Origin of the sequence: Fibrobacter sp. HC4 (genome assembly GCF_023373925.1) — a bacterium.
Classification (GTDB): domain Bacteria; phylum Fibrobacterota; class Fibrobacteria; order Fibrobacterales; family Fibrobacteraceae; genus Fibrobacter.
The window spans coordinates 57,672-114,970 of record NZ_JALCZV010000012.1; the positions used below are offsets into that span (position 1 = coordinate 57,672).

Consider the following 57,299-nt stretch of genomic DNA (forward strand, 5'->3'; position numbering starts at 1 on the left):
TTCTCTGGATCGGAGCGATGTTGTAGCTGTTGGTCTGACCCTTAATGGTCGGGTCATCGGTATTAGCCAACTGGGTTCCCACCGGAGTAAACTTCGGATCGTAGTAGTACAGAGAACTGAAGGTGGAGTAGAGCGGAGAGTTAACACCGTAGCGGCTAACGTTACCGTCCTTATCGGAGTTCAGAGTACGGGTAGCGAAGAACTGCGGAGACTGAGCAAGGTTGTTGAACCAGTTGCTGTCATTCATCACGTAGTTAGCTGCCAACTGGATGTCCAGACCGACGGGGAGCTTGTAACCAGCATTGAAGGAAATATTCAATGCAGAACCGTTGTCATCTTCGGTAACTTCGTTATAGGCGACTACATTGCCGAATTCATCGAAAGCAGGCTCAAAGTGGCGCTGTTCATCGCTGGACATGGCGTATTCACCCATCACATCCAAGGTCAGGCTCTTGTTGCCGAGAATGCCAGCAATGTCGGCACCGGCGCGAGCAGAAATGATCGAGGTGTTCTGCGGATCAGTTTCATACGGGTTGATGGGCTGATACACAGTATAGCCACCATCTTCGAAAGTACTGGGGTTAAGAATCGGGCCTTCCAATTCACCAGTTTCGGTGTTGTAATAGCTCAGCTGACCATTGTAGATGACTTCCTGATACTGAGTACGGTAGGTATTGGTGAAGCTTGCGCTATCATCAAAGACCAACATACCAGTAAAGCCGAGGAAGACGTTCTTGTCTACAGGCAGGTATTCGACGTTTGCACTAAGCAACCACTTATCCATATTGGATGCCATGGAGGAACCCGGATAAATAGCACCGTCATTCAGCAAGCTGTTATAGCCGTTAGCAAGAAGGTTGCCGTTGGAACCGGAGAAGTCCAGGAGCTGGACGCGGCGAACGCGGGCAAAAATACCTTCTGCACGGATTTCACCAGCCATGCCACCGAAATCGTGGCGGAACTGGAGGTTCACACCCTGCAGGTTGCGCTGGTTCCCAACGATCATGGCTTCTTGCATAGCCATTTCACGGGCGCGAGCAAAGATCAGCGGTTCATAGAGAATGCCATCAAGACCGGTGGGGGCGAAAAGGGTCAGGGGGCTGTACTGCTGACGGAAGTCACCGACAATCCAATACAGGTCCTTACCGACATTGCCTTCCATATTCAGCCAGTTTGCAGTCAGGGACTTTGCGGAAGTAGCAAAGTAGTTCTGCATGCCTGCTTCCATACGGAGTGTTGCGTTAAAGCGGACAGCTTCGTAAGGACGGAAGTGGAAATCCAAGTCTGCAGAAACAAACTGGGATCTTTCGGTGTTGGGCATCTTGTTGAGCTTGCTGTCTTCCTGGTCAGAAGACATGTAAGCGTTATTGAGCACGCCAGTAATGCGGCCACCAACTTCAAAACCGCGCTTGGAAGAAAGGGAATCTTCCTTAGCCTGGAGCTGTCGATCCAGTTCAGCTTCGGACACTGCAGAAGCGACAGAGGCGGCAGAAGCTACAAAAAGCAGGGATACTAAAACTTTATGCATCATAGTTATACCTTAATCCCCTTAGAACCAGACCTTGGTTTCAGCCGTAATGAAGTGGCCGGTCCAGTCGTTTTCTGAAATGTAATTGTCTGTATGAGTTGCATACTTGTAACGGAGGTGGAGACCTGCGCGAGGAGAGAAGTCCCAGTCGACGCCAAGACCGATTGCAGTCTGGTAGTAGTCCACAGGAGCCTTCTTATAGGTAGCCTGGCTAGTCGGGATCAGGAGACCGTACGGGCCGCTAGCATTGGTAACCTTAGAGGAAACTGACACATCTTCTACCTGGTAGCCGTATTCAGACTTCCAGTTTTCAAAGCCGAGGTGACCAACCAAGTGGATAGTCGGAGTCAGGGCAAAGGTAGGTTCGAACAAGCCGTAGAAGCTCCACAGAAGCATGTCGCTCTGAGATTCGCTATAGGCGATAGGAGCGAAAGTCTTGGACACACCGGAAATGGAAGCGTAGCCGCTCATCATCAGGTTGCGATCGGTACCGAACCAGTGGCCAATGTCATAACCACCGTCGATGGAGAGGTAGGAAGACCACTTGATATGAGACGGAACTTCTTCCTTCTTCATCTGGTCAGCATTTTCGTAAGCTACGAAAGATTCCCACAGTTCCCAGGTACCACCATAGAGACCGCCACGCTGGCGTTCCATCTTACGCTGGTTGGTGAGAACACCTGCACGGTTGTAGTAACCATTCTTTGCAATTGCGTTACCGGAGTCAGCCCAGAACAAGGCGTTAAACTTGGTCCAGGAGTTGGTGCTTTCCCACATGTTACGGCCATTCAGGCGGTAGTTGAAGAGGATGACGTCATCACCGGCTTCAATCTGGCGATGCTGGGCGTACTGAACACCGAGACGGCCACGGTTGAATTCCGGTTCGAACTTGAAGTTAAGACCAGCCATGTTGGGGCCATAACGCATAGCACCACCATTCAGGTAGAATTCGTCCTTGCGCCAGCTGCGGAGACGAGACGGATCGGTAATGCCGTAGGGAGAGAAGAAATCCTTTCCGAAGTAGACGGCTTCAACAGTAGTGGGCAGCCAATCAAGATGCTTGTCCTGAATCTTGACATAAACACCCAGAGACGGAGCGGAAACACTGGAAGTCGTTGCATCGCGAGTGTAAGCTCTCTTGCTAGTGGTGTCCACATCCTGGAAGGTAGTGGAATCATCCCAGCTAATGGCCACATCAGCCATCAAGTAGAACTTGGGAACGATGTTACCCTTGATGTCCAAGGAAACGATCTGATTGTTTTCAAAGTGCGGGTCACCTTCAAAGGCGTTCTTTGTCCAGGGGCCGGCAAATTCATCTTCGTCAATAAGACCTTCATCGTAGAAGACACCCAGGTAGTTGGCACCGAGAGTCATACCGTCGAAGAGCTTGTTCTTTGCCAGACGGCCGTGAATCACGTCGCCACGGAAGTCGTAGTTACCGGACATTTCCAGTTCGCTGGGCTGACCACCGTAGAGGCGGAGACCGTCACGAGTACCGGCGTCCATATCCTTGGGCTGAGAAATCATGGCCTGTGCGGTCATGCCAAAGGGCATGTTGTACACGTTCATGAACACGCCACCGAAAGAACGGTTGGTCCAGAATGCACGACCACCTTCCTTGACGGGCTTAAAGGACTTTTCCTTATAGTAGGTGCTGACAGTCTTTTCTTCTTCGAAGGTTTCGTACTGCCATGCAAAGCGGGGCATGGTTTCGCGTTCCCACATGGTAAGGGGAGATGCGCAAGCCCAGATAACACCACCTGCGGTCACGTAGGCGCCAAACACAGAAGAACGAATATCGATACCGAAGTTCATTTCTTCTTCAACGCCAGCTGCAGCGTAGTCGGTGTTGTGGTCAAACATCACACGAGTCCAGTTGTAGCTGGGATTGTTGTTGGGTTTTTCGGCCATATAGTTTGTATACAAACCGGTCAGGTCGAAGGGGAAAGTCATATTGGTCCACAAGGTCATATAGGAGTTGGGCATCAACACCATATTCATCTTGAGGGTAGCGTCAACAGCGGTACGAGCCTTGTCGTCGCCGTACACCGGAGCGATTTCGGTGTAGTCGAAATTCTTGACGCGGAAGGCCATGTAACCGGAGACAGCCAGCGGAACATCGTCCTTACCCATGAGGGTAGATTCCATGTCGTTGGCCAGGGTATCCAGGTTTTCCTGGATGGCGGCAACGCGCTGTTCGGCGGTCAGGTCCTTAGGAATATAGACCTTGGCTTCGGGAGCAACCTTTGCGGGAGCCTTTTCAACATTGGCACCGCCGAGAGGCTGAACTTCTTCGGCAGCGGCCACTTCTTCGGCAGGTTCCTCTGCAACAGCAGGTTCAACCTCAGTAGCCGGTTCGGCTTCGGAAGCATAAGAATCGGAGCCATAGGTATCAGAAGAGTATGCATCGTAGGAAGATTCGTTGGAAGAGCTTTCTTCAGAAACGCTTTCTTCTGCGGGAGCTTCTACAGCGGAAGCTTCGGAACCGTAATCGGAATAATCATCCTCTTGAGCAAGAGCAAGAGAGGAGCAAAGCAGGGTTGTTGCTAATAGAGATAATTTGCGCATATAATCCTAGTCCTCTTAGATCTCATTGCGGAACGGATAGTAGGCAGGACCCTCGTAAGCCTTGCCATGCTTCTTAATAACAATATCGTCCATCCAGACCTTGAAGGATTCGTTTTCGTCCTTACGAACTTCGAGGCGGAAGCCCTTGAAATTAGACCAGTTGAAGGGGAGCATCACTTCGCGAGTATTCTTGGCATCCCAGTACACACCAGTGGTACCGAAAAGCTTCAGAGGAATGCTAAAGCGGGTCCATTCGGTGGTAATTTCACCGAGACCCTTGGAACGGAGCTTGACCTGCAGGGATTCACCGTTACTCTTAACGCCATCATCCACAAGCACGAACAGAGCGTTTTCACCACCCTGGGCACCCTTGATCCAGAACTCCAGGACGCCGTCTTCCAGGTACGGAGCCAGGTCTACGGAACCGGCAATACAGATTGCGATACCGGAGTAGTCGCTAGCGATCAATTCCATTTCCATGGAAAGAGCGCCTTCCATGGCGTACTTATCCGTGAGGACCGGTTCGGGGTTTTCACGGGGATACTGGTAGGTATATCCACCACCACGGGGAATTGCTTCACGCATGATGACGGTTACAACATCCTTATCCGGGCGGAAGGACTTGCCTTCTTTAAGGACAAAACGACCAGCATCGCGATCGCGATAGCTGCTAAAGGAAGCCGCATCAGCTAGGGAAACGGCAAGAAGCATGCCCAAGGCACACTTCAGTAACGACGAGATTCTCATATATTTCATATCCTAAGGAGTCTCCAAAAACGGACGGTGCTCAAATATAATCAAATTTGAATACAAGCCCAAAAATAACATTTTTATATGCACTACGAATACCAGTTTCTCAAAAAAACATGTTTTCCGATGTAAACAAAAAAAACATTTTATCAATATGACCCTCAACGAATTAAATTTATGTTTACAATACCGACTTTTACACTACGGGAAAGGTTTTATGAAACGAATTCTGTCCACTCTCGCCATTGTATCTTCTGCCCTAATTTGGCAGGCTTGTTCCGACGATCCGGCCAGTTCCAGCGAGGAACCGGGCTCCTCCGCGTCTGCACTTCCCACCAGTAGCGCAGGCATCGATGAGGACGAACCCACAGGTCAGTCCTCGCTTCCGGATTACAGCCGCGCCATCGCCGTCAACAAGATGCTGGGACACGGCATCAACTTCGGTAACTCCTGGGATTCCGGCATCGATCCCCAGAAAAAGTGCGAAGAAGGCAAGGAAAACGACTGGTGCTACACAGAAGGCAAGGTCTACGACTACCTGGACGAAAAGTGGAACAACCCCATTGATGACGAATGGTTCAAGATTGCCAAGGACGCAGGTTTCCAGTCTATCCGTCTGCCGGTTCGTTGGAACCAGACCGCCCTGCAGGAACCTCCCTACACTATCCAGGCGGAACGCGTAGCCGGTGTGAAGCACCATATTGACGTGGCCAACAGCCTCGGCATGCCCGTGGTCATCAACCAGCACCACTTTAACGAACTTTATGAAAACCCCGACAAGTACTTGCCGCAGTTCTACGCCATCTGGGAACAGATTGCCGAAGAATTCAAGGATTACAGCAACGACTCCCTGGTTTTCGAAGTCCTGAACGAATCTCGCGGAAAGTCGGATAAAATCCTGGCCCAGATGACTGACAGCGCCATCAAGATCATCCGCAAGACCAATCCGGGCAGAACCATCATGATTGACCCGGGTAACTACGGTAAGTTCGATCTGATGGGCGATTTCGCCGATATCAAGGACAGCAACATCATTATCGACGGTCACTACTATGAACCTTATAGCTACAGCCACCAGGGACACAACGGCGCATGCGGCTCCCTCTGGAAGCCCATCGACCAGACCGCAGCTCTCTCCATCGTCGCCGACTTGAAGAATTACGTCCAGCTGGCAAAGAAAACCTTCCCCGGCAAGAACGGAACCTACGCCCCCCTGTACATCGGTGAATTTGGCGCCTCTTCCGCCTGCGAAGCCGAAGGCGTAGACGACGAAAACAGATCCTATTATATCAAGGCTATCGTGGAAGTCGCCAACCAGCTGGGCTATACCTGGGCCATCTGGGGCTTTACCGGAGTTCAGTTCGACATCTACGACAAGGGTGCCGGCGAATGGTACCCCAAGATTCTGGAAGTTCTTCAGAAGAATATGTAATAATCTACGGTCGAACGATAGAACCGGCCCAATGATCGTCAAAGAAGGCTTGGAACAGATGTTCCGGGCCTTTTTTCAATTCCTCGATGACTTCGGAGGCGGGGCGGCCGCTACGGTACAGCATACGGTAGGCCTGTTCCAGGTTGCGGATACGTTCTTCGGGGAATTCTTCGGGATGGAGGCGGAGAGCATGGAGATTAAGACCACAATAACGGATAGGGGTTCCCGATGCCTTGGTACACGGAGGGACGTCGCGGTCCACCTTATAGGTTCCGCCCACGAAAGCGTATGCACCCACCTGGTTGCGCTGCTGGATGGCAGTAACGCCACCGATGGTAGCGAACTCACCGATGCGAACATGACCGCCAAACTGGCAACCATTGGCGATAACGGCACCGCGGCCAATCTGGCAGTCGTGACCGATGTGGGAATAGGCCATGATCAGAACCTGGTCGCCGACGCGGGTGCAACCTCCCCCCTGGACGGTTCCGCGGTTTAACGTACAGTATTCGCGGATGGTGCAGTGGGCGCCGATTTCTAGGCGGGTTTCTTCCCCGGCGTACTTCAGGTCTTGTGGGGGCGCCCCCAGAACGGCACCATCATACACATGGGTTTCAGGTTTGATGTTCACTCCGCCATACACATGTACCCTGGATTCCAGGACCACGCCTTCTCCGATTTCAGCCCCTTCATCTACCAGGCACCAGGGCCCGACAACAGCAGAATCGGGGATTTTTACAGAAGGATGGACAAATGCGGAAACGTGAATCATGGCAAAAAAGTAGAAATTTCCTAAATTTGCGAACACCATGGGTAGTGTAATTATCGGCAGCCTCACTGCACTCTATGTGCTCCTGTTCCTATTCTTTGTAATAGGGCTGTTGAAGACGCACCGTTACAAGGGTGTGAAGGCCACTCCCACCGTTTCTGTGGTGGTCCCCATGCGTAATGAAGAGGAATTTGCCCTGCGCACCCTGGAGGCCCTGGCGGTCCAGGATTATGTGGGGGAATGGGAAGTAATCTGCGTAGACGACCGTTCTACGGATTCTACCAGGGAGATTCTCGAGAAGTTTGCCGCAGACCATCCGCGATTCCGTGTGCTTTCGCTGGACCCGAACCTGCCCCAAATCGCAAGCCCCAAGAAGCGAGCCCTGGAAAGCGCCTTCAAGATTGCAAAGTACGAAGTGCTCTTGACCATGGATGCCGACTGCATTCCCCGCAAGAGCTGGATTACCGCCATGGCGGGCCGCTTCGTAGACGGAATCTGCATTGTCCAAGGTCCGAAACAGAATAACGGCACCCGCACCATGCCCCACCTTTTCCAGAAACTGGAAACCCTGGGCTACACCGCCATGGAAGCCGCCGGTTTCAGCTGGGGACACCCCATCGTGGCAAGTGCTGCCTGCCTGGCCTACAAGAAGGACCTGTTCTTTGAAGTGGGCGGATTCGGCGACCTGATTAATTTGAGCAGCGGTGACGATGACATGCTCATCCACAAGATGATGAAAATTCCGGGAACCAAGGTCTGCTACAACCTGGACAGGGAAGCGGTTATCGAGACGGAACCGGTTCACACGTGGAAGCAGCTCTTTAACCAGCGCGCCCGCTGGAGCAGCAACGGCACCAGCTACGAAAGCAAGCCGTACATTTTGATGCTGACCTTGATTTACACCTATTACATCTGGATGTTTATCAGCCCCTGGTGCGTGGTGTTCTTCGATTGCCCCTGGCAGTGGTGCGTGTTCAGCATCTTGCCGAAGATTGTCATCGACTTTATCTTCCTGGGAATTGCATCCTGGAAGTTGCATAGCAAGCGCAAGATGCTTGCGTTTATCCCCACGGAACTGATCCAGATTCCTATGATCGTGTTCTGCGTGCCAGCAGGAATTACCGGACTATTCAGGTGGAAATAAATCCTTAGAGGTAAAACTGCTCGCAGTTTTACGTCAGTTGTTCACGGGACCAAATGTTTATTGCAACCGCTCGCGGGCCCAGGACTGGGCGGCATCGGCATCGGCGATTTCGCCATCCAACTGCAGTTCAAAACTTTTCTTGATCAGCTCGCCCATTTGCTTGCCGGGCTTTACACCCAGATCCATCAGCATCTTGCCAGTGAGATAGGCCGTAGGCGCCTTTTCGTAGACACCCAGTTCTTCGGCGCGGACCCTGAAGGCCTGTGCGTAGGTGTTCCGAGTTTCTTCGGCGTACAGGGTATTACTCTGCAAGAAAGCGATATACAGGCGGAGTCCGGAAAGTTCCACCGACAGACGACGGATTTCGGAATCCCGGGGAATGCTTTCGCCAGGCTCATACCTGAAGGCATTTTTTAACAGCAGGGGAACACCGCGAACCAATTTGATTTCGTTGGTAATGCGAGCCAGGAACTTAAGAACCGCTTCTTCGCAGGACTTCTCATCAGAAGCAGCGGACGCATTACCGGCAAGCAAACCGGCAAACATCAGGACCATCCGTTCTTCGTCGGAAAGATCCTGGACGGCGGAAAGATTGTTGAGGAATTCGCCAAGAGTTTCCCAGCTAGAATCATCTGCAGCGCCATTCAAGGACAGGGGACGAATTTCGGGGAAGTATTCATCCAGCTTAATGTCGAGGAAAGCGCGAAGGCCGAGAGAGGGCTTACCGGGTTTCAGCAACCACTTCTTGAATTCTTCGAAAAGACGTTCGATGGACAAGTCATCAAGCGAAAGGGTGCGGCACATTTCAACCGTTTCGGGAGCTAGCTTAAGCTTGAAGCGGCTAGCAAACTGCACTCCGCGAAGAATACGCAAGGAATCTTCGGCAAAGGCGGGCCCCACATGACGAAGAAGGCCGGCCTTAAGATCTTCCACACCATTATAAGGATCGCAAAGAGTCAGATCCGGCAGTTCCATGCCCATGGCGTTGATGGTAAAGTCGCGACGGAGGGCGGCTTCCTTGAAAGTCAGACGGGCATCGGTCTTGACCACAAAACCGCGATGTCCGTAACCCACCTTGCTTTCGGTACGGGGGAAAGAGAAATCGAGAGACTCCCCTTTCATGGCGAGATGGATGACACCAAAAGCCTTGCCAATCAAATTGCAACGACCAAACTTGGACAGAATGGCAATCAAGTCATCCTGCTCCATATCATACACTTCGATGTCGTAGTCACGGCAGTTACCGCCCAGCATGGCATCGCGGACCCAACCGCCCACCAAGTAGGCACGACCACCGGCCTCGCGAATTTCGCCCGCAATTTTCAATAAACGCTGGGGCAGGCCCGGTTCAAAAGTTTCACCCGAAAGAGTTTGCACTGTGGCCATGAATCACCCTACTGGAAGTTGGAAACATCACTTGCAGAAGTATCGGCAGGTACCTCATCCGCAGACGGAGCGGTTCCTGCACTTTCGGACGGAACAGTCTTGCTTCCGTAGCGGTCATAGATGCTCACCGTTTCCTGCCCTGACGAATCACCCAATGCATCTGAAACAGAAATTTCACGAGGGGATTCGTCAGCCGCGGCAGTTCTAGACTCAGCAGACTTTGTCGAATCCGTTGCGGCAAAGCGGTCATAAATGCTTTTACGAGATGCGGCTCCATCTGCCTTTTTCAAGGCTTCCTCTTCACGGCAGACACGAAGTTCTTCTTCTGCATAAGCTCGCTGGTCAGGAGAATAGGCCATGGTATTCAGACGATATTCCATTTCTTCGCACACGAGACCTTGACGTTCCCCTGCGCAAGCATTCAGCAGTACACTTATCACGAACAACAAAAAAATCAGACGTACCATCCAGCAAACCCTCTAATGGATAATAATGAACTTGCCCTTCTTCACCTTTGAAGAATTTTTTACAACATAATAATACACGCCAGGTGCCACCAGATTTCCGTCTAATCCGCGACCATCCCATTCAACGCTGCCCCCCAGTGTATCATCTTTTCGGAAGGAACGAATCAGGGAACCGCCACGGTTATAGATGCTAACAGATGCGCCTTCTGCAATATTCGCAATAACGAATCGGTTATGGACAGCAGGCCTGAAGGGAACGGGATAGGCATAAACGTCGGCCTTTGCCGAATCGGTCATGTTCTTCGAGGAGTACTTGAGATTCTTGTTGTAATAACGGCTGACGCCACTGGCATGAGTAAACCAGACCACCCCAAGGGTATGGTCAATGGAAAGGTCCGTTACGTCATTGGACAACATACCGCTCTTTACATTGTAGGACTTGACCGTCAGCGTGTCGGGAGACTTGTTTTTCAGGGACAGACGATAGGCGCCCTGGTCTGTCGTACCTAACCACAGGTTGCCATGAATATCCACGTCAATGGCAGAATATTCGGAAGCACGCAGACCGTTCGTCGACTTGGGCGACACAAGCGTATCCTTGTCTTTTTCATTCTTGTCCAGATAGTAGAGCGATGATTTCGTAATCACCCACAGGCGATCCCCAATAGAATCGTAAACCATATCCACGGGAGTAGATTCCAGGGGGATAGATGTTTCTATGGTAGCACCGGACAGTTCACCCCCATTGTTCTTGGGAGAAGGAATTCGAATGATGTCAAGCCCGCCATCGGCAGCGATCGCCGTGCCCTGTCTTGAACCCACATACAGAAGCCATGAACCATCTTCATCGATCGTTGCGTAGAGAGGGCCAGCCATTGAAGTTTGCCCCACCTGGCTTGCACAATAAACTTCGCCATTGGTCTTGAAATAGTTTATGCTGTACTTCTTTCCGTTGGAGGTCGTCGTCAAGAAACCGGAACTGTCCGGCGCAGGTGTCGACCCGACAGAAATAACATACTGCAAGGGATTTCCGAGGTCATCATAACGGCCTTCAAAGTAGTTATCCAGGCAGGCGCCGCTATTCAGCCCAACGGAGAACTGCTGATCCAGCCCCCAATTTATGAACATGAAGAAGCCGAAACCCCAGATGTGGAAAAAGGTATGGCCATCGGGCAGCACCGATATGGACTTGATGCGGGCATCAAATGCAGCAGATTGACTACCGATCCCAGGCAGAGGATAAGACAGGTCGCTCCACGGTGCAACACCCCCATAGCTAATCCCGCCTTCCGTAGTACCAACAACGACACCACCGGTAGGCACGGCATGAACTTCATAGGGTTCCCCCAGCGGGAAATCATTGAACAGTGACAGGTCTGTTAGGGAGTTAAGGCTAGGGTCATAAAGGAAGACAGCCTCATCGCCAACCAGGAAATACTTGTCTTGGGCCTTCTCGATCCATCGAGTCTTTCTGACGACGGTAGTATCGTAAATAATCTCCTGGTTTCCCGCAACCTCGATAGTGTCAATGGGAGTCGCACTAATTGTATAGCTGGGGTCATCAATGATATCCCCTTCGATATTTATAAGGTTGGAGTCCTTTTCGACCAATCCATTCACCAGAGACGGATCTTTAACCTTGCTCCATGACAAAGGATCAAAAAGTTTAGCATCCCCGCCCACATCATACCAGTCCATTTCGCGAACATAGGACTGTTCGCCAACATTCACGTAAAGAGAATCTCCGTGAACCACAAGTTTCTGGATATTATCTGCAGACAGATTGTATTCACCAATTCTGTCGATTGTTGCAATAGAGGTTTTCGTAATCAAGTCAAAAAAGGCCAGACGGTCTTCAAATGCAATAACAATGATGGAATCGGCAAGAGCGGCTCCATCAGGCAGCACTCTAGACTTATTGGCGACGTAAGACCTATTCAGTACTCCCCAAACATTTCTTTGGGCGTCCAATGCGGCAATCAGACCGAACTTGGAAATGGCATAAATCCGTTCTTCATAGCCGACAATGGCGTGGAATATGGCCTCTTCCAATCCGTCTTCAGAATGAAATACGCGATCACCGTCTATGGCGCGGTAACGGATACCTCCGTCAGTCGCCAAAAGAATACCCCCACCATAGGGGATGCAACTTCTAACAGGAAAGGGCTTAGAAAAAGTAAGCCAGCTCTCCGCGGCAAAAGCCTGGGCAACAGTCAGAAAGACAATCAGTAGTAAGGTATAGAACTTCACATTACAAAATTACGAAATTTCATTGTTCCTCGTAAGCAAATCCTCCAAAAGAACCATTGGAGCATCAATCTTTTCAAGGATGGCATCCCTTTGCCGCTTTTCTTTGCGCATTTTATTTACAGCCCTGCAGCGAAGCTTGCTTAGGTACCCCCTATTTCTCGTCAGAATCCGGGCCGCATCCTTCAAAAGAAAACCTCCAAGATACGTCAGTTCCGTAACGAGGGCTTCTTCTGGATTGAGCACCTGCATAAAAGTCTTGAGCAGCGCGGCAGCCTTGTTCTCGCGGGATTCATTACGAAAATGGACCGAAGACTGTTCGGGATAAACATCGTACGCCGCCTGATTTTCCCTCAGCACAGAAAAGGGCAGAACCATTTTCTCCCGACGGTAAAGATCGAAGTGGGTACACAACGTTACCCTATAAAACCAGGGCCAAAGTGCGGTATCCAAATTAAGATTTTTCGCATATTTGCAAAACTTCAGCGCAACCTCCTGAAAAAGATCGTCTGCGGCCTCTTTTGTACTACTCCGCTTGCAACATAGTTTGTAAATTTGTGGGGCATTCTTGCGCCAGATATTCTCTAGCCGAATGGATACTTCTTCTGAAAAAATTCGCGTATTTTCCATAGTCAGAACGGGAATTTTGACAGAGTGTTTTCAGTTGAAGTCAAATCTAGGAAACCCTATGCGTAAAAAACCGATTCTTGATTATTTTGTCAACAACTGTTTGCAAAATGCTTCATTTTGCATTTTGCTACTGACTTTACCCTTGACAAGCTTCGCCGAAGAATTCAACATGAACAACATGCCCCCTCCGGACATGAGCATGACCTATTCGGCAGGGGAACTGGCTGCAGGATCAAAACTTACCGTCAAAATCACCATTCCCGACAACTGGCACGTAAACGCCAACATTGCCGCCGACGAATTCCTGAAACCCTCGTCCATTGACGTCTCCGCCCAAGGAATTTTCTTTGGCGAACCCGTCTGGCCCGCCCCCATCAAGGAATACAGCGAGGCTCTGGACCTTGAAAACCTGGTATTCCGCGGCGAGTTCCAGGTCATCCTCCCCATCGACAGCGTAGAAAAGAACTTCGACAGCCTCTCCACCACCATCACCTTCCACTACCAGGCATGCGACAATTCCATCTGCCTGGCACCCGCCCAAAAGACCATATCGCTGGACGGGAATACTTTTGGAAAGGGGAACGCAGGCAACGGGGACGCTAACCTAAAAAAAAATGGTAAAGACGGGGATGAGCCGCAGCAGGTAAACGCTACGGAAGAAAAATTCGACATCATCATGGAATTCCAGCAGGAAGAAAACGCTGGAACAGACGCCAAAACCGTCGCAAGTGAAGCCACGGCAAACGAAGGCACCGCAAGCGAACCGCAGACCGCCGCAGAAGAAAGCGCCGCTGAAGTCGCCGCCGTTGGAGAAAGTGCCGCAGACTCCGCCGCAGGTTTCGCCGGCACCCTAGCCCTCCTGTTCTTCGCCTTCGTCGGTGGCATCATCCTGAATCTGATGCCCTGTGTTTTGCCGGTGCTTTCGTTGAAAATTTTCAGCCTCGTCAAGCAGGCCGGGGAATCCCGCAGCCGCCTGCTGGCATCGGGACTCAGCACCACCGCAGGCATCCTCTGCAGTTTCTGGGTGCTGGCAGCCATCATCAGCGTCATCAAGATTGGCGGCGGAAATGCCGGCTGGGGAATGCAGTTCCAGAGCGCAGGCTTTATCGCCTTCATGGTGGTGATCCTCACCGCCTTCGCCATGAGTTTCTTCGGACTGTTTGAAGTGTGGCTCCCCTGGGGTGCCACCACCAAGATGGATGCCGCCGGCAGCAAGGGCGGCCTGGCAGGCGCCTTCTTTACGGGAGCGCTGCTTGTTTTGCTCAGCACCCCCTGTTCCGCACCCTTCCTGGGAACCGCCATGGGATTCGCCTTTACCGCAAGCCTGCCGGTACTGTTCCTATTCTTTACGGCAGCAGGCATCGGACTTGCCCTCCCCTATCTCCTGGTCAGTTTCTTCCCCGCCGTTCAGAAACACTTGCCCAAGCCGGGAATCTGGATGACCTACCTGCAGAAGGTCATGGGTGTTTTACTTCTGGCCACCGTCTGCTGGCTTCTCTGGGTCGTGAACGAGCAGGCAGGTTCTGCAGGCGTAGGAATCTTCGCAGTTATCGCTGTAGTATCTGCAGTGGCCAGCGCCCTCATCGGGAAAATCGCCCCGCCGGGTGTAGCCTTCAGCCGTGAAGTGGTCGGATTCGCAGGCGCCATTGTGATTCTTGCCGGTCTCTGGTTCGGCGTTCTCGCACCCCGCTACGAAAACGTAGTCGTCGATCGTTTCAACGCCCGCATGGCAGAACAGATGACAGAAGACGGCTGGTTCCGTTACAGCCCCGCCCTCATAGAAGAATTCAAGGCCGCCGGGCGCACCGTATTCATCGACGTTTCCGCCGACTGGTGCATTACCTGCAAGGCAAACGAAGCCGCCGTCCTTAACCGCGAAGAATTTACCGACGCAATGAACAAGCTGAACGTGGCCCGCGTCAAGGCGGACTGGACCCGCGAAACTCCGGAAGTGAATGCATTGCTCCGCAGTCTTGGAAAATCTGGCGTACCCGCTTATGCAGTATACCCCAAGGGCGATGCAAGCAAGCAGATTGTCTTCCCGGAACTGCTGACCACAGGTGCCATCGTCGAAAAGATTACTGGCAAGTAAAGTCCTTTTTCCGTATAAGAAAAGCCCGCGGGATTTAAACCGCGGGCTTTTTTGCGATTTCTATAAGCAATCCCCGACATTGTCGGGGATCCCATTAAAAATTAGCGCTTGCCTTCCTTCTTATATTTCTCAATACATTCCTGGTAGAATTCATAGGTCTGCTGAGCGATGGCCTTCCAGCTGAAGACGTCGATAGCGCGCTTGCGGCTCACTTCGCCCATCTTCTTTGCCATTTCGGGGTTGGCCAGAATGGTGTTCAGCTTGTTTGCGAAATCGGTCTGGAATGCCTTGGGGTCGGCGGGTTCGAAGTTGGTCTCGGAAACAGCCTTCAGGGGAACCAGGAAGCCAGTTTCGCCATCCACGATAATTTCGGGAATGCCACCCACGGCGCTACCCACCACAGGAGTACCGCAGCTCATGGCTTCAAGGTTGATGATACCGAAAGGTTCGTAGAGGGACGGAGTTGCAAAGACAGTAGCGTGGCTATAGAGCACACGGAGTTCTTCATGAGGAACCGGTTCCTGGATCCATACAACACCTTCGCGGGTCTTCTGGACTTCTTCAATGAGAGCCTTGCATTCGTCGGCCAGTTCCTGAGTGTCGGGGGCGCCAGCGCAGAGAACCACCTGGGCGTTCTTGTCGATCTGGGGAATTGCCTGGATCAGCTGGCTGATACCCTTCTGACGGGTAATGCGGCCCACAAACAGCACGAAAGGCTTCTTCGGGTCTACACCCCACTTTTCCAGGATGCCTTCGCTGAAGGTGGGCTTGTAGAAGTCGGGATCGATACCGTTGTAAATCACCTTCACACGGTCTTCGGGAACGCCATAAAGCTTCATCACGTCGCGCTTCATGCCCTGGCTAACGGCGATGACACCGTCGGCGGCTTCGTAGGCGGTCTTTTCGATCCAGCAGCTCATGGCATAGCCACCGTCGCCCAGCTGTTCAGCCTTCCACGGGCGGTGAGGTTCCAGGGAGTGGGTGGTCAAAATCAGGGGGCACTGCAAAAGGCGGGAAGCCAGGACGCCACCGAAATGGCTGTACCAGGTATGGCAATGAATGACATCGATGTCATCCATGGTAGCTGCCCACTGCAGGTTAATATCCAGGGGCTTGAAAATCTTCTGGAAACGATCATCCTTGGGATTCAGGCCCAACTTACGGCTAAAACCGATAGCACGGATATTGTCGGCGTCATCGTTCTGCACGCCAAAGCAGCGGGCTTCCACATGGCAAAGCTTGGCCAATTCCTGGGTCAGGAACTTGACGTGGATACCGGCACCGCCATAGATTTCCGGCGGGAATTCATTAGTAAGGATAGCTGCGTTCATAAATGTCTCCAGTGGCGGAAAAATCCGCCATTCGCACTAAATATACATCTATTTCCTTAGGCCAAAAACGCTAACTAAAAAAAAGATTCCCCGACTTGCGCCGGGGAATCCTTGGAGTGTGTTATGTAGAGATACTTTTTATCAGGCTAGAAGTTCTTGCACTGACCCTTCCAGTTACCCGGGCCACCAACGATGGGGCCGTTGATGTAGGCGCCACTGGTACCGACGAAGTCAGCCTTACGGAAGTCTTCGCCACCCAGGTGCCAACGCATCCAGGCGACGGTAGCAGCCATGCCGCCCCAAGGACCAGAACCGTGGCCCCAGCCACATTCACCGTTCTGGCATTCAGGATTTGCACCGACCGCACCACCAGTCATCTTGATAAGGCAAGCGGGAGCCTTGACACCCGGATTACCGTAGTCAGCTTCTGCATTGGGGCGTTCCATACCACCTTCGCCATAAACGATGGCGAAAGTCTTGGTTGCAGGAACCTTAGTGCCATCCACATGAGCCATGTCGCCACTGTTGTTCAAGACTGCAGTAATCACGCGATCGTCATTGATAAGCATTTCTTCGGACTGGAGACCACCCATGGAGTGACCGGATGCACCCACCTTGGTCATATCCAATTTCTGGTACAGGGGGTCGCCCGGAGTATTGTTCTTCTTTTCGAGCCAGTCGAGAGCGGGCTTGCCGCGGCCAGTACCATCCGGAGATTCGCTAGTGGCGATTACAACGAAACCGTGGGAAGCAAGGCGACGGATAATGCCTTCGTATTGTGAGGGGCTAGAACCGCCACCTGGGCCCCACAGCACAACGCCATGTTTCTGGGTTTCGGAAAGTCGCTTGGGATAAGCAAGAATGGCTCCGCCGTTATCACCGGTGTTTGTGAAGTATTCCACCTCCATGTAGTTCTTGTTTTCGTCGGTATCAGTTGCAAGGAAGATTCCCTTGGGAGCTTCCTGGACCACAGCGCTAGAGCTTTCCGGAGCGGATTCGCTTGTGCTGGAAGCCGGTTCAGTTACGCCGCCCTCAGAATCGGAACTTGTCACGACATCGGAAGGATTGTTATCGGTAGGAACGTCACCTTCAGCAGGAACATCACCGCCTTCTGCGGGGGTGTCGCCACCTTCGGCGGGAGTATCACCAGTGGGGGGAACAACTTCACCTTCTCCACCAACGTCACCATTTTCTTCACCGGTAATCGGATCGTCAGTAGGATCCATAGCGGCAGAAGATTCCGGATTAGTATAGATAATTTCACCCGTAACCGGGTCAACCATGGGTTCGCCAGTTACCGGATCGATTACCGGTTCGCCAACCACAGAGCTGGAAGACAGACCACCAAGGGCGCCGTCTACAGCATCTACTACAGAATCACCACAGTTCATGAATGCCAATGCACTTGCAGTAACAAATGCCAGCTTGACCACCCTAATAAAATTCTTTTTCATTTTTAACTCCTTTTATTCCATCACCGAGAATAAAAGTACCTAGAACCAGGCAAAGAAAATAAGGTTCAAAAAGAGATTCCTTGGATAAAATGTCAACATGGACAATTTGTCAACGAGAAAAATTTTTTACATTAATTTATACATAAAAATCCACGATTGACACATATCAATCGTGGATAAAAATCAGACTTTTATTTTTTACAAATTAATTTTCGCGCCAGCGACCGCACCCTTAGCGAAGGCGGTCGTTAATAGTAGCCATAAATTCTGCGCGGGTCTTTTCGTCGGTCTTGAATCGGCCAAGAAGCTGTGTAGTCACCATGGTAGCACCGGGTTTCTTGATACCGCGCATGGTCATGCACATGTGGCTTGCTTCCAGAACAACGGCAACGCCCTTAGGCTGCAATTCCCTCTGGATCAGTTCCGCAATCTGGCGAGTCATGCGTTCCTGAATCTGGGGGAAGCGGGCATAGAATTCCACCACGCGGGGAATCTTGGAAAGCCCAACAACGCAATCACCGGGAATGTAGGCGATATGGGCCTTACCGGTAAAAGGCAAGAAGTGATGTTCACACATGCTGGCGAAGGGAATGTTGGGCACAACGATCATCTCGTCATACTTTTCGTGGAAGCGGGTCTTGAGGATATCTTCGGCCTTCAATTCTCCAGTCAGGCTGCTCATGACCTCGGCATACATCTTGGCCACGCGCTTGGGAGTTTCCAGCAAGCCTTCGCGATTAACATCTTCACCCATACCTTCAAGAATCATCTTGAAGCCATCTTCCATCATTTTTAAATTCATATCAGTTACTCTTCAATCAATTTTTTTATCCTGCACCTTCGAACCTAATTCAGCTAAGGAACTAAAGTTCCTAGTTTCGTACAGCTCGCGGGATTGGATCCTTCACTTCGTTCAGGATGACGCACCTGCGGTGCGTCACTTCTCCAGCGGGAGCATCAAGATACGAGACTTCCGCTTCTGATTGTAGTGATCGCGCTTGGTCTTGGGGAGTTCCTCCACAGTACCATCCACAAAGCCGAAATGGTAGAACCAGTCCAGAGCCTGGGTGGTCAGCAGGAACAGCTTCTTGCAACCCTTCATGCGACCCACGGAAATCAGGTGACGAACGATGGCGTCGCCGATTCCGGACTTGCGGTAGTTGGCGCCCACAGCGATACCTGCAATTTCGGCCATGCCGTCTTCGAATTCATGAAGAGCGCCGCAGCCGTGAATGCTGTTATCGATGTTGTACACCACGTAGTCCTTGAGCTTTTCGGAAATGCTTTCCTGGGTACGGGGCACAAGGAAGCCCTGGTCGATGTAGTCCTGCATAATGCGCAGGATATCGGGAATGTCTTCCATATTGGCGGGCCTGATACTGGAGTACTGGTTGGCGTACACCATGGTACCGTCACCGCGGGCGGAGAACACTTCCTGCAGCAAGCTGCCCTGGAATTCACCGCTAAGCAGATGGACACGGTTGGCGCCGGCCTTGCAGGCGTGAATGGCGTTCATCAGGTAGTCCATCTGGGCAAAATTCAACGTGTCGGAGTTCAGCTCCAGAAGTTCCTGGGCCTGGTCCACATCCATTGCAGAAATCAGACCATTGTCCGTAGGTTCCAAGTACTTGGTGTTTTTGCCCGTCACCAGGCCATCCAACTTGATACCGTCCTGGTTACCGATGAAGAACAGCTTACCCACCTTCATGTACTTGCAAAGTTCGGTGGCCAGTTCCGTGGAGCTGATGTTGTAGGCGTGACCGATCTTGTTCCAGCCAATGGGCGGAATAATAGGCACGAAATTCTCGTCCAGCAGCTGTTCCAGAATATCCTTCTGGATACGTTCGATGCGGCCAGTGCGCATGTAGTCCACACCGTTCACTACACCCATGCTGCGGGCCAAAATCCAGTTGCCCTGAATACCACGGAGGCCGCTTGCAGTCAAGTGGCTCATGATATGCTGGGCTGCACCCAGGGACGCCTGTTCCACATGGGGCAGGGCATCTTCGCAAGTGAGACGCACACCGTTATGGAACTTGGATTCCACACCCCAGGCCTTCAGCTGGGCGTCGATGGAATTGCGAGTGCCGGGCACGATAATGATCTTAATCCCGGACTTGTGCAAAAGTCCGATATCTCGCATGAGCACAGGAAACAGCGGATGGCTCATGAGATCGTCTTCGATCTTCAACACAAACAGCTGGCCCTTGAAGCGTTCCATATACCCGAACACTTCGCGAATGAAACCTGCTATTTCAAAATGCTGGGATGTAAAATCATTTGGATTCATAAACTCAATAATAAAAAAATTGGTTCAGAAACAAAATGGCATAACGAAAAGAAAACAAAAAGAAAAACCGCGGGAAGTTAACCGCGGCCTTTCTTGAGAGAGAAAGAAAACTCTTACTTGGCAGGCTTGGCTTCGGCGGCGGGGGCAGTTTCTGCAGGCTGCGCGGCGGCACCATCCGTTGCGGCGGGAACGGCTTCAGCAGCCGGTGCTGCAACGCCTTCCTCGGCAGGCGGAACTTCTGCGAAGACCTTCAGCAATTCCACTTCGAACACCAGCATGGCATTGGCAGGAATCATGGGAGGTACGCCAGCTTCACCATAAGCCAGGTCGCTAGGAATCCAGGCCTTCACCTTGGAACCCTCCTTGAGAACCTGCAGCAGGTCCTGCCAACCGGCAATGACCGCATTCACCGGGAATTCCAGCGGTTCTCCGCGCTTTACGCTATTGTCAAATTCAGTACCATCCAGCAGGGCACCCACATAATGCACCTGGACCTTGTCGCTAGCCTTGGGAGAAATGCCGGTACCTTCGGTAATCACCTTGTACTGTACACCCTTGGGAGTCAGCTTCACGGTAGGATCCTGCTTGTTCTTTTCCAGGAACTTGTTCTGTTCCTCCAGAGCCTTCTGGGCAGCGGCCTTTGCATCGGCTTCCTTGTTCTGCTGCATCAGCAGGAGCAAGTCCTGAAGGGCACTTTCTGCCGTAGAATCATCCATCAGGACCTTACGGTTGGAATCCACCACATCCTGGATGGCGCTCATCAAGAGCATCATGTTCACGGGAGCATTCACATTGGCAATAGCCTTACCCAGGTCCATACCCAGGGCATAGCTGTAACGGTCAGTCTTGTTTGCAAAACCGGCACCGGGAACAGCCACAGAAGCCTTGGCACCACTGGCTTCGGCAGAAACGGCTGCGGAATCGGCAGGGGCGGAACCAGCAGCTGGGGCAGCGGGATCCACAGCGGGTTTTTGAGAACCACCACATGCAACCATGGCTGCGCAAACGGAAATTGCAGAAAAAAGACGGACAAAACTCATGTTAATTCCTTTATAATCAGTGACTTACTGCACATCAATTTACAAAAAAGTGTGTCGGGGAACACGCCGTGAACACTTTTTAGCGGCTAAAAAATAGCGAAAAAGAATCCCCCAGGGCATCCATTTTTGGCAGAAATCGCCGTTTTTGAATAGAAAAACGCCACTTTTATCCAAAACTACATTCGGGAAACCCATTTAGAACCGCCCCAAACCGTAAACTTGCGTAAACAAAAACCCTTTGAAAGGTACAAGAAAATTACTAACTTACAACGCCAAGAAAGAGAGTGTAAGGAAATTGTATGAATTACCGCTTTGAAAATTACATTGAATCGGCTTCTGCAAGCAAGAAAAACTTCGAACGTGACCTTGAAGGTATCAAGGCCTCCCTCCAGTCGTCTATCCAGGGCAAAACCTCCACCTTTACGGTTCAGCCCGCAAAGACCGGCTGGCTCAAGGGCAGCCTTTCCTACCCCTGGGTACTGATTTGCAGTATCGCTCCGGCCCTGAAGGAAATTTTCTAATAGATATCCCTATCTTGCATTTCATTTTATGAAAAACGCCGCCTGTTTAAACAGCGGTGTTTTTTTATGCTCTTATTTTTTTATTTCCGCATATTTAAAACATCATACCTTATTTTTAAATTTGAACCATAAGAAAATTAAACCTGGAGACCAATATGGCAGCTCTCGTTTTGGACGGCAAGGCTCTTGCCAAGACCACTGAAGAAGAACTCAGCGCACGCGTCGCAAAGCTCAAGGAAAAGACCGGTAAGACCCCGATCCTCGCCACCATCCTCGTCGGCGACGATCCCGCTTCCGCAACCTATGTGAAGATGAAGGGTAATGCCTGCGCTCGCGTGGGCATGGACAGCATCAAGGTCATCATGCCCCAGGACACCACTACCGAACAGCTCCTGGCCAAGATCCAGGAACTGAACAACAATCCGGACGTCCACGGCATTTTGCTGCAGCACCCGGTTCCCCGTCAGATTGACGAACGCGCCGCATTCGAAGCAATCGACGCCCGTAAGGACGTTGACGGTGTGACCTGCCTGGGCTTCGGCCGTATGTCCATGGGCGAAAAGGCCTATGGCTGCGCCACCCCCCAGGGCATTATGCGTCTTTTGAAGGCTTACAATGTGGAACTCTCCGGCAAGCACGCTGTTGTTGTTGGCCGTTCCGCAATTCTCGGCAAGCCCATGGCCATGATGCTGTTGAACGCAAACTGCACCGTTACCATTTGCCACTCCAAGACACCCAACGTTCCGGAACTGGTGAAGCAGGCAGACATCGTCGTTGGCGCTGTAGGCAAGCCTGAATTCATCAAGAAGGAATGGATCAAGCAGGGCGCTGTTGTGGTTGACGCCGGTTACCATCCGGGTGGCGTCGGCGACTGCGAAAAGGGCATGGAAGAAGTTTCCAGCGCATACACCCCGGTTCCGGGCGGCGTTGGCCCCATGACCATCAACACCCTCATCTACCAGAGTGTTGAATCTGGCGAGAAGTACATTCTCGGTTAATTTCGGCTAATCGCAGAAGGTGCGTCGCGGCAGTTCCGCGGCAAGCAAAAAACTCGGTCGCTTTACGGCACCGAGTTTTTTTATTTCTTGAAGGTAGGAATTATTTCAAACAAAAATGCCTCTCTGCAGAATAATCTGCAAAGAGGCGGTTTTTAGGAGAATAAGAGAGAGATTTAATTACTTGCGGACGCGAATGGTCTGGGTAGCCTTACCAGCAACACCGTAGCGCATAACATAGGCGCCATTGCGCAGCGTTCCGTTAATGCCCTTCCATGCTTCCTGAGCGGAACCGGCAAAGACGTTTGCAGACTTGACCAGCTGACCGTTCATATCGAAAATCTGGCACTTGATCAATCCTGCGCCTGCATCCATCAGGATAGTGTTGGCAATCTTGACCAGTTCACCATTGCCTTCAAACTTGATCCAGTCCACATTCAAATTGTTGTCATTGATGGTCAGGCGCAGAATCTGCTTTCCGGCAGCCAGTTCCAATTCACCCGCTTCGACTTCGGTATAAGTATTCCAGTCACCCATGTTCTTGATTGCGGCATCCAGAGTGGCGGTACCCACAGAAACAGTTACAGAACCATCGGCACCATTACCAGTAGCGCCATTCACGGTCACCTTGTACTTGCCAGCAGCCTTCACATCGATGGTGTATTCGTAGTAGTCGCCAGCAGTGGTATAACCAGCGGCATAGCCTGCACCGGCCACAACGACGCCAGCATCATCTGTACGATAAGCGGTTCCATCATTTTTGGCCTGGCTGTGGGAATAGGCATTCACGTCGTAATTTTCTGCTTCCACAGTACCCGGAATTTCGATAGCGCCCTTAAAGGGATTGCCTTCGGCAGAAGCACTGGAAGAAGGTTCAGTAGAAGTGCTGGAACCCGGGTCCACCACAGCGGCGCCATCAGAAGAGAGCACAATGTCGCCACCATTGGGAACAGCATCAAAGTAGATGTAGCCATCCTTGATGGAGGCTTCGATGGCCTTGCCATCCTGGGTTGCGGAAACCTTGGTCCAGCTGCTCTTGACGCGAATGGACAAAGGATAGTTGTACTTGGAAATGTTGTCGGCGATGCTATGGGTAAGGGTATAGCTCATGCTGGTGGCGGAAGAAGACTTTTCAGTAATCTTCGCAGCCTTGCGTTCCTTGATGTACATGGCAACATGTCCCATGGGAGCAACCCAGATCTTGGAATCGTTCTGCTTTGCCCAACTGAGAGCGCCGTCGATGGCGCTAAGGTCCGTGGGAGAATAGGTAGCGTAACCATTGCTCTTGCCCTGGAAACCGTGAGTCAGGAACGAAACCCAGCCACCCTGCTGGATAGCCTTTTGCATTTGGCCAGTAAAGTCATTAGTGCTCTTGATGTCTCCCTCGGAGCCAGTCATGGTGGCGGGAACCTTGGTCCAGTCGCTGGGACCGTCCTTGCCCGAGATATCGGGCACACCCTGCCAGGAACCATTACAGATACGGCCAACAACGTAGTTCTGGCTCACAGAGGATGCACTGGGGGACTTACAGTTAGGATAAGCCAACGTGACAACGCCATAATTCTGGGAAATCTTGCCATTGATGGTATTTCTTGAGGAAGCCGATTCGTTATCAGGCATGGGGTTTCCATGATTATCGCTATGGCTTGCAATTTCGTGGCCATTATCAGCCATACCCTGGAAGCCACTCCAGTTAGGATTCCAAGTCGTCACAAGGTTAAAAGTACCCTTATAGCCGTACTTGTCAAATACCGGGGCGGCGTCAGTCACATGACTGGGAGCACCATCATCAAAAGTAAAGCTTGCCGCACCCTGACGGAAACCTGCCCAGGTTGCAATTTCCTGAGCCTGTACAGAAGCAAAAAGGCTGCCGATCACAGTTGCAGCAACAAAATATTTCCTTGATAGATTCATAACACATCTCCGCCTAAAAAGGCATAACTCTCTGAATCTATAAATACATTTTTCTAGTCCAACATGGACTATTTTTTAGGCGTTTCCGTTGTTGCTAATTACAACAACTGCTGATTCTATTTAACACAGCTTAGACAGGAAGGCCTTGGCATCTTCGCAGATCACCATCTTCTTTCCTAACAGCGACTGCAGACGTTCCAGGTCTGGATGCCCCTGCTGTTCATAAACAATCACGCGCTTGAACCGTTCGCGGTGCCGCAATAAAAATTCCAAATTGTTAATGTCGCTCTTGGGGAAACCGTAACCCACGAAGAAAATATCCTCCGCCTGCTTCAGGTAGTAATCGGCCTTGCTCCAGAGCAAGTTAAAGAGACTTCCGCGCAAGAAGCTTTCCTTGGCGTGGGCCATGGGAATATAGATGGGCGTATCTTCGCAATAGATGGGAAAACTGCGATCCCCCGGCTCCACCTGGCACACACTATTGAGATCCAGCGTGTCGGTCACCCCCTTGAGGGCATACCAGTTCAGGGAACCGTGGAGTTTGATCAAGTCGACGGTACGGCCGGTGTTGGCGCGTCGGGCAGTACGGTCAGCCGGCTCAATACGGACACCATAATCTACGGCCACCTGCCAGGACAGTTCTTCGTCGGAATAGATTGCCTTTTCAATCAGGGTATCGTAGTTGAAACTGAGAAGCAATGTATCGCGGGCACCGGCGCCAGAACAGTTGACGCAACGTCTGAGGAACGTCCGCAAGACCTTCGCCGAACTGGCATCCAGCGATTCTTCGCGACTGATAGCATTGGCAATAAAGCGAAGCAGTTCAAAACGCAGGGACGCATGATACAGGCGCTCCCGCTCCCCCGGGAAAATCTGGGCAGACAGAATGGACGTGGCCAAGGTCTCGATATCCAGATAATCCTTGCAACCATTGCACAAATCCAGAAACTTCCTGCAATAATCGCGAAAATGAGGGAATTCGTCGGGAATCCCTGCAGGAACCAGATTATTCAGGTCCCGAAGGGTCGGCATCTGGGGGCAAAAGGACTTACTGAAGCCCGACCCAAGCACGATAATTCGACGATATGCGTTTTTCGAAACACTCATGGTAGTGAATGTAATCAAAAAAGGCAGACTTTATTTGAAGAAATTTAAAAAAGTTTACAATGAAACGTCTAAAAAAGCATCCAACCCGTATCAAGGCCGGTCACGGGGACAAATCGTCTCACGGCACCAACATCCCCGGATCCCTGGTCCTTACCGATGACCACGGCCAAACCCGTCAGGAAGTTCATCCAGCGGCTGGGAGAGAATTGCAATCCGCAAAAATGATTCAGGCAGGGTACGATCCAGGCATCATGGGAACAGAAGATATTGATAGGGGCCTTCCCGTGAGAAAGCATGAACTGGACCATCTCCTGGGAGCGGGCTGCCAAGGGGAAATAAGCCGGGTCCACATAGCGGGAATCGGCGGCAGTTCCATCCAACCAACGACAAATCCCCTGGTAAAATCCAGTCACGTGAGTTTCCATGTAGGCATCGTAATTCTTCACAAAGAATTCCGCAAGGGGTTGCTGCGGCATTACATCGGGAGCATCTATCCCAAGACCAAGGCCGATATATTCGGCGGTCTGCATACAACGGCCTACGGGACTGCTAAAGAACATGCAATCGGCAGAAACTCCGCTGGTGCAGGAAGCGGCAATGGCCTTGCCTAGTTTAAGGGCTTGTTCGCGACCACGGTCCGTCAAACCGACAAAGGCGCCATGATCAGGGTCGTTAGGTTTTATATGGTCCCGCTCACCGTGACGAACCAGGAAGTACACACGTTCGTCATTTCCAACAGTCTTAAAAAAATCTGCGGCACTAACAAATTCAATCATCGATGACATTAGAAAGTCAACATGGGAAGCAAGTCAGCAAGAACCGGCGACAGGAAATACCAGATGCCGTGAGTCAGACCAAAGCAGACGACACCCAGCAAGAAGCCGCAAATGATGTCGGTAAACCAGTGAACGCCAAAGTACACTCGCAGAAGACCCCAGCTCATGGGGAACAGAAGCATCACCCAGCCATAGTAGGGCATGGCGGCAGTCATAGTCATGGCAACAGCGAAGTTGTTCATGGTATGACCGCTGGGGAAGCTGTATTCGTCCATGGGAGGCACCTGGGGCTTGATAGAATCAAGAACCACGAAGGGGCGGGGACGCTTCACCGTAAGCTTGATCAGTTCGTAGAGTCCCAGGGAAATGCCCGTAACAATGGCAGCTTCCATAGCTACAGGAATAAAGGCTCGCCAACCGATATGGATAAAAAGCACAATGGCAAAAAGAATCCAGACGTAGCCATCACCCAGGCGTACGTAAGAGCGAAGAAACCTCTTGGTCTTTTCGGAAAAATGCCTATTGTTCCAATACCAATAGAGTGATACGCCTTCGTCAAATTTTTGGATTCTCTTAAACATTGCGCCAAATTTAAAAATTTTTTCTGATTCAATTTCCTACTTTTAACATATTAACGTTGAAGCAGGACCTGCCCAACACGAGTACTTTCGGCGCAGCCGAAGCCAACCGCCTTGCCCACTTCCTACTTCGAAGAATATTTGACCAAGATAGAGGTAAAAAATGCGTGTACTCGTTCTTAATTGCGGCAGTTCTTCTGTGAAGTTCGCTGTCATCGACACCAAGACCAAAGAATCCATCGCCAGCGGCCTTGTGGAAAACATCGGCGTTAACGGCCACACCAAGGCAAAGGGCCCGGATGGCAAGATTGATTTCAACTTTGACTGCCCCACCCACGCCGAAGCTGTGGACCAGGTGAAGAAATTCCTGGACGAGCAGAAGCTCACCGACACCATCGAAGCCATCGGCCATCGCGTGGTGCACGGCGGTAAGTACATCAAGTCCGAAAAGGTGACCCAGGACGTCATCGACTACATCCGCAGCATCGTCCTGTTCGCACCGTTGCATGAACCTGCACACGCCACCGGTATGGAATGCGCCATGAAGTTCTTCCCGAACCTGAAGGACAAGCAGGTGGCCGTATTCGACACCGCCTTCCATCAGACCATGCCGAGGAAGGCTTTCCTCTACGGCATCCCCTACAAGTTCTACGAATCCGACGCTATCCGCCGTTACGGTTTCCATGGTACCAGCCACCGTTTCGTAACTGCAGAAGCTGCCGCCATTCTCGGAAAGAAGCCGGAAGAATGCTGCTTCATTACCGCACATCTCGGTAACGGTTCCAGCTGCTCCGCCATTCTCAACGGCAAGTGCGCCGACACCACCATGGGTTTCACTCCGCTGGACGGCCTCATCATGGGTACTCGTTCCGGTTCCATCGACCCGGCTATCCTCTTCTACATCAGCAAGAAGTACGGCTATGACATCGACCGTCTCGACAAGATGGTGAATAAGGAATCCGGCCTGCTTGGCCTCTCCGGTTTGAGCAACGACATGCGCACCCTGACCCAGGCTGCAAGCGAAGGTCACGTTGGCGCACAGATCGCTCTGGAAACCTTCTGCTACAAGCTGGCTCGTGAAATCGGCGGCATCGCCATGGCCCTCCCCCGCATCGACGCCCTGGTATTCACCGGCGGCATCGGCGAAAACAGCATGCTGGTCCGCAAGACCGTCATGGAAAACCTTGCCCTTCTCGGTTACCAGATCGACGAAGACCGCAACAACAAGGCTGGCAAGGAATCTGGCCACATGATCAACAAGGAAGGCACCCCCAAGGCAATGGTGGTGGCAACCAACGAAGAACTGCTCATCGCCCTCGATACCGAAGACTTGGTAAAGTAGCGAGAGTCGCAGCAAGTGTTTTACACTTGCTATGACCGAGCTTTAGCCAAGCGCACGAAGTGCGAACTGGTGAAGTAATCAGGTCGGTAGCGCTTCGCGCTCCCTTTTAGGTAGTTGGGGGCGCAAGCGCAGCTCGCTTTCTGGTAAAATAATGGTGTCTGACGACACAAAAAAAAGAGACTCCCTCACGGGAGTCTTTTTTGTATTTCGGCGAAGCCGAGTGAATTTAACCTCTAGCGACGAAGTCGCGACCTCAAGCCTCTAGCGAGGCTTGCGAGCGAACCTCACGGCGAGCGGCATCACGCCGCCTACAAGGAAAAACTACTTGATGGTCCAGGTCTGCTGATTTACCTTCAGGATCTTGCGGCCCTGAACCGTTGCTGCAGCGGCACGAACTTCAGATTCGCTTACCGGCAGACGGCGGGTCCACATGACGCGGCCCTGCATATCCATCATGGAGACGGTACCGCGATTAGCCTGAATAGCCCCCTGCCAGTTCAACTTGGCAGAAGCCACCACGGGAGTAATACCCGTAGTAGAAGAACCTTCCAGGTAGAACACAACGCCTACAGTCTTAGTAGTGTCGTTGGCATCGTAAGCGGAAAGGGATACGCGGTAAGCCACATCCTTGAACAGTTCAACTGTATCGGATGCCAAGGAAACCTTCAGGACGCCATCCACAATTTCAACATCCAGCTGCTTCGAATGGCTTCCGATGATGTAACCCAGTTCATCACCATCAACGTCAGTGAAGATGGAATCCATGGGAACTTCACCAACAAACTTCTTGCCATCAATTGTAGCTGTACCTCTCCAAATAACCACCGGAGCATCATCTACAGGAGTGATATTGACAGTGATGTTAAATTCAGTAGGAGTGCTCTTACCATCGGTAACAGTACCGACCACAATAGCTTCACCGAAGGCATTGCGAACCGGCGTAATAGTCAAAATGCCAGAAGTGTAGCTCACCAGAGTCTTGCCATCTTTGCTTTCAAAGCTGTAAGTCAAAGCTTCCTTTTCAACATCCGTTGCCCAGGAAGTCACAATAGCCTTCTTATAGACAATAGCTGCAGCATCTTCCATCACTGTGGTGTCAATGGCGTCAACAGTCATAATGGGAGACTTGTTCCTATACTTCACATCCAGCATGACAACAGCCATTTCGGACTTAAGACCTGCGGAGTTTTCAATGTGATAGGCAAAAGCATCCGGACCTTCGTAATCTTCATCGGTGGTGGTGTAGACGAAGGAGCCGTCCTCGGCAAGGACCACAGTACCTTCGGAAGGTTCAACATCCAGAACGGCAATCAAGATAGAATCACCATCGGGATCCTCATCATTGGCAAGGACACCCTTCTTGGCAGTAATTTCGTTCTTGCCCTGCAGAACTTCATAGGTATCACCCTTGGCAATGGGAGCATCGGCAACAGGATTTACCTTTACATAGAACATCACATTGGGAATAGAAATAGCAGGGTCGGTAACCACGAGGCTAACCTTGGCAACACCGTTGGCATCCTTAATCGCCGACACATCAATCAGATAATTATCGTCTGTTGCAGAGACGCTCACGGTAACGACACCACTTGCCTTTCCAGTAACAGTATAATCGTCATCGCCATCTACATCCGTAATAGAAATGTTTTCCTTGGGGAACACCAGGACAAAGTCATCGAAATCTTCATCGACTACCAGGGTATCGCCAAAGGATTTTTCATCACCATCTTCATTCAAGAAAGTCTTGGTCAGGATCTTAACCACCGGAGCATCATTCACGTTTGTTACGGTAATAGTTGCAACGCCAATTTCACTTTCCCTGTCGGTGTTATTCTTTTCGACGCACTTGTAGGTGAAGGAATCCTTACCATAGAAATTTGCTGCGGGAGTATATGTGAATATGCCAGTCAGGGCAGCAATCTTCAGTTCACCATGTTCGGGTTCACTGAGCTGCACCCATTCAACAGCATCGCCATCGGCATCGGAGCAAATCTTGGTCAGGTTGTTCACGAGGAGAGTGCTCTTGTAAGAGGAATCTTCCTTGACCTCGAATTCCATGTTCTGGGCCACCGGCAGGTTTTCCGTATCTTCGGTATTGATGGTGAAGGAGAAGGTGGCGGTCTTCTTGGTGGGATCCGTTGCGGTCAGAGTTACCTTGGCGGGACCATCGGGATTCGGGGTGGTCGTGAACTTGATGATGCTATTCTGGTCGTACTTGGTAGAATCCACCAGCTTGACAGAATTGTTTTCGCTTACGATCTTCACGGTAATGGTCAGATCGTCTCCGTCGGCATCTTCAAAAACCTCGGCCATATTCATGGTATGAACGGCGCCTTCGGCAAGGTCGATGGAACCGCCGTTATAGCCAGCAAAACCTTCGGTTACGTTAGGAGCGGCAGTGACGCATTCATCCCCCAAGGTAAAACTATGCAGGGTGACCGTGTTAGAACCACTCTTGGCAGCCTTGGCGTGGGAGTCCTTGAAGCTGAACTGAACGCCCAGCTGAGATCCGGAATTCCAGGCTACGGTCTTGGTAGACTTCCAGCTCTGGGTAAGGGCAGAGAATGCGATGTAGGACCTTTTTAAAGAACCCTTGGTGGCAGCCATTTCCATGCCGTAATAGTTGTCATCGGTAATGGTAGACTGCTTGAAATCTACACGGAAGGGAGCGTCAGCCTCATAAGCCAGGCAAACACCCTTATAAGTCGCAATTGAAGTCACCTTGGGCTTGTAGCTTGCGTCAATGACCCAGCTAAAACCGAAACCGGCACCGGACTTGCCATCGGTAGTCGTGGGTGCAGTAAAGTCCAGAACACGGGCACCATTCACATTCGTTGTGTCAATGGATGCACCGGAACCATAATCGTAGATGTAGCTCTGGGCGTAGGGCTTATCGGCAGTAACGCCATCTTCATCCGAAAAAACGACAGCAGTTGCTGCGGCGGCATAACCAGCCAAAAGACCTGCCGTCAAAATTCCAATCTTCTTGATCATAAATGACCTCTCTTTCCAAAATCCTATACGTCATATAATTATAATAAAAAGATTACAAAACTCAAAATACTTATGATAGTCAAAAGGTTAAACATTTTTCACATCTAAAAAAATGGTATCCCGTCATAAGGGTACCGCTAATTTTTAATGAAAAAAAGGGAATTTAATACCGGAACGAAAAGTTTCAGTGCAGGGATGAGGGCGGAGCCTGCGGCTCCTTTCAGGCTGATAATCGCGCAGGAGGAGCCTGGCTTTTTAATTCGTAACTAATTTTCGCGCCGGTTATAAAAGCAACGAAATTGCTCATTCATTTCTAAGCGCCTAAAAGCACCGCAGGTGCGACCCAATACCTAAAAGGCCGCAGGCCGACCTCACGGCTCATTGCTCACAACTCATTGCTCACGGCTCATTGCTCGCGGCTATTGCCTGAAACCTGCCGCCTATCCCAGCGCGTCCAGTTCCTCGTAGCGTTCGTAGGCTTTTTCCAGGGCGGATTCCCGTTCCGTGATTTCCTTCTGGAGTTCCACGATGCGGGCGGCGTTGGTACAGACCTCGGGCTTGCACAGTTCTTCCTGGCGTTCCGCGATTTCGGCTTCCAGCTTCTCGATTTTTTCGGGGAGGGCGTTGTATTCACGTTCCTCGTTATAGCTGCGCTTTTTCTTCTTGGCGGGAGCGGAGCTCACGCCTTCCCCACCGTTTGCGTTACTGGCTGCGGAGCTGCGAGAAGCTTCCTTCTCGGCGGCGACGCGGGCAGCCGCTGCGGCTTCCTTATCACGGATTTTCTTGTTAGCTTCGTAATCGCTGTAACCGCCCACGGCCTCGAAAATGTTTCCGTCTTCTTCGATGGCCAAAATGCCTGTGGCCACGGAGTCCAAAAAGGCGCGGTCATGGCTCACGGTAAGGACAGTTCCCTTGTACTCCGCCAGAAGTTCCGCCAGCAGGTCCAAGGTTTCCATATCCAGGTCGTTGGTAGGTTCGTCAAGAACCAGCACATTGCTGGGGTGGCTAAAGAGGCAGGCCAAAAGCAAGCGATTACGTTCACCACCGCTCAAGGCGCTAATGGGACCGCGGGCACGATCCGCGCTAAAGAGGAAGTCCTGCAGGTAGCTGAGCACATGGCGCTTGACGCCGTTCAAGGTAATGTAGGCCTGACCATCGCCAATGTTTTCGATAAGACTCTTGTCTTCGCGGAGGCGGGTACGCATCTGGTCGAAGTAGGCGATTTCAAGATTGCTGCCCAGGCGAACTTCGCCCTGGTCCGGCTGCAACTCGCCCAGGATCAACTTCAGGAGAGTGGTTTTGCCGCTACCGTTGGGGCCTACAATGCCGATGCGGTCACCGCGGGAAACTTCGGTAGAAAAATTCTTGATCAGCGGCTGCGGCACACCACCCGTCGTTTCGTCAGCATAGGCATAACTGATGTCGGTGAGGCGGGCCACCATACGGCCGGAACGTTCCGCTTCCGTAATCTGCATATTCACGTTACCCGTGCGCACGCGGCGTTCGGCACGTTCCTGACGCATCTTGATCAAGGCGCGGACGCGGCCCTCGTTACGGGTACGGCGGGCCTGGATGCCCTTGCGGATCCAGACTTCTTCTTCGGCCAGGCGCTTGTCAAAAAGGGCGTTGGCCTTTTCTTCTTCGGCCAGGGCCTGATCGCGGAACTGCACGAACTTGTCGTAGGGGAAATTCCAGCTGCGGACGCGACCGCGGTCCAGTTCAAAAATTCGGGTAGCCACGCGGCGGACAAAAGCTCGGTCATGGCTAACAAACATAACAGCGCAATTCAGGCGGGTCACGATTCCTTCCAGCCACTGGATGGCGGGAATGTCCAGATGATTGGTAGGTTCGTCCAGCAAAAGCAAATCCGGATCCTCGGCCACGGCGCGGGCAAAAAGCACACGTCGCTTCTGACCACCGCTCAAGCTATCGTAAGGCAGGTCCGCATCGATGCCCGTCTTTCCAAGAATCGCCTCTGCTGCAGAATCATGATGACCGTCGTCGGAACCATCCTTCACGCCCGTCCAGCCGGCGGAACTGCCTGCCGCCACCTTCCCCATCACAATGTCGCGGACGGTACCATCGATGTGGGCGGGAATTTCCTGAATCATGCGGCTGACCCGAAGGCCAGTCTTCTTCACGATATCGCCGGAGTTGTATTCCATCTCGCCAGTGAGAACCTTCAGAAGCGTAGACTTTCCTTCGCCATTGCGGCCCACCAGGCAAATGCGGTCGCCAGGTTCAACATCAAAGGAAACGTTATCCAACAGCGGAGCGGTTCCGCCAAGACGCAAAAGAATGTTCTGTGCTGATAAGATAGGCATGGGAGCAAAGATAGCTTTTTACACTGAACTGCTTCAGTGGACTTCTACCAGTTTTCCATTGCGGTACGCGCAGGAAGCCACCCGTTGCATCAGACCTCCGCTTGAAGGAGCCCACAGTATCAATCGGGAGGCAAGGCGCTGCACAAAGTCGGCACAATATTGCCTTGTACTGAACAGACTCTCATCGTTCCAAAAACAGGAAACCACCAAAAGACGGCCTTCTGCAAACGCCTGGCAACAGGTGCTACTGTAAATGGTGGGAAGTTTGCGGTCTACAATCCATACGGCGTGTCCCCCATACCTTAAAAGAATTTCCAGGATATTCCTTTCGCTTAGATTGCGGAAGGAGCCAACCACCTTGCAACCTTCCAAACCTGCATCAGCCGCCCAATGGTCACGCCGGCGAGGCATCAGAATATCGCTCCGGTCCGAAGCAAAGACGCCCACAAGTTCTTCGTCCAAAAGGGAACTGTTCCCGATCCAGGTCGTGCCAACGAGATTCAAATTCTTCATGGCCCAAATATACACTTGCCACTATACCGAAACAAGGGAGCAGCCTTTCAGCCGTTCATTATGCAACCGGCTCTTTTAAATAAAGTAATATATGTAGGTCCGCAAAATAGAATTGCTAACTATAAAAGGGAAATAAAAAATCCGCACCAGACCGTCTAAAGTCCAGTGCGGAAATTTCCAGAGTCTAGGGACGAAACCGACCCTTAGTTCTTTTTACCGTCTGCGGAACCTTCCTTCGTCACCACCTTAAAGCACTTGCTCTTATCGACACCCTTGAAGAGGATCTTGATAATTTCGTCAATGTGCTTGTGGGTAAAGATCTTCAGGCCCTTCTTTGCCGGAGCGGGAAGTTCGTCAACGTCCTTCTTGTTCTGTTCCGGGAGGCGCAAGGTCTTTACGCCAGCCTGCAGAGCGGCAAGGGCTTTTTCGTTGAGTCCGCCAATGGGGAGGCAGGCGCCAGTGAGGCTCACTTCGCCGGTAAAGGCGATGTCGGTGGGCACGGGGTGGCGGGTAAATGCAGAAAGCAGGCACAAGGTGAGTGCAATACCGGCAGAGGGGCCATCCTTGGGAACGGCACCTTCGGGCACGTGAATGTGGATGTCGGTATTCTTCACCACGTCAGGATCGATGCAGAAATTCTGCAGACGTTCGCGAACCAGGGAGAGGGCAATCTGAGCAGATTCCTTCATCACGTCGCCCAGCTTACCCGTCAGCAGCAGGCCGCCCTTGCCCTGCAGCAAGGTACATTCGATAGGCAGGATTTCGCCACCCACGCTTGTCCAGGCCAGGCCGGTAATAACGCCCGGGCGACCGGATTCGGGGAGCTGGCTATCCAGGAAGCGGGCGGCTCCCAGATATTCCTGCAAAGTCTTTTCGGAAAGTTCGGCCTTGAACTTCTTGCCCGTCACCATGTCCTTGGCACGATGGCGAACGATGCGTTCCAGCACACGTTCCAGTTCACGGACACCGGCTTCACGGGTCCAGCCGCGAATGGCGTGGCGGATCACGTCTTCGTTAAAGGCGATGTCCTTGTCCAGGGTAACGCCGGTGCGTTCGCAGATGCGGGGCACCAGGTAGTTGGCCGCAATCTTTTCCTTTTCGTGGGGGAAGTAACCCGGCAGGCGCACCACTTCCATACGGTCGCGGAGGGGTTCGGGAATTTCGCCTTCGTTATTTGCAGTCGCAATGAACAGCACGCGGGAAAGATCCAGGCCCACTTCCATGAAGTGGTCGGTAAAGTCGTGATTCTGTTCCGGATCCAGAACTTCAAGCATGGCGCTGGCGGGGTCACCGCGGAAGTCGCTGGCCATCTTGTCGATTTCGTCCAGAAGGATAATGGGGTTCATGCACTTGGCGCGCTTCAGGGCCTGAATAAAGCGGCCCGGCATGGCGCCAATGTAAGTGCGACGGTGACCGCGGATTTCAGCTTCGTCACGGACGCCACCCAAAGTGATGCGGACGAAATTGCGCTGCATGGCCTTGGCGATAGATTCCACCAAGGTGGTCTTGCCGACACCCGGAGGGCCAACAAGGCAGAGGATGGGGGCGCGGCGTTCGGTGCCGGTAAGCTTCAGGACCGCGATGTATTCCATGATACGGTCCTTCACCTTGTCCAGACCAAAATGCTTGGAATCCAGTTCGGCCTTCACCTTCTTCATGTTCAGGCTGGTTTCCGTGTACACGTTGTACGGAAGGGTCAGGAACCAGTCCAGGTAATTGCGGCTGACGGCATATTCCGGGGAAGTGGGCTGCATCAGCTTCATGCGGCCGATTTCCTCTTCCAGCTTTTCGCGGATCGGTTCCGCAAACTTCTTTTCCTTAATCTTCTTCAGCAGCTGATCCGGTTCGGACTGGCCATTTTCGCCATCCAGTTCATCTTGCAACTGGCGGATCTGTTCAGAAATAAACCATTCCTTCTGCTGCTGGGCCATCTTCTGACGCACATTCTGCTGCACCTTCACCATCAAGGTGTCGTTGACGGCAGAAGCCTGCATAATCTCGATCAGGTTGTCGGCCAACTCGTCGATGGAACCTACTTCCAAAAGGCGCTGACGTTCAGACAGGGAAACCTGCAAGAAGGGAATCATACCGTAGAAGGCGTTCAGATGGCTATCCATGGTAAACAGGGCATCCACCATGCCTTCGGTAATGTTGCGATGCATGGCGTATTCGCGGAACTGCACCAGAACGTTCTCGAAACGGGAGCTCTTGTCAGTCAGCAGAACCGCCGGAGTATGGGCCGAAACCGTAACCTGCAAAAAGCCAAGTTCCATGTTCATGGAACGGAGGTCCACCACAGCTTCGCCTTCCAGCACCACCTTCACGCAACCGTTGGGGAACGGAGTCACGTTGCTCACGCGGGCCATGACGCCCACCGAGTAAAGGTCCAGCATGGGATTTTCCAGTTCTTCCAGCTCGATATTTTTCTGGGCGGCCAGGATAATCACATTGTCATGAGCCTCGGCGTATTCCAGGGCCTTCAGCGAAATGTCGCGGCCTACCAAAATGCGGCGGGTGGTCAGCGGAAATACGATAGCATCTCTAAGGGGGAGCAGCGGATAGGTTCTAGAAAAATCAGTGGCCAAATTAAAATCTCCAGTGCAGGAATTCGAAACGAAAATCCTGAGTCATCCAAAAATAAAAAAATGGAGGTCGCATTCCGAAGAAGGACCATCCAAAAAATAGGCTTGCGGGTAAGTCCCACAGGGTATGGGCCGCACACAATCAAGTGCAACCCATTAATCGAAGAGTTATACGGACTTCTTACGAGTACGTTTGGGAGCCGCCGCAGTTTCGTCAGCAGGAACCACATTGTCCAAAGCCTGACGGACCATTTCGGCAGTCACTACAAGCTTGCTCTCGCCAGAACCCGGCATGGTAAACATGTAACGCTGCAAGGTCTTTTCCATAACGGAACGGAGGCCGCGGGCACCAGTCTTTCGAACGATAGTTTCGCGGACAATTTCCTTCAGGGCTTCCGGTTCAAAGTCCAGCTCGATGTCGTCCATTGCGAACAACTTCTTGTACTGCTTTACCAAGGCGTTCTTGGGTTCAGTCAGAATGTTCAGCAATGCGGCTTCGTCAAGTTCTTCAAGAGCGACAGCGATGGGCAAACGTCCAACGATTTCAGGAATCAAACCGAACTTGATCAAGTCATCAGGTTCCATCACCTTGAACAATTCGCTGAGGGTATTTTCTTCGGAGCTGCGGATATCGGCACCGAAACCCATGCCGCCCTTGTTTACGCGACGGGCGATAATCTTGTCCAGAGATTCAAAGGCGCCACCGCAAATGAACAGGATATTGCGGGTATTCACCTGCACCAGGGCCTGCTCGGGATGCTTACGTCCACCTTTAGGAAGAACAGCAGCCACGGTACCTTCGAGAATCTTCAGAAGCCCCTGCTGCACGCCTTCACCGCTCACGTCGCGGGTAATAGACGGATTGGCAGACTTGCGGGCGATCTTATCGATTTCGTCCACAAAGATAATGCCACGTTCGGCCTTGGCCACGTCATATTCGGCAGCCTGCAAAAGGCGAACGATGATGTTTTCCACATCTTCGCCCACGTAACCAGCTTCAGTCAGCACGGTAGCGTCGGCAATGGTAAAGGGAACATCCAGGAAGCGGGCCAGCGTCTGGGCCAGCAAAGTCTTACCGGAACCGGTGGGGCCCACCAGAAGCAAGTTGGACTTTTCAACTTCTACAGCGTTCTTGTCGGTATTCGTAGCCTTGTAACGCAAACGCTTGTAATGGTTGTAGACCGCTACAGACAAAGCCATCTTGGCCTGGTCCTGACCAATAACAAACTCATCCAGGTGAGCCTTGATCTCGGACGGATGCGGAAGAGGCTTTGCAGTCAGTTCAGCAGTTGCGGTTTCCTGCGCTCTGCGGGTACGATCCTCTTCGATAATACGATGGCACATGGAAACGCAGTCACTACAAATGTGGACGCCTGCGCCTGTAATCATCTTCTCGACTTGTTCCGCCGGCTTGCCACAAAAACTGCAATTCACCGTCGGATGGTTCTTCCCGCTACGATACATTAAAATCCCTCTTTACGCGGCACAAAAATTTCGTCAATAACGCCAAATGCCTTGGCTTCTTCAGGGCTCATGTAGAAGTCACGGTCGGTCTTTTCGCGGACTTCGTCGATAGCCTTGCCAGTATGCTTGGCGACAATTTCTGCCAGAGTATCCTTAGTGCGGACAATTTCCTTGGCAGTGATCTGGATATCGGTAGACTGACCGGTGGCAGCGCCAGAAGGCTGATGCAGCATGATGCGGGAATGAGGGAGAGCATAACGCTTGCCCTTGGTTCCTGCAGCCAGCAGCACAGCAGCCATAGAGGCGCAACTACCAATACAGATTGTAGCGATGTTCGGACGAACATGCTGCATGGTATCATAAATGGCCAAACCTGCCGACACGTAACCACCCGGGCTGTTGATGTACAGCGTGATATCCTTTTCCGGATTCTCGTATTCAAGGAAGATCAGCTGGGCCATCACATTGTTGGCCACTTCATCGTTAATGGGAGTTCCCAAAAAGATAATGCGTTCCTTAAGAAGACGGGAATAGATATCGTAGGCGCGTTCACCGCGTCCGGTGGTCTCGATGACGGTAGGAATGATCATTATGAGTTTACCTCTTACTTGTTTTCTTCGGCAGCGGGGCGGATACCGACGATGAAGTCAGCGGCCATCTGGACGCGGAGTTCGTCGCGGAGACCGTTGATGCGGCCGGACTGACGGAAGTGGTTCTTCAGGGATTCGAAGTCCACGTGATATGCGTTTGCCATGACCTGGAGACGTGCGTCGACGTCAGCCTGGGCCGGGCGGATCTTTTCAGCAGTAGCGACGAAGTCCAGAATGCGGTGCTTCTTGATTTCGCGGACAGCTTCCGGAGAGAGAGCCTTGATCTGTTCTTCGGTGGGTTCCACAACATCCTTTTCGCTCTGGGCGTTACGGTTCATGGACCAGCGGATCAGGTCGTAGACGCGAGCTTCGGGAACTTCGAACGGGTTAGCTTCGATAATCTTGTCGATAGCTTCGTTGATAGCCTTGTTCTTGGCAGCGTCCTTCTTCTGGTTTTCGATACCTTCGGCCAGGTTCTTCTTCAGGTCTTCAACGTCCTTGACGCCAACCTGTTCAAAGAAGGCTTCGTCCATGGTGGGAGGAACGATTTCGCGAACGTCGGTAATTTCGACCTTGAACTGAGCGGTCTTACCGCGATAGCGTTCGTCCTTGTGGTCTTCCGGATACTGGAAGTTGACTTCCTTAGCTTCGCCAGCCTTGGCACCGACGAGACCTGCATCGAATCCCGGAGAAGCGGATTCGCCGAGGAGAGAACGGAATTCCTTGTTTTCCGGCAGATCCTGCTTTTCGCCGTCGATGATGACTTCAACATAGTTGCCAACGACAACGTCACCAGACTTTGCTTCGCGATCGACGTGTTCGTCCTTGCTCCACATCTGCATGAGACGGTTGTATTCGTTGTCGATTTCTTCCTGGCTTACAGCAATGGCGGGAACGGTGATGCCGGTGTCAGCATAGCCCTTGATGTCGATGACCGGATCCATTTCGACTTCCACCTTAAGTGCGATGTCGTTTTCCTTGTCATCCTTGAAATCAACAACCTTCATCTGGCCAACGGGAATGATGTTTGCCTTCTTCAGTTCATCCTGGACGATCTTGTTGATGGTTTCATCCACAACTTCGTGGCGGATGGATTCACCGAACTGCTTCAGGATCATAGCCTTGGGAACCTGGCCCTGGCGGAAACCCTTCAGGGTAACCTGCTTCTTGTACTGATTCACCTTCTTTTCGAAGGGAGCCTTGAGGTCGGCCTGCGGAATGGTAATTTCGAGGGTGCGCTTGGTGGCGCTGGTTTCTTTGATTTCAACTGTCATTATGAACTCCGAAAATCGATTTCTTATCGGTTGTTAGATGTTAAAGACGTGCGAGGGGTGGGAGTCGAACCCACACACCGAGGTACCAGATCCTAAGTCTGGCGCGTCTGCCAATTCCGCCACTCTCGCAATTTTGCACCCAAAGTTAGAAAAAATCAAAACAACCACTTAACCCTTTACAACCAATTTATCGTTACAAAGGGAATTTTTGTCTACGAAAAAATGCGTCTGACCTAAAAAAAGGCGAGCAATCGGCGACACAGGGCGGAAATCTTTTCGGAAACCAGATTTTCTAGGGTAGAAACCCTCAAAATTTTAAAGAACGTTCTACGAATAAATTCAATTGCAGAACAAGATACATAGATGCCGACAACCAAACCTATAAATAAAAGGGTAGCTTTGTATACCGGCTGTTCCAAAATCCAGGAAAAGGGAGCCTCGCCCAGATACTGCCAAACCATGGGCTGCATATGAATCAGGTAAACCCCAAAAGTCAGGGGCGCAAGAACTTTTACGACAGCGGCCCCGCAGGCCCCCCATTTAATTCTGGAAAACAGGATCAAAAGCATTACCGAAGCCACGATAATCGTAGGGGACGTGTATTCCAGCAGCACATTGGTGTGAATGCTCTCGGAACCCGTCAGGCGAATCGACAAAAAGGCCAGCCCATATTTCGCCAGCAGATTGCAGCCCACGGCAACCGCAAAGACACTCACGCAGAACAACTTGCTCTTGCCAAGCCAAGCCCCATGATGGCGCATATAAGCCCCCAGGATATACATCACGGCAAGCCACAGCGCACTGTAACCGTTCATGGAATGGAATACATCCTCATCGACAATCGTGGGCAAGACTGCCAACAACACAAAGCACAGGGCCAGGAATTTCTTCTGCAGATCCTTAGGCGCCTCCAGCACAAAACGGTTCATGAACGGCATAAAGAAGAACATGCAGAAATAGGCCGAAAAATACCAGTAACGTTCAAAAAGCACCGGCAACGCCGACTTTACCAGATCGCCAGTCCCGAAAACGCCCGGAGCAAGCAAGTAAAGCGCAACCGCGATTCCCAGCGAATAGAATTCCACCTGGAACCAGAGCGACACAATATTCTTCAGCTTGAACTTCGAATAAACCCCGACAAATCCCGATATGAGGGCGTAGCAGTTTACCGCGCAGAGGATCAGATTTTCCACACCCCAGGCGGCAAAATAGTGGGCGGTTCCCCAGGCGGATTTGGCCAGGATGCCCCCGGCCCCCAGCACATGCAACATGACAATCATGAACATCGAAACAATGCGCAGTGAATCAATTCCGTAATTTCTTTCGTTGGATGCCATGCCTGTTATTCTTCTGGTGGATTAATTTTTTAAATTACTGAGAACCCTAGCGAATATAAAAAAAATCATGCCCAAAGTCAGTATCATCACGCCGTCCTACAACACGCCTCCCGATTTTTTCAAGCAGTGTATCGAGAGCCTGTTAGGGCAGACGCTAAGGGACATCGAGCTGATCATCATCGATGACGGCTCCACATCGAAAGACGAAACTGTCGCCCCCTGCATCCAGCTTTGCAACAGCTACGCCGCCGACACCCGCGTCAAGTTTCTAAAACAAGACCACAAGGGCGTCTCGGAAGCCCGCAATCTCGGCATCCAGAACGCAACCGGCGACTACATCGTATTCCTCGATTCCGACGACTGGTTCGATACCGACACACTGGAAAGTTTATACAACTACGCCGTAGCCCAAAATTCCGACATTACCATCTTCGAAAACTATCGAAACACGGCCACTTCGGAACAGAACTTCAAGGCATTCCCCAAAGACATCGGCCATTTCGAAGGCGAGAACCTGGTCGAACTGATCAAAAATGCGGTACAGACAAATCCGCTCCACTGCGGAATCATTATTGGTGTTTGCTGCAAATTTTACAGAGCTGATTTTTTAAAGAAAAATGATTTAAAATTCAGGTCGGGAATCTCTCTTGGCGAAGACAGGATGTTCTTCCTGAACGCCCTTTGCAAACGTCCAAGAATATCTTACCTGGCACGCCCCTTCTACCACTATCGCGAATCGGAAAGTTCCCTTTCCCAGTCCGTCCGAAAGGATTTCGGATCCATTCTCGCCAACAGTGAGCTGTACCTGCAGCAACTCCCCATCGCCGAAGCCTACGGCATCCCCACCGAGACTTACACATCCTGGGTCTACACGGATTTCGCGAGAATCATATGGGCCTCCCTGATCCAGTATTACATCAACCCGCAGAATCGGGATTCCTATTTCGCCACCCGAAAGAACTTCCTGGAATTTATCAACCTGGATGTCTGCCAAAAGGCACTGAGGCGATTCAACCGAGAATGTTTCAGCAAGAAGGACCTGCTTAAACTCAGCCTCTGTCAGGCAAGGCTGTTCTCGGTACTTTACCTTTTTAAAATTAAGCTGTCCATCCAGAGAAGAATCCTATGCCGTCACAAGTAAACCGACGCATCGCCAAGAATACCCTCTTCCTTTACATAAGGATGGCGTTCACCCTGGTCGTCTCCCTCTATACGTCAAGAATCGTACTCAAGTACCTGGGCGTATCGGACTTCGGAATCTTTGAAATTGTCGGAAGCATCGCTGCCGCCTTCTCGTTCCTGATTGCCTCCATGACCCTGGCCACCCAGCGCTACCTGAATTTCGCCCTGGGCCAAAAAGACCTTGAAAGGGTTTCAAAAGTCTTCTCGGCAGCCATGAACATCCATGTGGGAATCTCGCTGGTCCTGCTGATCTTGGCAGAAACCGTGGGCCTTTACTTCTTGAACCATAACTTGAACATTCCCGAAGGCCGAATCGGAATCGCAAACATTGTCTACCAGTTTTCCATCGGCAGCACCCTTCTGGGCATTGTCTTCATCCCCTACAACGCGCTGATCATCGCAAACGAGAAAATGTCCTTTATCGCAGGCATCAGCATCGTCAACGCCCTGCTAAGATTGGTCATCGTCTACATGCTGGTCATCATCAACGCCGACAAGCTCCTCGCCTATGCGGCGCTGGCCTTCGCCGTCTGCGTCATCGTGCAATTATCCTACGCCGTCTACTGCAAGCGAAACTTCAGCCAGCATTGCAGATACAGCTTTGAGCGCGACAGGCAGCTCTTCAGGGAAATGGCCTCCTTCTCCGGGTGGTGTACCTTTGGCGGCGTCACCTCCATCTGCAAATCCCAGGGCATCAACTTCATCCTGAACATTTTCCACGGCGTTACCCTGAATGCCGCCATGGGAATCGCCAACCGTGTCGCCGAGGCAACGAACCAGCTGGTCGCCAGTTTCCAGACGGCAAGCAATCCCCAAATTGTCAAGCAGTACTCAAACGGAGAATTCGAATCCCTTTCCACCCTGGTCATACGGGTCTCGAAATTTTCCTATTTCCTGATGTTCATCTTCGCGGCACCGCTGCTGCTGAACATCGATTTCATCTTCAGCATCTGGCTTGTAGAAGTGCCCGAATACGCCACGTCCTTCGTCAAGTGGATGATCCTCTTTGTTTTGACCGATTCCATCGCCGGCCCCCAATGGATGTCCATTCTCGCCACAGGAAAGGTCCGCAACTACTACATCATCGAAACAGCAATCACCTTCCTGAACATTCCCCTCTGTGTGCTGGTCCTTTACCTGAACTACTCGCCGGTCTACGTTTTCGTGGTGCGCTTCGCCATCAACCTCGTGGTACTCTTCTGGCGCGCCGCCTACATGCAAGACAAAATCCACCTGCCCCTCAAACGATATCTGGGTAAGGTCATCTGGCCCATCATCCTGGTTTCGTCAGTGGCAGGCGGCATCTCCCTCGCCAGCGCAGAAATCCCCGTTCAGGGCGTCGTACGCTTTGTCGTGCTTTCTGCCATATCGGCAACAGCAGTCATCGGTGCCACATGGATATTCGGCCTTAACGCCGACGAACGCCATTCCTGCAAGAACCTAATTCTTAGCAAGCTCAAGCGAATCTAGCTCAGCCGTTTGTGCAACAGCCGGCCTGCGCCTTCTCTTGCAGGCGAAATGCATAAATGCGATAAGGTAGACCCAGAGCCAGACATGGCCCAGCTTAAAGCCACCTACAAAGAAACTCCAACCCACATGGTAGATGGACAGGGCCATCAGTACGAACATCTGGGGGCGACAGCAAACCTTCATGCGTTCATAAAGGAACGACATCAGGAACGAAACGAAAAACGGGAAGAATATACAGCCTGCAATTCCAAAGTTCTTGTAGACTTCCCACAAGTAGCTAACAGTATTGTAGCCGCGCTGTTTCATGATGCGGTCATTGAAGACGTCATCCCACCCGTAAGACGACCTAAAGCCACCCGGCGCTCCCGTATATTCCACAAGGGCACCCGCCATGTCCAGGCCGTAAGTATACGGATGTATTTCCCTATCGTTAGGGGGATTTGCCGCATAATCAAGATTCCAATAGTTATTGGCAATGTAATTATAGGGCAAGGTCATCACGTACTTCAAGCCCATCCCTTCCAGCGAGGAACTTCCATACTGCGAACGGACAAGACCTACCGCCACGAAAGATGAGATGGCAAGGACGATCACCATGATAATCGCCTTGGTCGGTATGCGTTTCTTTAGATAGTGAAAAAGAATAAAGGAAGAGCCCAGGCACAGGAATAGGGCATTACGTCCAGGGTACACGCATACAGATAATATAATGACACAAATCGCCAGAATGAATGAAGCAATCCTGATACACTTATAGGGATTGATAGACTTGAAGGAGGCGACCATCAGCGTCACCACCACAAAAGGGGAACTGGCAAAGCTGACATTGGCAAAGGCCGACGCCTGAACGCTACTCCTTAAAGTCTTCTGCCCCACGCTCATAAGGTACATTCCGCCCATAGCTCGAGATACAAGGAACGCACCCACAGCAAAAATGGCCACAAAAATCAGCGAGAAGACAAAGTGCAATTTCCAGTTGTATTCCCGCCCCACTTCCATGGTCCGGCTCTTTTCCAGCTCGACCGTTTCCGGCTTTATCAAGTAATAGGCCATGGAACCAAGGATAAACGCAGCCATGGCACCGAGCCAGGCAAACCAGGTAACAATCTTGAAATCGCTCATGGACGGGGAAATCTTCAGGTACGAGATTCCCAACGTGACGCATTGGCAAAAGACATAGAAAACGGTCGGGTGGAAAAAATCCCTTTTCAGGGCCCCCACATACACAATGCAGAGAATTGCCGATAAGGCACAGGCGATTGAAACGTAATAAGCTTCCACCAGAAAACCGTTTCGCGACTACTTAAATCTAATCTTGCGAGAGAACTTGCTGATTTCCTTGCCCAGGCTAGATTCAGGATCCACGCTGCGGCAATATTCAATAAAGCAGCAGAGGGAAACAGCCAGGATAAAGCTGAGAGAGAATACGAACACCAGGGTAACACCACGCAGCGGTCGAATCTTCTTGTCGTTATCCCAAGGCGGCAACAACACAATCAGATTAGACATCAGGTTGCTCTCTTCGATATAGAGACGTTCGCTTTCCTGCTTCAAGAAAGTATAAATCGCCCCCTGCATCCTGATTTCCTTTTCCATTCTGGTATATTCGGCAGCCAGCCCGGGAACCTTGCTCAGAGAAAGCACACCGATATTGCTCTGCCTTCCACCGAGGGCCTGGTTTCTGGTGTTTTCCACCTTCTTGACTCGTTCATTCAGTTCGCGGTAAAGCTTGGTATTTTCGCCATGCTCTACGCGTTCCTTATCAAGCGCAAGAGACACCACATTGTAATCAGTCTGCAGGCTAGCCAGATACTTCATTGTACCTTCAACTTGCACTTCAGGATCATACACATGGTTCTTCTGCTGGAAATTCACAAATTCCCTTTCCAGGGAATCCAACCTGACCATCACTTCTTCAAGACGCTGGTTCATATACAGCCTAGACTGGCGGGCCTGAGTCGTCTTGAAGGAATTGTACATGGAGTCCACGTTGGCCAGCATGAAACTCAAAATGTCTGCGGCAAGCTTATGGTCCTCGTCGACAAAAGTCACGTGGAACATTTCTTCGTCGTTTTCTTCCAGAGAAAACTTCTTGCGGAAAAGTTTCAGCAAGTCTGCATGAAAGTTCCCGTCAAATTCGTAATGGTCTGCCAGGTTGAACTTCTCGATAACCTTGTTGTGCAGTTCCCACGAATTAAAATAAGTCCAGACAATGTTCTTGCCGTCATCACCCCCTCCCAGCAGGGAAGACATAGAAGACAGACCACCGGCACCATCCAGCAACTTGCTGAGGCTTCCGGCAGAAGTTCCAGAACCGTTAGGCGGAGTTACGACAGCCTCGGCAGAATATTCAGGCTTGATAACCCACATCACCAATACAAAAGCTACCAACACAGGAAGCCAAAGCGTAACCATAAACAGGAACTTGTGCGAAAGGCAGCTATTGACCATCTTCAGCACACATTCCAATAAAGTCATGTCTTTCTGATTTTCAGTAACCATACTACTTGTAACTCATGTATATGATAAATGTAGACGAAACCACCGATAGCAGCGAGGCCAGGAACAAGGTGAAATCCTTAAAAGATTCGTAATGGCTTTTAGGAATTTCGATATAGTCGCCCGGGAGAATCTGATCTTCAGTGACGCTCAGGGTAAGGGCCGTCGGCTTGTTACCACGCCACACCCTAATCTGGTTCCAGGAACCGGCAATGGTGTTGATACCGGCAGCGGCGGCATAATCCAGCGCATGCCAGCTGGGATTATACGGATAACGGCCAATGGCATTTACGGCGCCACCCACATAGACCAGCATTTCCTGCACAGAAAATTCCACTTCGGTATTGGGCGCAATCTGGGTCAGCTTCATTTCAGAAAGGGTAATCCAGCGGGGAGCCTTTCCAGGTTCGCGGACACAGACCGCCTTGTAACCTAGGTTATGCATACGGGTACCGCCGGCAAGCTCAAAGTAATCCTGCAAAGTCCTTCCTTCCTGGAAGGCCACACTAGTACGATACCCCGGGAAAATCAGCGCAATGTTATCGCCCATAGCGACAAAGGGAACATAAATCTTGTCCCCCTGTTCCAGCATGACATCCTGTTCGAAATCACCCGACGAAGACATTGCATTATAGTTCACATGCAGGGTATCGTTACCACGCAGGACCCAGATATCTTCCTTGTTGGCATTGGGAAGAACACCACCAACCTGTCTAATGAAAAAGCTCAACCTGGTCTGAGGTTCAACCACCTGCTGACCGATTGTCGTTACGGCACCCATCACATTCACACGGAACTTCTTGAGAGCGGAAAGCTGGACAAAACAATATTCGCGGTTATAACGTTTAGCCACAAGATCAAGAATCAAGGTCTGGGCCTCGGACAGGGTTTTTCCACCAATATTGACCGAACCGCATTCCTCGATAGCCACGGAACCATCCGGATAAATTTGAACGGTGAGATACTTGTCTTCAAGCATCAAGTCCAAAAAATCACCCGGTCCAAGAACATAAGCAGAATCCACCTGAACTTCGGCAAAGGCCGGCTGAAGAGAAACTGTGCTACGGGAAGGCGCACCCTTACTAGAAGTGGACAACGAAGAACTAAGCATTGATGTCTCTGCAAAAGCAGAAAGAATGCAAAGCAAAATAAGTGAAATAATTTTCGGCATGTTGAACGAAAAATACAAAAATAAAGCAGCCGGAGTTATGGGTAAAAATAAAAAAGCCCAGTCATAGGACTGGGCTCTTTAAACCGATTGCAAAAGATCGATTAGACGGACTTGCCTTCGCCTTCAACCATGTTAACGGTTTCAGACTTTGCAGGTTCTGCAGACTTCTTAGCCTTAACGACGATTTCGTCTTCGACGAGACCGACGAGAGCCATTTCAGCAGCATCACCAGCACGGTTCGGGCCGAGCTTCAGGATACGGGTATAACCACCGTTACGGGAAGCATAGCGCGGGCCGATAGTGTTGAACAAATCCTGGAGAACCTTCGGGTCCATCACGAAGCGAGCAGCTTCACGACGTGCAGAAAGGTCACCCTTCTTTGCATAAGTGATCATGCGATCCACGCAGCTACGAACGAGCTTAGCCTTGTGGAGAGTGGTGCGCACGTAGCGGTTGCCCTGTTCGGCTTCCATACCCTTTCCAAGAATGGAAGTGGTAAGAGCGCGGAGGATGGCACGCTTGTGCTGGGCGTTAACGCCGAGTTTCTTGTTTTTTACACCGTGTCTCATTTTTAATCCTTCAAGTAGTCATCGACGTCCATACCAAAGCTGAGGCCCATGGAGGTCAATACTTCATTAAGTTCAACCAAGGACTTACGACCGAAGTTCTTGTATTTGAGCATATCGTTTTCCTTGTTGCGCACAAGTTCGCCAACGGTATGGATGTTTGCCATACGGAGGCAGTTGCTGGAGCGAACGGAAAGTTCCAGATCGTCCACGCGGGTGCGCAGGAGCTGAGCGATACGCTGACGTTCTTCGTCCATCTCCAATTCTTCGGGAGATTCGAGATCGCCTTCGAAGTTGATGAAGATTTCCAGGTGATCGACCAGGAGCTTTGCAGCATAAGCCAAAGCATCTTCCGGATCGATGGAACCGTCAGTCGTAATCTCAAGTTCCAGACGGTTGTAGTCCGTCTTCTGGCCAACGCGGGTATCGCTGATGTGCATTGCTACTTTCTGCACCGGATTGAAGTTGGCGTCCATGGCGATTACGCCGATCGGAGCGTCCTTGTCCTTCAATTCGTCAGCAGTGACGTAGCCACGGCCGCTGGAAATCTTAACTTCCAGAGACAGCGAAGCGTTACCGTTCAATGTTGCGATATGAACATCCGGAGTCAGGATAGCGACATTCGGATTGTCCATGAAGTCCTTAGCCGTGACTTCGCCGTCGCCGGACATATCCAGGCGAAGGGTTTCGTCGTGGTCGGAAAGGAGCTTAACGCGGATGCTCTTAAGATTCAGGATAATGTCAGTGACATCTTCCTTAACACCCGGAATCGTCGAAAATTCCTTGTCAACGCCTTCGATTTTCACGGAGACAATAGCCGCACCCTGCAGAGAGGAAAGGAGCGTACGACGGAGAGCGTTACCGAGGGTGATACCCCAGCCACGTTCCAAGGCTTCTACGACAAACTTAGCGTAGCGGCCGTCTTCGCCGGTTTCCACTTTCTGGAAGCTGCGCGGCATCTGAAGTGATTTCCACATCATTGGCGATACCTCTTTAGATTAGACTCTTCTCTTCTTTTTAGGACGGCAACCGTTGTGAGGAACGCCCGTCACGTCTCGAATAGAGAGAACTTCGAGGCCCGCATTCTTGATAGCACGGACAGCGGATTCACGACCACCACCTGCGCCCTTGACGCGGACATCCACCTTACGCATACCGAGGTCGAATGCCTTGTGAGCAGCAACTTCAGCAGCCAGCTGAGCAGCGAACGGAGTGCTCTTACGAGAGCCCTTGAAGCCGGAGTTACCGGGAGAGCCCCAAGCTACAACGTTACCGCGAGCGTCGGTGATAGAAACGATTGTATTGTTGAAGGAAGCGAACACGCAGGCAATACCCTGGAGGTCAATACGCTTCTTGCCCTTCTTAACCTTGACTTCTTCAGCAGCCGGAGCTTCTACAGCGGCAGCAGTTTCATTAATTACTTCTTCAGCCACGATGAGACTCCTTACTTCTTCTTGTTAGCCACAGTTTTCTTCGGGCCCTTACGAGTACGGGCATTGGTGCGGGAACGCTGACCGCGGACCGGGAGGCCCTTGCGGTGGCGGATACCACGGTAGCAACCAATATCCTGCAAACGCTTAATGTTCAGGGTAACTTCTGCGCGAAGCTGACCTTCCACAGAGTATTCGTCTTCCAGGAGATGACGAACCTTACCTTGTTCTTCTTCAGTCAGGTCATCACACTTCTTGTCTTTGTCAATGCCCAACTGAGCACAGACCTTACGAGCGGTGAACAGACCGACACCATAAATTGCCGTCAGACCATATTCAACAGTCTTGTTTTTCGGTAAATCGACACCAGCGATACGTGCCATACGATCTCCTTATCCCTGCTTCTGCTTGTGACGGGGGTTCTTCGAACAGATGATGCGCAATACACCCTTACGACGGATGATCTTGCAGTTTTCACATCTGGGTTTGATGGAGGCTTTGATTTTCATAGGTTTGACCTTCTTTGAAAATACCTATTACTTGTAACGGTAAGTGATTCTTCCACGATTTAAATCGTAGGGAGAAATTTCTACCAACACTTTGTCGTCAGGCAAAATTCTAATGAAATGCCGACGCATTTTTCCTGAAACATGGGCCAGAATTTCGTGACCATTTCCGAGTTGAACGCGGAAGAAAGCGTTGGGAAGGGCTTCCAACACAACGCCTTCTACTTGAATTCCTTCTTCTTTAGCCACTAGTTAGCCATCCTGCCGCGGATGCGGCCATTTTTCAAGAAACCTTCATAATTTTTGGTATGCAACTGAGCTTCGAGCTGACGAAGTGTATCAAGTGCAACACCAACCACGATAAGTACCGAGGTACCCCCAATATAGAAAGTCATATTGAGTTCGTTTTTCAAATGCAGGGGAACAACGCTAATAAAAGCGAGATAAAGTGCCCCAGGCAGAGAAATTCGAGTTAAAACGTGGTCAATATACTCTGCAGTCTGCTTACCCGGACGTACACCAGGGATAAATCCGCCAGACCTCTTCAGATTTTCAGCAATATCATTCGGGTTGTACTGAATTGCTGTGTAGAAGAAGGTGAAGAAGATAATCAGGAGTGCATCCACCACACTGTAAGAAATGTGGCCGGGGATAAACATAGATGCAAAGCTCTGCATCGCTGTAACGTTCGGGAACCAAGATGCAATCATTGCCGGAATGAACATGATGCAAGAGGCGAAGATCACGGGGATCACGTTAGCGGTATTCACCTTGAAAGGCAGATAGCTAGACTGACCACCTACGACCTTACTACCGACAGTACGGCGAGGACTTTGTAGAGGAATTCGACGGGTCGCCTGTTCCACGAAGACGATGAAGCCGACAATCAGGACCACGATGGCAAGGATCATTACTTCGAATGCCAGGGGATGAATGCCTTCCTTCAACATTTCCGCTTCAGCCATAACGGCCCTCGGGAGGCCGCCGACGATACCGGCGAAAATAATAAGAGAAATACCGTTACCCACACCATGAGAGGTGATTTGTTCACCAAGGTACATCACAAAAATCGTACCAGCAGTGAAGGTCAGGGTAGCGAGTAAACGGAAGCCGACGTTACCGGCGCCAGAAGCGAAGTCGTCCGCAAGGACCGACACGCCAGCACCAGTAGCGGTAGTCACCTTCAGGGAGGAAAGCCATACAGAAATGCCCCATCCCTGCAGAGCAGCCAAGGCTACCGTGAAGTAGCGAGTATACTGGTTCAGCTTAGCGCGTCCTTCCTGACCTTCCTTCTGTAACATCTGGATGGCGGGAATAACAGAGCCCATCAACTGAATGATAATGCTCGCACTGATGTACGGCATGATGCCCAACGCAAACACTGTGGCCTTAGCGAAAGCACCGCCAGTGAAGGAGTCATACAGACCGAACAAGTTGTTTGAATTACGGAAGAACTCCGCCAGAACGGCAGAATTCACTCCGGGGATGGTGATGTGAGCGCCAATACGATAAACGATCAAAAGACCAAGCGTAAAAAGCAACTTCTTACGCAGGTCTTCAATCTTGAAGGCATTGACGAACGCATCAATAGCTTTCTTGAGAGCTTCCATTAGATGATCTCGACTTTGCCGCCAGCAGCTTCAATGAGGGCCTTAGCCTTTTCGCTGATAGCGTTAACCTTTACGTTGATAGCCTTATCGATGGCACCAAAAGCGAGGACCTTGACCGGCAGTTCGACGTTACGGATGAAGCCCTGATCGAACAGAGACTGTGCATCGAAGTCGACGACGCTGCAGGAAGCAAGCTTCTTCAGGTTCACGATCTGGTATTCGACACCAGCGTGCTTGAAGCCGCGCTTCGGGATACGACGGTGAATAGGCATCTGGCCGCCTTCAAAAGCGACACGACCGGCCTTAGCACTCTTACGAGCACCAGCACCCTTCTGACCACGGCCAGCAGTGGTGCCCCAACCGGAACCCGGACCACGGCCGATACGCTTGCGCTTTACGACCTTGGCCTTGCCAGGATTGAGAGTATTGAGTTCCATCTTAGATCTCCTCGACCTTTACCATGTCAGCCACAGCATTGATCATGCCCTGGATGGAGGGGGTCAAATTGTGTTCAACAGACTGTCCAATCTTGCGCAGACCGAGAGCAGCAACGTTTGCACGATGCATCGGGAGGCGACGGACGATACCCTTGATCAAAGTAATACGAACTTTCTTCATTGTATTACCCCTTAGGCGTTAGCACCGCGCAGTGCAGCGCAGTCCTGTTTGTTCTTCTGAGCCAGGAGGCCTTCGACGCAAGCGCGAACGACGGTGCTGGGGTTGGAAGAACCGTGAATCTTAGTGAGAATGTTGCGCACGCCAGCGAGTTCGAGAACTGCACGGGCAGCAGCACCGGCGATAACACCAGTACCCGGAGCAGCCGGCATCAGGAGGATGCGGGTTGCACCGCTCTTGACTTCGATGTCATGAGGGATGGTGCCGTCCAGGAGCTGGACTTCGACGATGTTACGGTTAGCAGCTTCGGTACCCTTACGGATAGCTTCGGAAACTTCCTTAGCCTTGCCGAGGCCTACACCAATCTTACCATTCTTGTTGCCAACGACAACGAGAGCGGAGAAAGACATACGACGACCGCCCTTAACGGTCTTGGCGCAACGGTTGATGTGTACAACCTTGTCTTCAAATTCAGAAACTTGAGCTTCGCGTTCCAAAGTGTACCTCATTAGAACTTCAGGCCGCCTTCACGAGCACCTTCTGCAAGGGCCTGAACGCGACCATGATAGATGTAACCGCCGCGGTCAAAGACCACGGATTCAATGCCCTTGGACTTGGCGATTTCAGCAATCAAAAGACCGAGCTGCTTGCTCTGTTCAGTCTTTGTCATTTCACCGAACTTGCCCTGGAAATCCTTGGAAGTAGTGGTGAGCTGAGCAATAGACTTGTTGTTTGCGTCATCGATAATCTGGGCGACCATGTGAGACAAAGAACGGCGAACAGCCAAACGAGGGCATTCTGCAGTTCCGACAACAGACTTACGTACGCGAGCGTGGCGTGCGATTCTGGACTGGATTCTTTTCTTAGCAATTGCAGTCATAGTTTACCCTTATTTACCTGTCTTCTTACCCTGCTTGCGACGGACAATTTCGCCAGCGTACTTAATGCCCTTGCCCTTATACGGTTCAGGACGGCGGTACTTGCGAATTTCAGCAGCAGCCTGGCCAACCTTCTGCTTGTCGATACCCTTGATGGAAATCTTCAGGGGATCAACAGCCTTCAGTTCCACGCCTTCCGGTGCCTGGAAGATAACCGGATGAGAGAAACCGAGAACGAGGTTCAAGTCCTTGCCCTTCTGTTCAACACGATAGCCAACGCCAACGATTTCGAGAACCTTTTCGAAACCCTTGGTCACGCCTTCAACCATGTTGGCAACGAGAGCGCGAGTGGTGCCGTGAATTGCACGGGTGAACTTCTGGTCGTCAGGACGGGTGAAGGACAGCTGGTTGTTTTCGAACTTGATAGCAATCAGTTCGTGAACGTCAGCTTCGAGCTTGCCGAGGGGACCTTCAACCTTGATGTTCTGACCATTGATGGCAACCTTAACGTTTGCCGGGACGTTGATAATAGCTTTACCGATACGGGACATCTTTACCAAACCTTTGCGATGACTTCGCCGCCCACATTTTCCTTGCGAGCTTCGTGGTCAGTCATGACGCCTTTAGAGGTGGAGATGATAGCAAAGCCGAGGCCATTGCGAACGCGCGGAAGCTTGGCTGCGTCAACGTAGTGACGAAGACCCGGGGTAGACACGCGCTGGATGCCCTGGATTGCGGATTCACCGTTAGTGTAGCGGAGGAGGACCTTGAGGATGCCCTGCTTACCGTCTTCAACTACGACGAACTTCTTAATGAAACCTTTTTCCTGCAGAACGCGAGCGATTTCACGCTTCAGGTTGCTGGCAGGAATGTCCACCACGGGGAGCTTTGCCGTAGAGGCATTGCGGATACGGGTGAGCATATCGGCGATAGGATCTGTCATTGCCATGAGTATACTCTCCTTACCAAGACGACTTAGTGATACCGGGGATTTCGCCGGCCAGGGCCATTTCGCGGAAGCAAATACGGCAAAGGCCAAAGCGGCGCATAAAGGCGTGCGGCCTACCGCAACGCTTGCAACGGTTGTACCCACGAACGGTATACTTCGGAGTACGCTTGCATTTTTCAATCATTCTTGTGCTAGCCATGGTATTACCTTACTTACGGAAGGGGAGTCCAAGTTCTTCGAGGAGAGCACGGCCTTCGTCGTCAGTCTTTGCAGAGGTAACGAAGGAGATGTCCATACCGAAGGTACGAGAGATCTTGTCGATGTCGATTTCAACAAAGATGGTCTGTTCCTTGATACCGAGGGTAAAGTTACCCATACCATCGAAACCACGACGTGCGAGACCACGGAAGTCACGAACACGAGGCAGGTTCACGTTGATAAAGCGGTAGAGGAAGTCCCACATGTTTTCGCCATGGAGAGTGACCTTAGCGCCGATACCGATGCCTTCACGGAGGTGGAAGTTAGCAACAGCCTTCTTAGCGTTGGTAACGATAGCCTTCTGACCAGTGATTGCAGTCAGGGTATCCACAGCTTCGTCGAGAACCTTACGGTTCTGGGAGGCAGCGCCAACACCCATGTTGATCACGATCTTTTCGAGGCGGGGAATCATCATCACGTTCTTGTAGGCAAACTTCTGCTGCAAGGCCGGGACGACTTTTTCGAGATAAAATTGCTTCATCTGGTTCATTGTAATCCTCACAGAGCCTTACCGGACTTAACGCTCACGCGAACAGCCTTCTTGCCAGCTTCGCGAACGATGCGAGTACGTACCGGAGTGTTGCCTTCGAGAAGCATCACGTTGGAAATGTCGATCGGCAGTTCCTTTTCGATGATGCCACCGGTCTGGTTGGTCTGGCTCGGCTTTTCGTGACGCTTGCAAACGTTAACGCCGCTAACGGTCACCTTGCCTGCCTTGACGCTAATCACGGTGCCGGTCTTGCCCTTGTTGGCACCGGAAATCACCTTGACGGTATCATTCTTCTTGATGTTAGCCATTAGAGAACCTCAGGTGCGAGGGAGATGATCTTCATGTATTTCTTGTCGCGGAGCTCACGAGCCACCGGTCCAAAAATACGGGTTCCACGCGGTTCACCTTCCTTATTGATGAGAACCACTGCATTGTCGGAGAAACGGATCAAAGTTCCATCCGGACGTGCGATTTCCTTACGAGTGCGGACGACTACTGCGTCTGCCACGGAACCCTTCTTCACCTTGCTCTGGGGGATAGCGTCCTTAACGGCTACCTTGATGACATCACCGATGCTAGCATAGCGACGGTTTGTGCCACCCAAAACACGGATGCAGGCGACTTCCTTGGCACCACTGTTATCGGCCACGACGAGTCTGGTTTCTTCTTGAATCATATTCGCCTTACTCCAAAAAGATTATTTCTTCTTTTCCACAATGCGAACCAAGCGCCAGCGCTTAGTTGCAGAGAGGGGACGAGTTTCCATGATTTCTACCAAGTCGCCTTCCTGGGCTTCGTTGTTTTCATCGTGAGCCTTGAGCTTCTTGGTAGTGGTCATGATCTTGTTGTACATCGGGTGACGCTTGCGGTTTTCAACCACAACCGTGATGGTCTTATCCATCTTGTCGGAAGAGACAACGCCCTGCTTAACCTTACGAAGGTTTCTATCCATTTCCTGCTCCTGCCTGGCTTAAGCCTTGGCCTTTTCGGTGAGGATGGTCTTGACTCGAGCAATATCCTTGCGGGTTGCCTGAATCAAAGAGGGTTTTTCCAAGCTACCAAGCTTTGCAGCCATGCGGTAGTTGAACAAATCGAGATTCAACTGAGCGAGCTTTTCCTTGAGCTGGTCAACACCCAGTTCCTTTAATTCACGTGCCTTCATTAGATCTCCGATTCTTCGATGATTTTGCACTTGAGGGGGAGCTTCTGAGCTGCCACGTGGAGAGCTTCCAGTGCCAGTTCGCGTTCGACGCCACCCATTTCGAAAATGATGCGGCCCGGGAGGATCACGGCTGCCCAGAATTCGACAGCGCCCTTACCCTTACCCATACGAGCTTCTGCAGGATGGCGGGTGATCGGCTTGTCGGGGAAGACGCGGATCCAAACGCGGCCACCGCGCTTGATCTTACGGGTCATGGCGATACGAGCAGCTTCGATTTGGCGAGCAGTCAGCCAGCACTTTTCGAGAGCCTGAATGCCGAATTCGCCGAAGGCGATGGAGTTACCGCGAGAAGCGATACCCTTCATACGGCCTTTCATCTGCTTACGATGTAATGTTCTTTTAGGACTCAGCATAATTACTTCTCTCTCTTGTTGTCAGACATGACGTCCTTACCAATCTTTTCACCGTGCATGATCCACACCTTAATACCGATGGCACCATAAACGGTCTTGGCAATCGCAGTTGCGTAATCGATGTCAGCGCGCAGAGTGTGCAGAGGCACGCGACCTTCAGCATACTTTTCAACGCGAGCAATTTCAGCACCGCCGAGACGGCCACCGCACTGCACCTTGATACCTTCCACACCCATACGCATAGCGGACTGGATGGCGCGCTTCATAGCGCGGCGGAAGGAAATACGCTTTTCGAGCTGACGAGCGATATTTTCGGCAACCAGCTTAGCGTCAGTTTCCGGACGCTTGATTTCCTGGACGTTAATATAGATTTCTTTACCGGTGATCAACTGGAGTTCGCCCTTCAGCTTCTCCAATTCTTCGCCCTTACGGCCGATCACGATACCCGGACGGGCAGTAAAGAGGTTAACATTCACCTTCTTGACGGTACGTTCGATACCAACCTTGGACAGGGAAGCATGTTCGAAGCGCTTCATCAAGTAGCGACGGAGCATGATATCTTCATAAAGAAGATCTGCAAACTTGTCTTCGGCATACCACTTGGATTCCCAGCCGCGGATGACGCCAAGACGAAGACCATTCGGATGAGTTTTCTGACCCA

Annotated in this window: 58 protein-coding genes and 1 tRNA gene (2 of these 59 cut by a window edge); 9 read left to right on the forward strand and 50 right to left on the reverse strand. The window is 51.4% G+C overall.

Going from position 1 to position 57,299, the window contains the following annotated elements; translation table 11 throughout:
- The 3 genes in view from MMG03_RS09260 to MMG03_RS09270 are tightly spaced (at most 18 nt apart) and all read right to left on the reverse strand, a layout consistent with a single transcriptional unit that may run on beyond the window.
- Positions 1-1,531, reverse strand: partial view of a hypothetical protein gene (locus MMG03_RS09260; RefSeq protein WP_083538177.1) — the 5' portion only. The gene continues 776 nt to the left of window position 1, outside the view; only the first 1,531 of its 2,307 coding nucleotides appear in the window; its start codon is at positions 1,529-1,531; its stop codon lies beyond the left edge, outside the window.
- An 18-nt stretch (positions 1,532-1,549) separates the two neighbouring features.
- Positions 1,550-4,096: a hypothetical protein gene (locus tag MMG03_RS09265; protein WP_073159075.1), complete on the reverse strand. Its 2,547-nt coding sequence runs from the start codon at positions 4,094-4,096 to the stop codon at positions 1,550-1,552.
- 15 nt (positions 4,097-4,111) lie between these two features.
- The gene (locus MMG03_RS09270; RefSeq protein WP_249269351.1) at positions 4,112-4,852 is read right to left on the reverse strand and encodes a sugar-binding protein; all 741 of its coding nucleotides are present in this window, start codon (positions 4,850-4,852) and stop codon (positions 4,112-4,114) included.
- Positions 4,853-5,063: 211 nt separating this feature from the next.
- Between MMG03_RS09270 and MMG03_RS09275 the strand changes: the two genes are divergently transcribed.
- Entirely contained in the window at positions 5,064-6,278 is a 1,215-nt protein-coding gene (locus MMG03_RS09275) for a glycoside hydrolase family 5 protein (protein WP_249506148.1), read from the forward strand.
- 4 nt (positions 6,279-6,282) lie between these two features.
- Here the strand turns inward: MMG03_RS09275 and lpxA are convergent, their stop codons facing one another.
- Complete coding sequence (gene lpxA / locus MMG03_RS09280; RefSeq protein WP_073159197.1) at positions 6,283-7,050, reverse strand: acyl-ACP--UDP-N-acetylglucosamine O-acyltransferase; 768 nt, start codon at positions 7,048-7,050, stop codon at positions 6,283-6,285.
- 37 nt (positions 7,051-7,087) lie between these two features.
- On the opposite strand from lpxA, the gene MMG03_RS09285 reads away from it, so the two are divergent.
- On the forward strand, positions 7,088-8,191 hold the full coding sequence (locus tag MMG03_RS09285; protein WP_073235779.1) for a glycosyltransferase: 1,104 nt from the start codon (positions 7,088-7,090) through the stop codon (positions 8,189-8,191).
- 57 nt (positions 8,192-8,248) lie between these two features.
- Here the strand turns inward: MMG03_RS09285 and MMG03_RS09290 are convergent, their stop codons facing one another.
- The 4 genes from MMG03_RS09290 to MMG03_RS09305 are packed head-to-tail and all read right to left on the reverse strand — an operon-like array spanning position 8,249 to position 12,921.
- The gene (locus MMG03_RS09290; RefSeq protein ID WP_073235776.1) at positions 8,249-9,577 is read right to left on the reverse strand and encodes a CCA tRNA nucleotidyltransferase; all 1,329 of its coding nucleotides are present in this window, start codon (positions 9,575-9,577) and stop codon (positions 8,249-8,251) included.
- Positions 9,578-9,585: 8 nt separating this feature from the next.
- Positions 9,586-10,044: a hypothetical protein gene (locus MMG03_RS09295; protein ID WP_073159083.1), complete on the reverse strand. Its 459-nt coding sequence runs from the start codon at positions 10,042-10,044 to the stop codon at positions 9,586-9,588.
- A 12-nt stretch (positions 10,045-10,056) separates the two neighbouring features.
- On the reverse strand, positions 10,057-12,294 hold the full coding sequence (locus MMG03_RS09300; RefSeq protein WP_073235770.1) for a gliding motility-associated C-terminal domain-containing protein: 2,238 nt from the start codon (positions 12,292-12,294) through the stop codon (positions 10,057-10,059).
- A gap of 9 nt (positions 12,295-12,303) precedes the next feature.
- Positions 12,304-12,921 carry a sigma-70 family RNA polymerase sigma factor gene (locus MMG03_RS09305; protein ID WP_073159087.1) on the reverse strand — a complete coding sequence of 206 codons (618 nt, stop codon included), beginning with the start codon at positions 12,919-12,921 and terminating at the stop codon, positions 12,304-12,306.
- Between the two features lie 169 nt (positions 12,922-13,090).
- Here MMG03_RS09305 and MMG03_RS09310 point away from each other — a divergent pair, with 169 nt between their 5' ends.
- Positions 13,091-15,013, forward strand: a complete 1,923-nt coding sequence (locus MMG03_RS09310; RefSeq protein WP_249506149.1) for a thioredoxin family protein — start codon at positions 13,091-13,093, stop codon at positions 15,011-15,013.
- 101 nt (positions 15,014-15,114) lie between these two features.
- Here MMG03_RS09310 and glgA read toward each other — a convergent pair whose 3' ends face one another.
- From glgA to MMG03_RS09335, 5 genes are all read right to left on the reverse strand, one after another.
- Positions 15,115-16,344, reverse strand: a complete 1,230-nt coding sequence (glgA, locus tag MMG03_RS09315; protein ID WP_249506150.1) for a glycogen synthase — start codon at positions 16,342-16,344, stop codon at positions 15,115-15,117.
- Positions 16,345-16,490: 146 nt separating this feature from the next.
- Positions 16,491-17,798: an alpha/beta hydrolase gene (locus MMG03_RS09320; protein ID WP_249506151.1), complete on the reverse strand. Its 1,308-nt coding sequence runs from the start codon at positions 17,796-17,798 to the stop codon at positions 16,491-16,493.
- 232 nt (positions 17,799-18,030) lie between these two features.
- Positions 18,031-18,600 carry a GTP cyclohydrolase I FolE gene (gene folE / locus MMG03_RS09325; protein ID WP_073159093.1) on the reverse strand — a complete coding sequence of 190 codons (570 nt, stop codon included), beginning with the start codon at positions 18,598-18,600 and terminating at the stop codon, positions 18,031-18,033.
- Between the two features lie 135 nt (positions 18,601-18,735).
- A complete protein-coding gene (argA, locus tag MMG03_RS09330; protein WP_249506152.1) occupies positions 18,736-20,088 on the reverse strand; it encodes an amino-acid N-acetyltransferase in 1,353 nt (450 codons plus the stop codon).
- Positions 20,089-20,201: 113 nt separating this feature from the next.
- Positions 20,202-21,128 carry an FKBP-type peptidyl-prolyl cis-trans isomerase gene (locus MMG03_RS09335; protein ID WP_249506153.1) on the reverse strand — a complete coding sequence of 309 codons (927 nt, stop codon included), beginning with the start codon at positions 21,126-21,128 and terminating at the stop codon, positions 20,202-20,204.
- A 299-nt stretch (positions 21,129-21,427) separates the two neighbouring features.
- On the opposite strand from MMG03_RS09335, the gene MMG03_RS09340 reads away from it, so the two are divergent.
- Both MMG03_RS09340 and folD read left to right on the forward strand, forming a co-directional pair.
- The gene (locus MMG03_RS09340; protein WP_073159099.1) at positions 21,428-21,649 is read left to right on the forward strand and encodes a hypothetical protein; all 222 of its coding nucleotides are present in this window, start codon (positions 21,428-21,430) and stop codon (positions 21,647-21,649) included.
- Positions 21,650-21,804: 155 nt separating this feature from the next.
- Positions 21,805-22,647: a bifunctional methylenetetrahydrofolate dehydrogenase/methenyltetrahydrofolate cyclohydrolase FolD gene (gene folD / locus MMG03_RS09345; protein WP_073159101.1), complete on the forward strand. Its 843-nt coding sequence runs from the start codon at positions 21,805-21,807 to the stop codon at positions 22,645-22,647.
- 177 nt (positions 22,648-22,824) lie between these two features.
- On the opposite strand, the gene MMG03_RS09350 is transcribed toward folD, so the two are convergent.
- The 4 genes from MMG03_RS09350 to MMG03_RS09365 form a co-directional block, all read right to left on the reverse strand.
- Positions 22,825-24,558, reverse strand: a complete 1,734-nt coding sequence (locus tag MMG03_RS09350) for a carbohydrate-binding protein (RefSeq protein ID WP_158535434.1) — start codon at positions 24,556-24,558, stop codon at positions 22,825-22,827.
- A gap of 120 nt (positions 24,559-24,678) precedes the next feature.
- Positions 24,679-25,665, reverse strand: a complete 987-nt coding sequence (locus MMG03_RS09355; protein WP_073159105.1) for an SIR2 family protein — start codon at positions 25,663-25,665, stop codon at positions 24,679-24,681.
- Positions 25,666-25,733: 68 nt separating this feature from the next.
- Complete coding sequence (locus MMG03_RS09360) at positions 25,734-26,441, reverse strand: histidine phosphatase family protein (protein ID WP_249506154.1); 708 nt, start codon at positions 26,439-26,441, stop codon at positions 25,734-25,736.
- Between the two features lie 8 nt (positions 26,442-26,449).
- Positions 26,450-27,022: a phosphatase PAP2 family protein gene (locus MMG03_RS09365; RefSeq protein WP_073159108.1), complete on the reverse strand. Its 573-nt coding sequence runs from the start codon at positions 27,020-27,022 to the stop codon at positions 26,450-26,452.
- Positions 27,023-27,182: 160 nt separating this feature from the next.
- Between MMG03_RS09365 and MMG03_RS09370 the strand changes: the two genes are divergently transcribed.
- Positions 27,183-28,361 carry an acetate/propionate family kinase gene (locus MMG03_RS09370; protein ID WP_249506155.1) on the forward strand — a complete coding sequence of 393 codons (1,179 nt, stop codon included), beginning with the start codon at positions 27,183-27,185 and terminating at the stop codon, positions 28,359-28,361.
- 321 nt (positions 28,362-28,682) lie between these two features.
- On the opposite strand, the gene MMG03_RS09375 is transcribed toward MMG03_RS09370, so the two are convergent.
- From MMG03_RS09375 to MMG03_RS09415, 9 genes are all read right to left on the reverse strand, one after another.
- On the reverse strand, positions 28,683-31,355 hold the full coding sequence (locus MMG03_RS09375; RefSeq protein ID WP_249506156.1) for a tandem-95 repeat protein: 2,673 nt from the start codon (positions 31,353-31,355) through the stop codon (positions 28,683-28,685).
- A gap of 440 nt (positions 31,356-31,795) precedes the next feature.
- Positions 31,796-33,679, reverse strand: coding sequence for an ATP-binding cassette domain-containing protein (locus MMG03_RS09380; protein ID WP_249506157.1), 1,884 nt, complete (start codon positions 33,677-33,679; stop codon positions 31,796-31,798).
- Positions 33,680-33,712: 33 nt separating this feature from the next.
- Positions 33,713-34,192, reverse strand: a complete 480-nt coding sequence (locus MMG03_RS09385; protein WP_101480032.1) for a hypothetical protein — start codon at positions 34,190-34,192, stop codon at positions 33,713-33,715.
- A 203-nt stretch (positions 34,193-34,395) separates the two neighbouring features.
- Positions 34,396-36,777, reverse strand: coding sequence for an endopeptidase La (gene lon, locus MMG03_RS09390; RefSeq protein ID WP_249506158.1), 2,382 nt, complete (start codon positions 36,775-36,777; stop codon positions 34,396-34,398).
- 165 nt (positions 36,778-36,942) lie between these two features.
- Positions 36,943-38,238 carry an ATP-dependent Clp protease ATP-binding subunit ClpX gene (gene clpX, locus MMG03_RS09395; protein ID WP_249506159.1) on the reverse strand — a complete coding sequence of 432 codons (1,296 nt, stop codon included), beginning with the start codon at positions 38,236-38,238 and terminating at the stop codon, positions 36,943-36,945.
- Positions 38,238-38,828 (reverse strand): ATP-dependent Clp protease proteolytic subunit, encoded by a 591-nt coding sequence (locus MMG03_RS09400; protein ID WP_073159122.1) that lies wholly within the window; start codon positions 38,826-38,828, stop codon positions 38,238-38,240. Before MMG03_RS09400 ends, clpX begins: the two co-directional genes overlap by 1 nt.
- 14 nt (positions 38,829-38,842) lie before the next feature.
- Positions 38,843-40,102, reverse strand: a complete 1,260-nt coding sequence (gene tig, locus MMG03_RS09405) for a trigger factor (RefSeq protein ID WP_073159124.1) — start codon at positions 40,100-40,102, stop codon at positions 38,843-38,845.
- Between the two features lie 49 nt (positions 40,103-40,151).
- Positions 40,152-40,231: transfer RNA gene (locus tag MMG03_RS09410), tRNA-Leu, on the reverse strand.
- A 104-nt stretch (positions 40,232-40,335) separates the two neighbouring features.
- On the reverse strand, positions 40,336-41,439 hold the full coding sequence (locus MMG03_RS09415; RefSeq protein ID WP_073287114.1) for an acyltransferase: 1,104 nt from the start codon (positions 41,437-41,439) through the stop codon (positions 40,336-40,338).
- 67 nt (positions 41,440-41,506) lie between these two features.
- Here MMG03_RS09415 and MMG03_RS09420 point away from each other — a divergent pair, with 67 nt between their 5' ends.
- Both MMG03_RS09420 and MMG03_RS09425 read left to right on the forward strand, forming a co-directional pair.
- Positions 41,507-42,580, forward strand: a complete 1,074-nt coding sequence (locus MMG03_RS09420) for a glycosyltransferase (RefSeq protein WP_249506160.1) — start codon at positions 41,507-41,509, stop codon at positions 42,578-42,580.
- The gene (locus tag MMG03_RS09425) at positions 42,565-44,091 is read left to right on the forward strand and encodes a lipopolysaccharide biosynthesis protein (RefSeq protein WP_073287108.1); all 1,527 of its coding nucleotides are present in this window, start codon (positions 42,565-42,567) and stop codon (positions 44,089-44,091) included. Before MMG03_RS09420 ends, MMG03_RS09425 begins: the two co-directional genes overlap by 16 nt.
- Here the strand turns inward: MMG03_RS09425 and MMG03_RS09430 are convergent.
- Genes MMG03_RS09430 through MMG03_RS09440 form a run of 3 tightly spaced genes read right to left on the reverse strand, consistent with a single transcriptional unit; the run spans position 44,062 to position 47,701 of the window.
- Positions 44,062-45,372: an O-antigen polymerase gene (locus MMG03_RS09430; protein ID WP_073159132.1), complete on the reverse strand. Its 1,311-nt coding sequence runs from the start codon at positions 45,370-45,372 to the stop codon at positions 44,062-44,064. The genes MMG03_RS09425 and MMG03_RS09430 overlap by 30 nt on opposite strands.
- An 18-nt stretch (positions 45,373-45,390) precedes the next feature.
- Positions 45,391-46,593 (reverse strand): hypothetical protein, encoded by a 1,203-nt coding sequence (locus tag MMG03_RS09435; protein WP_073159134.1) that lies wholly within the window; start codon positions 46,591-46,593, stop codon positions 45,391-45,393.
- Between the two features lies 1 nt (position 46,594).
- Positions 46,595-47,701: a polysaccharide biosynthesis/export family protein gene (locus MMG03_RS09440; protein WP_249269450.1), complete on the reverse strand. Its 1,107-nt coding sequence runs from the start codon at positions 47,699-47,701 to the stop codon at positions 46,595-46,597.
- On the opposite strand from MMG03_RS09440, the gene MMG03_RS09445 reads away from it, so the two are divergent.
- Positions 47,679-47,828, forward strand: coding sequence for a hypothetical protein (locus MMG03_RS09445; protein WP_249269449.1), 150 nt, complete (start codon positions 47,679-47,681; stop codon positions 47,826-47,828). The genes MMG03_RS09440 and MMG03_RS09445 overlap by 23 nt on opposite strands.
- A 34-nt stretch (positions 47,829-47,862) precedes the next feature.
- Here MMG03_RS09445 and rplQ read toward each other — a convergent pair whose 3' ends face one another.
- The 21 genes in view from rplQ to rpsC are tightly spaced (at most 27 nt apart) and all read right to left on the reverse strand, a layout consistent with a single transcriptional unit that may run on beyond the window.
- On the reverse strand, positions 47,863-48,330 hold the full coding sequence (gene rplQ, locus MMG03_RS09450) for a 50S ribosomal protein L17 (RefSeq protein ID WP_073159138.1): 468 nt from the start codon (positions 48,328-48,330) through the stop codon (positions 47,863-47,865).
- Positions 48,331-48,332: 2 nt separating this feature from the next.
- Positions 48,333-49,307 (reverse strand): DNA-directed RNA polymerase subunit alpha, encoded by a 975-nt coding sequence (locus MMG03_RS09455; RefSeq protein ID WP_073159140.1) that lies wholly within the window; start codon positions 49,305-49,307, stop codon positions 48,333-48,335.
- Between the two features lie 18 nt (positions 49,308-49,325).
- Entirely contained in the window at positions 49,326-49,745 is a 420-nt protein-coding gene (rpsK, locus tag MMG03_RS09460) for a 30S ribosomal protein S11 (RefSeq protein WP_073159201.1), read from the reverse strand.
- 26 nt (positions 49,746-49,771) lie between these two features.
- Positions 49,772-50,140: a 30S ribosomal protein S13 gene (gene rpsM / locus MMG03_RS09465; RefSeq protein ID WP_073159142.1), complete on the reverse strand. Its 369-nt coding sequence runs from the start codon at positions 50,138-50,140 to the stop codon at positions 49,772-49,774.
- A gap of 9 nt (positions 50,141-50,149) precedes the next feature.
- Entirely contained in the window at positions 50,150-50,266 is a 117-nt protein-coding gene (gene rpmJ, locus MMG03_RS09470) for a 50S ribosomal protein L36 (RefSeq protein WP_014546097.1), read from the reverse strand.
- Between the two features lie 27 nt (positions 50,267-50,293).
- Positions 50,294-50,512: a translation initiation factor IF-1 gene (infA, locus tag MMG03_RS09475; RefSeq protein ID WP_014546098.1), complete on the reverse strand. Its 219-nt coding sequence runs from the start codon at positions 50,510-50,512 to the stop codon at positions 50,294-50,296.
- The gene (gene secY, locus MMG03_RS09480; protein ID WP_073159144.1) at positions 50,512-51,873 is read right to left on the reverse strand and encodes a preprotein translocase subunit SecY; all 1,362 of its coding nucleotides are present in this window, start codon (positions 51,871-51,873) and stop codon (positions 50,512-50,514) included. Before secY ends, infA begins: the two co-directional genes overlap by 1 nt.
- On the reverse strand, positions 51,873-52,310 hold the full coding sequence (rplO, locus tag MMG03_RS09485) for a 50S ribosomal protein L15 (RefSeq protein WP_073159146.1): 438 nt from the start codon (positions 52,308-52,310) through the stop codon (positions 51,873-51,875). The genes secY and rplO overlap by 1 nt, the downstream gene beginning before the upstream one ends.
- A 1-nt stretch (position 52,311) precedes the next feature.
- Complete coding sequence (gene rpmD / locus MMG03_RS09490) at positions 52,312-52,491, reverse strand: 50S ribosomal protein L30 (protein ID WP_073159148.1); 180 nt, start codon at positions 52,489-52,491, stop codon at positions 52,312-52,314.
- Between the two features lie 11 nt (positions 52,492-52,502).
- On the reverse strand, positions 52,503-52,997 hold the full coding sequence (gene rpsE, locus MMG03_RS09495) for a 30S ribosomal protein S5 (RefSeq protein WP_073159149.1): 495 nt from the start codon (positions 52,995-52,997) through the stop codon (positions 52,503-52,505).
- Positions 52,997-53,368: a 50S ribosomal protein L18 gene (gene rplR / locus MMG03_RS09500; RefSeq protein WP_073159151.1), complete on the reverse strand. Its 372-nt coding sequence runs from the start codon at positions 53,366-53,368 to the stop codon at positions 52,997-52,999. The genes rpsE and rplR overlap by 1 nt, the downstream gene beginning before the upstream one ends.
- Before the next feature lie 9 nt (positions 53,369-53,377).
- Entirely contained in the window at positions 53,378-53,917 is a 540-nt protein-coding gene (gene rplF / locus MMG03_RS09505; protein ID WP_073159153.1) for a 50S ribosomal protein L6, read from the reverse strand.
- A 2-nt stretch (positions 53,918-53,919) separates the two neighbouring features.
- Positions 53,920-54,315 (reverse strand): 30S ribosomal protein S8, encoded by a 396-nt coding sequence (rpsH, locus tag MMG03_RS09510; protein ID WP_073159155.1) that lies wholly within the window; start codon positions 54,313-54,315, stop codon positions 53,920-53,922.
- A gap of 13 nt (positions 54,316-54,328) precedes the next feature.
- Entirely contained in the window at positions 54,329-54,514 is a 186-nt protein-coding gene (locus MMG03_RS09515; protein WP_072799949.1) for a type Z 30S ribosomal protein S14, read from the reverse strand.
- Between the two features lie 9 nt (positions 54,515-54,523).
- Positions 54,524-55,063 carry a 50S ribosomal protein L5 gene (gene rplE, locus MMG03_RS09520; protein WP_073159157.1) on the reverse strand — a complete coding sequence of 180 codons (540 nt, stop codon included), beginning with the start codon at positions 55,061-55,063 and terminating at the stop codon, positions 54,524-54,526.
- A gap of 8 nt (positions 55,064-55,071) precedes the next feature.
- Positions 55,072-55,371 (reverse strand): 50S ribosomal protein L24, encoded by a 300-nt coding sequence (gene rplX, locus MMG03_RS09525; RefSeq protein WP_073159159.1) that lies wholly within the window; start codon positions 55,369-55,371, stop codon positions 55,072-55,074.
- The gene (rplN, locus tag MMG03_RS09530; protein WP_073159161.1) at positions 55,371-55,739 is read right to left on the reverse strand and encodes a 50S ribosomal protein L14; all 369 of its coding nucleotides are present in this window, start codon (positions 55,737-55,739) and stop codon (positions 55,371-55,373) included. Before rplN ends, rplX begins: the two co-directional genes overlap by 1 nt.
- Positions 55,740-55,760: 21 nt before the next feature.
- The gene (gene rpsQ, locus MMG03_RS09535) at positions 55,761-56,015 is read right to left on the reverse strand and encodes a 30S ribosomal protein S17 (protein ID WP_073159163.1); all 255 of its coding nucleotides are present in this window, start codon (positions 56,013-56,015) and stop codon (positions 55,761-55,763) included.
- 18 nt (positions 56,016-56,033) lie between these two features.
- Positions 56,034-56,225, reverse strand: coding sequence for a 50S ribosomal protein L29 (rpmC, locus tag MMG03_RS09540; protein WP_073159165.1), 192 nt, complete (start codon positions 56,223-56,225; stop codon positions 56,034-56,036).
- Complete coding sequence (rplP, locus tag MMG03_RS09545) at positions 56,225-56,638, reverse strand: 50S ribosomal protein L16 (RefSeq protein ID WP_073159167.1); 414 nt, start codon at positions 56,636-56,638, stop codon at positions 56,225-56,227. The genes rpmC and rplP overlap by 1 nt, the downstream gene beginning before the upstream one ends.
- A gap of 2 nt (positions 56,639-56,640) precedes the next feature.
- Positions 56,641-57,299: the 3' portion of a 30S ribosomal protein S3 gene (gene rpsC, locus MMG03_RS09550; RefSeq protein WP_073159169.1), read on the reverse strand. The gene runs 1 nt beyond the window's last position; 659 of the gene's 660 nt are visible here — the last part of the coding sequence; its start codon straddles the right edge of the window (only 2 of its three bases are visible, at positions 57,298-57,299); its stop codon occupies positions 56,641-56,643.

Bases quoted from the DNA above. Each gene is read 5' to 3' on its own strand.
- MMG03_RS09270 (WP_249269351.1), bottom strand. From the start codon at position 4,852: ATGAAATATATGAGAATCTCGTCGTTACTGAAGTGTGCCTTGGGCATG.
- MMG03_RS09420 (WP_249506160.1), top strand. From the start codon at position 41,507: ATGCCCAAAGTCAGTATCATCACGCCGTCCTACAACACGCCTCCCGAT.
- rpsM (WP_073159142.1), bottom strand. From the start codon at position 50,140: ATGGCACGTATCGCTGGTGTCGATTTACCGAAAAACAAGACTGTTGAA.
- rplE (WP_073159157.1), bottom strand. From the start codon at position 55,063: ATGAACCAGATGAAGCAATTTTATCTCGAAAAAGTCGTCCCGGCCTTG.
- MMG03_RS09515 (WP_072799949.1), bottom strand. From the start codon at position 54,514: ATGGCTAGCACAAGAATGATTGAAAAATGCAAGCGTACTCCGAAGTAT.
- MMG03_RS09320 (WP_249506151.1), bottom strand. From the start codon at position 17,798: ATGAAAAAGAATTTTATTAGGGTGGTCAAGCTGGCATTTGTTACTGCA.
- MMG03_RS09310 (WP_249506149.1), top strand. From the start codon at position 13,091: ATGAACAACATGCCCCCTCCGGACATGAGCATGACCTATTCGGCAGGG.
- MMG03_RS09265 (WP_073159075.1), bottom strand. From the start codon at position 4,096: ATGCGCAAATTATCTCTATTAGCAACAACCCTGCTTTGCTCCTCTCTT.
- folE (WP_073159093.1), bottom strand. From the start codon at position 18,600: ATGAATTTAAAAATGATGGAAGATGGCTTCAAGATGATTCTTGAAGGT.
- rplN (WP_073159161.1), bottom strand. From the start codon at position 55,739: ATGATTCAAGAAGAAACCAGACTCGTCGTGGCCGATAACAGTGGTGCC.
- glgA (WP_249506150.1), bottom strand. From the start codon at position 16,344: ATGAACGCAGCTATCCTTACTAATGAATTCCCGCCGGAAATCTATGGC.
- lpxA (WP_073159197.1), bottom strand. From the start codon at position 7,050: ATGATTCACGTTTCCGCATTTGTCCATCCTTCTGTAAAAATCCCCGAT.
- rplF (WP_073159153.1), bottom strand. From the start codon at position 53,917: ATGTCCCGTATCGGTAAAGCTATTATCAACGTCCCGGCAAACGTTAAG.
- MMG03_RS09305 (WP_073159087.1), bottom strand. From the start codon at position 12,921: ATGGAAAATACGCGAATTTTTTCAGAAGAAGTATCCATTCGGCTAGAG.
- MMG03_RS09425 (WP_073287108.1), top strand. From the start codon at position 42,565: ATGCCGTCACAAGTAAACCGACGCATCGCCAAGAATACCCTCTTCCTT.
- MMG03_RS09355 (WP_073159105.1), bottom strand. From the start codon at position 25,665: ATGAGTGTTTCGAAAAACGCATATCGTCGAATTATCGTGCTTGGGTCG.
- MMG03_RS09380 (WP_249506157.1), bottom strand. From the start codon at position 33,679: ATGCCTATCTTATCAGCACAGAACATTCTTTTGCGTCTTGGCGGAACC.
- MMG03_RS09350 (WP_158535434.1), bottom strand. From the start codon at position 24,558: ATGAATCTATCAAGGAAATATTTTGTTGCTGCAACTGTGATCGGCAGC.
- MMG03_RS09455 (WP_073159140.1), bottom strand. From the start codon at position 49,307: ATGATGTGGAAATCACTTCAGATGCCGCGCAGCTTCCAGAAAGTGGAA.
- rpsH (WP_073159155.1), bottom strand. From the start codon at position 54,315: ATGGCAATGACAGATCCTATCGCCGATATGCTCACCCGTATCCGCAAT.
- MMG03_RS09435 (WP_073159134.1), bottom strand. From the start codon at position 46,593: ATGGTTACTGAAAATCAGAAAGACATGACTTTATTGGAATGTGTGCTG.
- rpmD (WP_073159148.1), bottom strand. From the start codon at position 52,491: ATGAAGAAAGTTCGTATTACTTTGATCAAGGGTATCGTCCGTCGCCTC.
- rplR (WP_073159151.1), bottom strand. From the start codon at position 53,368: ATGACTGCAATTGCTAAGAAAAGAATCCAGTCCAGAATCGCACGCCAC.
- MMG03_RS09375 (WP_249506156.1), bottom strand. From the start codon at position 31,355: ATGATCAAGAAGATTGGAATTTTGACGGCAGGTCTTTTGGCTGGTTAT.
- secY (WP_073159144.1), bottom strand. From the start codon at position 51,873: ATGGAAGCTCTCAAGAAAGCTATTGATGCGTTCGTCAATGCCTTCAAG.
- rplX (WP_073159159.1), bottom strand. From the start codon at position 55,371: ATGGCTAACATCAAGAAGAATGATACCGTCAAGGTGATTTCCGGTGCC.
- rpsQ (WP_073159163.1), bottom strand. From the start codon at position 56,015: ATGGATAGAAACCTTCGTAAGGTTAAGCAGGGCGTTGTCTCTTCCGAC.
- MMG03_RS09295 (WP_073159083.1), bottom strand. From the start codon at position 10,044: ATGGTACGTCTGATTTTTTTGTTGTTCGTGATAAGTGTACTGCTGAAT.
- MMG03_RS09400 (WP_073159122.1), bottom strand. From the start codon at position 38,828: ATGATCATTCCTACCGTCATCGAGACCACCGGACGCGGTGAACGCGCC.
- rplP (WP_073159167.1), bottom strand. From the start codon at position 56,638: ATGCTGAGTCCTAAAAGAACATTACATCGTAAGCAGATGAAAGGCCGT.
- MMG03_RS09415 (WP_073287114.1), bottom strand. From the start codon at position 41,439: ATGGCATCCAACGAAAGAAATTACGGAATTGATTCACTGCGCATTGTT.
- MMG03_RS09340 (WP_073159099.1), top strand. From the start codon at position 21,428: ATGAATTACCGCTTTGAAAATTACATTGAATCGGCTTCTGCAAGCAAG.
- MMG03_RS09360 (WP_249506154.1), bottom strand. From the start codon at position 26,441: ATGATTGAATTTGTTAGTGCCGCAGATTTTTTTAAGACTGTTGGAAAT.
- rplO (WP_073159146.1), bottom strand. From the start codon at position 52,310: ATGGAACTCAATACTCTCAATCCTGGCAAGGCCAAGGTCGTAAAGCGC.
- rpmJ (WP_014546097.1), bottom strand. From the start codon at position 50,266: ATGAAAATCAAAGCCTCCATCAAACCCAGATGTGAAAACTGCAAGATC.
- MMG03_RS09385 (WP_101480032.1), bottom strand. From the start codon at position 34,192: ATGAAGAATTTGAATCTCGTTGGCACGACCTGGATCGGGAACAGTTCC.
- argA (WP_249506152.1), bottom strand. From the start codon at position 20,088: ATGAATCCAAATGATTTTACATCCCAGCATTTTGAAATAGCAGGTTTC.
- MMG03_RS09440 (WP_249269450.1), bottom strand. From the start codon at position 47,701: ATGCTTAGTTCTTCGTTGTCCACTTCTAGTAAGGGTGCGCCTTCCCGT.
- MMG03_RS09370 (WP_249506155.1), top strand. From the start codon at position 27,183: ATGCGTGTACTCGTTCTTAATTGCGGCAGTTCTTCTGTGAAGTTCGCT.
- MMG03_RS09335 (WP_249506153.1), bottom strand. From the start codon at position 21,128: ATGAGTTTTGTCCGTCTTTTTTCTGCAATTTCCGTTTGCGCAGCCATG.
- tig (WP_073159124.1), bottom strand. From the start codon at position 40,102: ATGACAGTTGAAATCAAAGAAACCAGCGCCACCAAGCGCACCCTCGAA.
- rpsE (WP_073159149.1), bottom strand. From the start codon at position 52,997: ATGAGGTACACTTTGGAACGCGAAGCTCAAGTTTCTGAATTTGAAGAC.
- folD (WP_073159101.1), top strand. From the start codon at position 21,805: ATGGCAGCTCTCGTTTTGGACGGCAAGGCTCTTGCCAAGACCACTGAA.
- MMG03_RS09290 (WP_073235776.1), bottom strand. From the start codon at position 9,577: ATGGCCACAGTGCAAACTCTTTCGGGTGAAACTTTTGAACCGGGCCTG.
- MMG03_RS09275 (WP_249506148.1), top strand. From the start codon at position 5,064: ATGAAACGAATTCTGTCCACTCTCGCCATTGTATCTTCTGCCCTAATT.
- MMG03_RS09365 (WP_073159108.1), bottom strand. From the start codon at position 27,022: ATGTTTAAGAGAATCCAAAAATTTGACGAAGGCGTATCACTCTATTGG.
- clpX (WP_249506159.1), bottom strand. From the start codon at position 38,238: ATGTATCGTAGCGGGAAGAACCATCCGACGGTGAATTGCAGTTTTTGT.
- MMG03_RS09285 (WP_073235779.1), top strand. From the start codon at position 7,088: ATGGGTAGTGTAATTATCGGCAGCCTCACTGCACTCTATGTGCTCCTG.
- rplQ (WP_073159138.1), bottom strand. From the start codon at position 48,330: ATGAGACACGGTGTAAAAAACAAGAAACTCGGCGTTAACGCCCAGCAC.
- rpmC (WP_073159165.1), bottom strand. From the start codon at position 56,225: ATGAAGGCACGTGAATTAAAGGAACTGGGTGTTGACCAGCTCAAGGAA.